We start from the raw sequence: 57,105 nt of genomic DNA, 5'->3' as shown, positions 1-57,105 counted from the left end.
AGCTGTTTTCGGGGGAGGTGTCCTGCCCGCTTGTTCCGGGTGGCGCGAAGTGCTCCACGGGACGGGCGGACCCGCTGGCGACGATCGCGATCGCCTTGATGAGCGTTCCCTTGCTCTCGGTGCGCAGGGCCACGTCATCGGCGAGCATTTCGATCAGGGAGTTGACCGCCACCTGGGCGAGCCGGGTAGTCGGGAACCAGGGGAGTGCCTGGCGCCACGCGGCGAAGGCCCACAGTAGAAGGTCGTGGCGTTGCGAGAGATGGGCGTTTTCATGGATGAGGACGGCCCGGAGCTCGGCCGGCTCGAGGGCAGCCATGAGTCCGTCGGACAGGACGGTCACCGACCGTGCGCCGCCCGGCAGGCAGTAGGCTACGGGGGAGTCGTGGTTGATGACCACGGTGCCGGGGCCGTCGTCGGACGGTGAGGCCAGGAGGGCGAGGAGCTCGCGGTGCCTCCGCCGCTGCCGTTCGATCTTGACGTAGGTGAGCAGCAGGGTGAATACGAGGTGGGCGCTCAGCAGCGCCGCGGCGGACAAGGCGAACAAGTGCCAGAAACCCAGCGCCGTGGTGGGCTCGTTGTGGAGCACCATGCCAGCCAGGGAGCGCAGGCCTGCGATGAGGTTGTCGCCGATGGGCTCAAGCCCGTAGACGAGCATGGCACCGATCATGGACAGGCCACCGGCGAGTGCGATGGCCTGCCAGAGGACCATGGCCATGAAGGGTGCGCGCGATGGCCATTCGGCGCGCGACAAGAGGACGGGAACCGGCCAGGCCAACACCAAAGCAAGGACCGCCAGAAAATATGAGGTCCAGAACATGGGTGGTTAGTTTTTGCCGAGCAGCTTGCGCAGCGTGGCGGCTTCACTCTCGCTCACGGAACCGATGAACCGGGCCAGCACGGCTTCGCGGTCCGGCGCGGAGCCGAGTGCCTCGTGCATGAGGTCCGCCGTGTGGTCCGCGCGGCTCGAAACAGCCTGGTAGCGGTGCGGGCGGGTGCCGCGTTCGCGCTCGACGAGGCCTTTCTTCTCAAGGCGGGACAAGACCGTCAGCACTGTGGTGACTGCGAGGTCCTTGCCCTGGTGTCCTGCAATGCCGTCCGTGGCGGCAGAATCCTGCGCCAGCAGATCACGAAGTTTGTTGGCTGTCGCAGCCTCCTGGCCCGCCCAAAGGAGGTCCATGACCGCCCGTTCCAGTTCGCCAAGACTTGCCATCAATGCATCCCTACTTTCCGCACTTCCCTCCCCGTCTCATGGGCCGGGGGAAGTGCGATGTTCCAACATTCCACCTTCAATCTACCGCTTTTCAAGCGGCGATTCTACGTGAGGTAGAACATGCGGCGCGCCGTGTCCTTGCGGCACTGTGACGCCGCTGGAAGAGTGGTGAGCAGATCGCAGCGGGTTTGTTCTACACTGTGTAGAAGAAACAAGTTCTACGCTACGTAGAAATGGACGCCGCTTCGCGGGCAGCCGGATAAAAAGGACAGCAATGGACGCCTTGGAAATCGCACGCTGGCAATTTGGAATCACCACGGTCTACCACTTCATGATGGTGCCGTTGACCATCGGACTGGGCCTTGTCGTGGCTGTCATCCAGACCCTTTGGTATCGCACCGGCAAGGTTGAATACCTCCGGATGACCAAGTTCTGGGGCAAGCTCTTCCTCATCAACTTCATCATGGGCGTGGCCACGGGCATCGTGCAGGAATTCCAATTCGGCATGGCCTGGAGCGAATACAGCCGGTTCGTCGGCGACGTGTTCGGTGCGCCCCTCGCCCTGGAAGCCCTTCTGGCGTTCTTCGTGGAATCGACCTTCCTGGGACTCTGGATCTTCGGCTGGAAGCAACTCAAGCGCGGCGTCCACCTCGCGTGCCTCTGGATCGCGGTGATCGGCTCGGTCTTCTCGGCCTACTTCATCATTGTGGCCAACTCCTGGATGCAGCACCCCGTCGGCGTCACGATGGTCAACGGGCGTCCCGTCATGACCGACGCGTGGGCGGTATTCACCAACAACACCGCGATGGTGGCCGTACCCCACACCCTCTTCGGCGCGCTGGCCGTCGCCGGTGCGTTCCTCCTGGGCATCGCCTGGTACCACCTCTGGCGCCGCCGCCACGACGGCATCGACACTGTCGGAACGGATGGCCGCGCCGTCGCCGGCGAAGCCGACATCCCCGGACGGGACAAGGCCGACTACAAGGTGTGGATCACGTCCCTGCGGATCGGCGCCGTCGTCGCCATGATCTCCTTTGCCGGTACCGCCATCACCGGCGATATGCAAGGCAAACTGATGTTCGAACAACAGCCGATGAAGATGGCCGCGGCAGAGGCCGCGTGCCACGACGGCACCGGGTTCTCCGTGCTGAGCATCGGCAACCTCGGGTCCAAGAACTGCAACGACATCGTGGCCGTGATCGAGGTCCCCGGTATCCTCTCCTTCCTGGCCAAGGGGGACTTCAACACCGAAGTGAAGGGGGTCAACAGCCTCCTCGACGAGTACAAGGCCAAGTACGGCACCCACCTGCCGAACAATCCCCTGTACGGCGACCGGGCAGGCCAGGAAATCCAGTACGTGCCCGTCATGGAAGTGACCTATTGGGGCTTCCGCATGATGATCGGCTTCGGCGGGATCGCCGCCCTTGCCGCTTTGCTGGCCCTGTGGGTCACGCGCAAGGGCCTGGTCCCGCAGTCCCGCTGGATCATGCGCCTCGCGGTCTTCGGCATCCTTGCTCCCTTCGGCGCCAACGCCGCCGGCTGGATCTTCACGGAAATGGGCCGCCAGCCGTTCGTCGTCGCGCCCAATCCGGACGCCAGCGGCGTCGACCAAGTGTTCATGTTCACGGCCGCCGCCGTCTCGCCAGGCGTCTCCGCCGGAGAACTCATCACCTCGCTGGTGGTGTTGGCCTCCATCTACGCGGTCCTGCTCGTGGTGGAAGTCCGGCTGCTGGTCAAATACGCCCGCGGAGGCGTGGTGTCCGCGATGCCGGAGCTCGCTGAGGCTCGCGGGAGCGAAAAGAAGGAAAAGAAGGACGACGACGGCGGGACGCCGGGCGCCCCGGGCCAACCCGGCGACAGCGACGACGTCTTGGCATTCGCCTACTAGGAAGCAGAGGGAATTTTCGAATGGAACTGTTGCCTATCGTCTGGTTCGTGGCCATCGCCGTGCTGTGGACGGGTTACCTCTTCCTTGAGGGCTTCGACCTCGGCGTCGGAATGCTCATGAAGCTCTTCGCCCGGAACAACACCGACCGCCGGGTGCTGCTGAACACGGTCGGTCCGGTGTGGGACGGGAACGAAGTGTGGCTGCTGACCGCGGCCGGTGCCACCTTCGCGGCCTTCCCGATGTGGTACGCCTCGCTGTTTTCGGCGCTCTACCTGCCGCTTCTGATTGTCCTGGTGGCCCTGATCTTCCGGGCCGTGGCTTTCGAGTACCGGGGCAAGGTGGACACTGCGCGTTGGCGGACGGTCTGGGACTGGGCGATTGCCCTGGGTTCGTTCACGGCGGCGTTCGGCATCGGCGCCGCGCTGGCGTTGACCACCACCGGGCTGCCGATCGACTCGAACGGCGACCGTCAGGGCGGCCCCTTTGCCTGGTTCAGCGGATACGCCCTGCTGGGCGGTTTCGCCGTCGTCGCGTTCGCCTTGGTGCACGCGCTGGCGTTCCTGGCACTGAAGACCGACGGCGACGTGCGCCACCGTGCGCGCCGCTGGTTTGTGCGGCTCGCCCCGCTCGCATTGCTGCCGCTGCTTGCGTGGATGGTGGCCCTCCAGCTGCTCAGCGGCAAGCCGTTGACGTGGATCCTGGTCCTCCTCGGCGTCCTGGCGGGTGCAGCGTCCTGGGTCCTCGCCCGCAAGGGGGCTGAGGGCAAGGCCTTCGGAGCGCTGGGTGCGTTCCTGGTGTGCGCCACCGCTTCCATCTTCGGCGCGGCGTTCCCCGTGGTCATCCCTTCCACCGTGAACCCCGCCTTCAACCTCACGATTTCCAACGCCTCATCGTCGGCCTACACGCTGGGGCTGATGAGCATCGTGGCCGCCGTCGGCTTGCCGCTGGTCATCGCGTACCAGGCCTGGACCTACTGGGTGTTCCGGCGCCGTGTGAGCGCAGCCCACATTCCCGCCGCGCATGGCTTCCTGCCGGCCATTGCGGCCAAGGTGCTGGTGGGCCATGCGGCTCCGGGCGGACCGGCTGCCAAACACGCACCGCAGGACGCCGGCGAGTAGCGGATGAAGCCGCAGCTGCCGGCCGGAGCGGCCACCCGATCCGCCTTGTACGTCCTTGGTCTGCTGTCCTCGCTCAAGGCTTTGTCGCTGGTCCTGATAGCGCAGGCCATCGCGGGGATGTTGTCCGGCCTTGCTGCCGGCGGCATGGGGTGGCGCGAAGGACTCGCCTGGGGAGCCGCCGGCGCTGTCCTGCGCTCGCTGACGGTCTGGGGCCAAGGAGTCGCGGCGCGCCGGGCGGCCCTCGGGGTCAAGGAAGAGCTGAGGCTCCGGCTGCTGGGGCGCGCCCTCGGCCCCGGGGCCGCGGGACGGGTAGGAGACGTGAACGACGGCGGGCTCGCGGTGCTCGCGACCCGCGGACTTGATGCGCTGGACAACTACTACACCCAGTTCCTGCCCGCCTTGGTCAATTGCGCTGCACTGCCCTTGCTCCTTGGCGCGCGGATACTCTTCGCGGATTGGGTCAGTGCCGTGGTTGTGGTGCTGACCGTGCCGCTGGTCCCGCTGTTCATGGTGCTGATCGGCCGCCACACCGAGGACCGGGTCCACGAAGCCCAATCCACGCTGCGGAGGCTCTCCGGGCACATCCTGGAGTTGGCCAAGGGCCTTCCCGTGCTGGTGGGACTGGGCCGCGCGGGCGAACAGCGTGCGGCCCTCGAGGACCTCTCCGAGGAATACCGCTCGCGGACCATGGGAACCCTGCGGACCGCGTTCCTCTCCGCGCTCGCCCTGGAACTGATAGCCACCATCTCCGTCGCTGTCGTGGCCGTCTTCATCGGGGTGCGGCTCGTTGCGGGCGACATGGGTCTGGAAGCCGGCCTGCTGGCCCTCATCCTCGCCCCCGATTGCTATCTTCCCTTGCGCGAGCTGGGCACGGCCCACCACGCCAGCGACGACGGGCGCGAGGCCTTGGCCGCAACCAACGCCGTGCTGGAGTCGCCGGCGGGCCGTTCGCTGAATGATGATTCCGGTGCTGGAGCGCACGACGCCGGAGCTTCCGCCGGCGTCGTGGTCACCGGGCTGACGGTGACGTACAGGGGAAGGGCAGGTGCCGCCGTCGGGCCTATCGACTTCGAGGCTCCGGCCGGGCGGATTACCGCCCTGGATGGCCGCAGCGGTTCAGGCAAAAGCACCATCCTTGGCGTTCTCGCCGGCACGATCGGCGACGGTCCGGAGGCAACCATCGAAGGTTCCGTCACCGGACTGGATGCGCGCTCGGTGGCGTGGGTACCGCAGCATCCCGTCATGGTCGCCGGTACTGTCCTGGACGAGGTTGTCCTTTACCTGAACGGCGGCGACGCGGACTTCGCGCCGTCCGTCACTGGATCCACGCCGGACGCTGACATCGCGAGGGCCATGCGTTGCCTGGAGCAAGCCGCCGCGGAGCACCTCGCGTTCAAACATCCTGCCGAGTTGAGCCCTGGCGAAGTGCGGCGGGTGGCCGTGGCCCGCGGCTTGGCGCGCCTCGACGCCGGTGCCACGGTCCTGCTGCTCGACGAACCCACCGCCCACCTCGACGTCGCGTCCGCTGACGCCATTCGTGCGGCGATCGCGGGGCTGCGGGGGGCCGCGGCTGTCATCCTCGTGGCCCACGACGCCGCGACCCGGAAACTGGCGGATTACGTCGTGAGCGTCGACGGCGTGACGGCGCAGGATCATACCGGCCACGTGGCCCTGGAATCCGCTGTGTCCGTGCCGGCTCCGCTCCAGGGGGACGCGACTCCCGGAACCGCACCGGACGGGGGAATGGAACCCCCCACCGCCATCTCCACGCTCAAGGCCCTCGCGAGCATCCTGGCGCCCGTCCGTTACAAGTTTGCCGGTGCCGTGCTGCTCGCGGCGCTCGCCGCCCTGTTTGCCGTGGCGTTGTCCGGGCTGTCCGGCTGGCTCATTATCCGCGCGAGCGAGCAACCGCCCATCCTGTACTTGCTGGGAGCAATCGTCGGCGTGCGGTTCTTCGGCATAGGCCGGGCCGTGCTGCGCTACTCCGAGCGGCTCGTCGTCCATGACACGGTTTTCGCGGCGATGACTAGGCTCCGCGGCGCGCTCTGGGCGAGCCTCAGCGCGCGGGCCCTGTCCTTGCGGCGGCTCCTGCTGGGCGGCAATGTCCTCGGAGCGGTGGTGGACGACGTCGACACGCTGCGGGACGTGCTGCCGCGCGTCGTCCTGCCGCCCCTCTCCGCGGTTGCGGTCGGGGTGGCGGCGGTGGTCGCCTCGGCCCTGCTGGTTCCCGCCGCTGTGCCGGCGGTGGTCGCCACCGCCGTGCTCGGCCTTGTCGTAGCTCCTCTTCTTGCCCTGGCGGCCGACCGCAACGCGGCCCGCTCAGAGCAGCAACTGCGCTCATTGGTGCTTCGCGATGTTGCCGCAGCCCTCGACGCCCGTGCCGAGCTCAGCGCCAACGGCGTGGCGGGAATGGTTTTGTCGTCCTTGGCCCGGAGGGACAGCGCGGCCACTGCGGCGGCGCAGCGTTCCGCGTGGGCGGATGGCATCGGCCAGGGACTGACCGTGCTGGCGTGCACCCTGGGAGCGCTGGCGGCCGGAATCCTCGGCGCCCCCTCGGTGCAAACCGGAACTGTCGCGCCGGCTGTGCTGGCCGTCGTCGTCCTGGTTCAGCTGGCCCTCGCTGAGCCCTACGGAGCAGTTGTGTCCGCCGTGCGGCAGGGGCCGGCTTTGGCCGCGGTGCTGCGGCGGATCGCGCAGTCCGGAGCCTTCGACGCCTCGGATGCCGGCGGCGGCGTGCTGAAGCTGCCTGAGCGGCCAGACGGTGCCGCGGGGCTGTTGCTGGATGGCCTCGAAGCGTCATGGCCGGGTGGAACCCCCGTGTTCAGCGGGCTCAGCGCCGAAGCGGCCCCCGGGCAGTGGCTCGCAGTCACGGGACCCTCCGGTTCCGGGAAATCCACGTTGCTCTCCGTGCTGCTTGGCTTCCTGCCCGTGTCTTCCGGCAGGGCATGCGTCACCGGGAATGCCGCCTGGTGTCCCCAGGAGGCCCACCTCTTCGACTCCACCATCCGCGGCAACCTGCTGCTCGCCCGCCCGGCCGGCCACAAGCCTTCCGAAGCGGACATGCACAAGGCGCTCGGCGCCGTCGGGCTCTCACGATTGGCATCCGGACTTCCGAAGGGCCTGGATACCCGCATCGGCCCCTCCGGTTCGTCCCTGAGCGGCGGCGAACGCCAGCGGCTCGCCATGGCCCGCACGCTCCTCACCGGCGCAAGAGTCCTGCTCCTGGACGAGCCAACCGCCCATCTCGACGCCGAGGCCGGGCGGCTCATGATGGCGGAGCTGCGTGCCGGACTGAAGGATGTCACCGTGGTGCTGGTGACGCACAACCCGGCCGACATCGCCGGGGGAGACGCCCGCCTGGATCTCGGCTCGCCGTCGGCGCTCCCGTCGGCGCTCCCGGAGCTGGTGCGCGGAAACTAGTGGTCATTTTCGTTGATTCTCGTTCTTTCTGGTTATTCGTCGGGGGTTTAGGGGCCAAGTCCTCTTCGCGTCGGGAGGACATGCGCGTTCCTCGTGCCCGCGACCCGACATAACGGGAATATGTCCATCCGCTAGCGCTGGCGAGGGGCATGTCCAGGAGCCCGGGCGGTCCGCCGCCTGGACCTGGTCCCTGGGGGACATGCCCGTTCCTCGTGCCCGCGACCGGACATAACGGGAATATGTCCATCCGCTGGCCCGGGCGCAGAGCATGTCCGTGAGCCCGGGCGGTCCGCCGCCTGGACCTGGTCCCTGGGAGGACATGCGCGTTCCTCGCGGCCGCGACCGGACATAACGGGAATATGTCCATCCGCTAGCGCTGGCGAGGGGCATGTCCAGGAGCCCGGCATAAGCGGCGAATCGAGTTCAAGTATGACCGCGGCTTCTCGCCGCTCGCGACGTCAACGGGAAGTTAGCAGACGGAAACTAGCCGAGGAGGCGTCCGAAGGTGGCGTCCACGGACTCGACGATGTTCGCCACCAACTTCCGTGCGTCGTCCTCCCTGATGAGCGGCGTCGATTGTCCCGCCCACAGCGACATCAGGTCAGGGACTCCCTGAGCCGCGGCAGCGGGCCGGAATTTGCCGGTCAGCCAGTTTTGGATCGGGAACGGGGCATGGGCGGAAGGATCGGCGAGCTCCGCGGTGATCCGGTTGGGGATGCCGCGTGCCAAGCGGCCGCTGAGGGCGCGGGTCAGGACAGTATGGGCGGCGTGGGGTCCGCGCATCGCGGCCAGGTGCGCGGGACTGATGGCTGATTGCCGCGTGGCCAGGAAGGCCGAACCGATCTGGACCGCGTCCGCGCCAAGGGCCAAGGCGGCAGCGACTCCGCGGCCGTCGGAGATACCACCTGCGGCGATGACCGGAACCGAGACGGCGTCCACCACCTGGGGCACGAGGGCCATGGCCCCGACGAGGGAGTCCTCCGGGGCGCGGAGGAAGGAAACCCGGTGCCCGCCGGCCTCCATGCCCGTGGCGACGATCGCGTCAACGCCGCCGGTATCCAACGCCACCGCTTCGTCGACGGTGGTGGCAGTACCGGCCACCACGATGCCGTTCCGGTGGGCCTCCTCGATGACAGCCGAGGACGGAACGCCGAAGACGAAGCTCAGCACGGCGGGCCGGGCATCGATGGCCGCCTGGATCTGTTCCTGCAGATCGGGCTGGTAGGCATCCGGTTGCGCGGGTGGTTCCACGCCAACCAGCTCGAAATACGGCCGGAGGATGTCCACGTAGGCGGCGAACTGCCGGGCGTCCGCGGTTGGTGGCTCTTCACCCTCGATGGGGAGCCAAAGGTTCAGCGCGAACGGTTTCCCGGTGGCCTCCTGGAGTTCGCGGGCCGTGGCGGCAATCCGTTCCGCGTCGTAGCCGTAGAGGCCGTACGAACCCAGCCCGCCAGCCTCGCTGACCGTGGCCGCGAGCTCCACCGAGGACAGGCCACCGAACGGACCGAGGACGATGGGCAACCCAATGTTGAAGAGGCGGGTTGCCCGCGTGTCTTTCCACGACATCGCAGCGCCTAGCCGTCCACGTCGTGGAGGTGATGGACGACGTCGTGCAGGAAGTACTGGGCGAATGTCAGCACGGTGAAGGTGGAGCCGTTGCTGCGGACCCCGGTGCGGGGCCACTCATCCTCGTGGACAGCGGCGAAGGAGTTGGCAATTTGGGTGCCCTCGGTGGCCAGCTGCGCAGCCACTTCCGCCGGGTCCGCGTTGGCGTAGTCGCCGTCGATCGCGGCCTTGTCCTGGTCCCAATTGGCGAAGTGGGCGTCGTCCTCCCGCAGCATCAGGTTCAGGCGCTGGTCGAACAGGCTGAAGACGTCCCGCACGTGGCAGGCATACTCCAATGGCGACCATGTGTGCTCGTCCGGGCGGGTGGACGCGTCTTCCCGGCGCAGAACGGCCCGCCACCGCGGCAGCATGTTGAGGACTGTCCCCGGGACGGTGGACGGGGTGACGGTGGCGGCGTCGAAGCCGCATTCGGGACACGGCGTGGACAGGACCCAGGTCCAGTCCTTGTCATCAGGAATGATCGGCATGGCAGTAGTCTAGGGCCCGGATTCCTGATCCGGTCGCACTGCCCGGAGGGAAGTACGTCCCCGGTCTGATCAGCCCGATCAGGAGTAAAGTTAGGTGCTGGGGAAGCCTGGAAAGTGAAATTGCCATGCTTAAGGATCTAAACGTCGCCGGTGTGCTCCCTGCCAGCGATATCGCCCGCGCCCGCGACTTCTACCGTGACAAGCTCGGTCTTGAACCGGATAATCCGGAGGCCAAAGACAACCTGATGTACAAGTGCGCCAACGGCACAGCCTTCCTGCTCTACGAGACGCCCAACGCCGGGACCGCCAAGAACACCCAACTGGGATTCCAGAGCACGGACCTGGACCAGGACATGGCCGATCTCAGGACGCGCGGAGTCGTTTTCGAAGAATACGATTTCCCTGGCCTGAAGACCGAAAACGGCGTAGCCACTTTGCCGGACGGCGAAAGGGGAGCCTGGTTCCTCGACTCGGAAGGAAACATCATCAGTATCGCGACGATGTAGGCCAGCGGAGCGAGGACGTGGCCAGCCGGGACGTACCAGTCAACGGCGGCTTCCGGTCAATTCTCCCCGGCGTTTCCTTCTTCCCACGCCATGCTCGCACCGATGGCATCCACGGGCTGGGAGAGGGGAACACCGGAGCCGTCGCGGCGGCCGTGCTCTTGCGGGAGGGACCGGGCAACGCCGGCGCTTGATGACGCCTTCGCCGGACCGTGACCCGCCCATCCGAGCAGCAGAGTGTCTTCACCCTTGAGGAAGCGGTGGGCCCGCACGCCTCCCGTGGCCCGGCCCTTGGCCGGGTACTCCTCGAACGGGGTGATCTTCGCCGTACCCGGAGCGGTTCCCGGCAGCGCACCGTTGCTGCCGGCAATCGTTACGACGACGGCGGCAGGGTCGGTGGCGCGCACCGTCCCGAAGTGGATGACGTCGTCGCCGTCACCAAGCTTGATTCCCGCCATGCCGCCCGCGGTGCGGCCCTGCGGCCGGACCGTGGAGGCGCTGAACCGCAGGAGCTGCGCAAGCCGGGTCACGAAGACGAGGTCGACGTCGTCGTCCTGGGCAGGCTCCACGCCCACCACAGCGTCCTTGTCCTTGAGGGCAATGATTTCCCAGTCTTCGCGGTTCAACGGGTAGTCGGGCTGGACGCGCTTCACCACGCCCTGGACCGTTCCGATGGCCAATACGGCATCCAGCGGCACGAACGCCACAAGCGATTCGCCCTTGAGCAGGGTGATGAAGTCCTTAGCTGCGACGCCCCCGGCAAGATTGGGCAGGCCGGACATGGGCGGGAGCGCCGGCATGTCCATGACCTGTACCCGGAGCATCCGGCCCTGCGAGGTGACCGCGCCGATCTCGCCGCGCGCGGTTGTCTTGACCACCGAGCGGTAGACATCGTGCTTGCTCCGCGGGCCGGATTCGGCCAGCGGCTCCTGGTTGGAGGTGCGCGCGATCTGGCCGGAGGCGCTGAGGATTGCCCAGCAAGGGTCGTCGGGGATTTCGAGCGGGAGCGCGGCGGCCTTGCCCTTGCCGGCCGGGACGGCTGCTGCGAGCGCCGCTGCGACGGTGGGAGATACGGCCTCTGATTCGAGGAGGACAGTGCGCCGCGGGGTGCCGTATTTCTCGGCCACTTCGGCCAATTCTCCGGACACCAGCTCGCGAAGGAGCACGTCGGACGCCAGGATCGCCTCGAGCTCGGCGATCTCCCGGCGCAGTTCTTCCTGTTCTTTCTCGAGTTCGATCCGCGAGTACTTGGTCAGTTGGCGCAGGCGGAGTTCCAGGATGTAGTTGGCCTGGATCTCTGACAGGTCGTAGATCGACATCAGCCGTTCGCGGGCCGCCGATGCCTCGTCGGAGGAACGGATGATCTGGATGACCTCGTCGATGTCGACGATCGCGATCAACAAGCCCTCCACCAAGTGGAGGCGGTCCTTTTTCTTGCCCAGGCGGAAAGCAGTGCGGCGACGCACCACGGACAGGCGGTGGCCGACATAGACCTGCAGGAGCTGGAGCAGGCCCAAAGTCTGAGGCTGCCCGTCCACCAAAGTCACGTTGTTGATGCCGAAGGAGTCTTCCATCGGGGTGAACCGGTAGAGCTGCTGCAGCACGGCGTTGGGGTTGAAGCCGTTCTTGATCTCGATCACGAGCCGCAGCCCGTGCTTGCGGTCGGTGAGGTCCATCACATCGCTGATGCCGGTCAGCTTTTTGGCGTTGACGGCATCCTTGATCTTCTCGATGACCTTCTCGGGACCCACCATGTAGGGGAGCTCGGTCACCACCAGGCCGGTGCGGCGCGCGGTCAGCTGCTCGATCTCCACCTTGGCGCGGGTCTTGAACGAACCACGTCCGGTGGCATAGGCATCGCGGATTCCGTCGAGTCCCACGATCCGGCCGCCGGTGGGCAGGTCCGGGCCGGGCACGAACCGCATGACGTCTTCCAGCGTCGCGTCCGGAGTGGCAATGAGGTGCCGGGCGGCCGCGATGACTTCCACGAGGTTGTGGGGAGCCATGTTGGTGGCCATGCCGACGGCGATGCCAGTAGTGCCGTTGACCAGCAAATTGGGGAAGGCCGCGGGCAGGACATCCGGCTGGGTGAGCTGGTTGTCGTAGTTGGGGACGAAGTCCACCACGTCTTCGTCGAGGTGCTCGGTCATCGTCATCGCTGCCGCGGCGAGCCGTGCTTCCGTGTAACGCGGTGCTGCCGGGCCGTCGTCGAGCGAACCGAAGTTGCCGTGGCCGTCGATCAGGGGCAAGCGCAGCGAGAAGTCCTGTGCCATGCGCACCATGGCGTCATAGATGGCTGCATCACCGTGGGGGTGCAGCTTTCCCATGACTTCGCCCACCACGCGGGCGCTCTTCACATGCCCGCGGTCCGGGCGCAGGCCCATGTCGCTCATCATGTACAGGATGCGTCGCTGAACGGGCTTGAGGCCGTCGCGCGCATCGGGGAGCGCGCGGGAATAGATCACCGAATACGCGTACTCCAGGAAGGAGCCTTCCATTTCGGAAGTGACGTCGATATCGATGATGTTCTCGGTGAAGTCCCCGTCGAGGGCGGCCGAGGCCGCGTTCGCGCGGGAGGGACTTTGGCTGCGTGCCATGGAGTCGGTGGATCCTTAAACGTGTACTGCGGAAGACTTAGCTAGGCTAAGCCTATGGTGGATCAGCCCGGCGCCGGCGTATATCCGGAATATTGGGAGGCCGATGTCGTGCTTCGCGACGGCGGAACGGCCCACTTGAGACCAATTTCACCCGGGGATGCCGACGCGCTCCAGGCTTTCCACGCGGCGCAGTCCGAGACCTCCATCTATATGCGGTTCTTCTCGTTCAAACCGAGACTCTCCACCAAGGAACTGCACCGCTTCACCGAAGTGGACCATAAAGACCGGGTGGCGTTCGTCATCACCATCGGTGGAGAGATCGTCGGCGTCGGCCGCTACGACCGGCTGGATGACCCGACCGAGGCCGAAGTCGCCTTCAACATTTCCGATGTCCAGCAGGGCCGGGGCATCGGCTCCATCCTGCTCGAACACTTGGCTGCGGCCGCCCGGGAGAACGGCATCCGCCGCTTCATGGCCGAGGTCCTGCCGGAGAACCGCAAAATGCTCCGCGTGTTCGCGGACGCCGGGTACGAGCTGGTGCGCAAATTCGACGACGGCGTGGTGAGCGTTGATTTCAACATTGACCCCACCGAAAAATCCCTGGCCGTCATGGAATCCCGGGAACACCGCGCCGAGGCCCGCAGCGTGCGCGACTTGCTGGCGCCGTCGTCGATCGCCGTGGTGGGTGCCAGCCGCAAGTGGGGGACGATCGGCCACCAGTTGCTTGAGCACATCGTGGAAGGCGGCTTCAAAGGCGCGGTCTACGCCGTCAACCCGGAGGCGTTCGAACTTGCCGGGATGAAGTCCTTCGCCCGGATCGCCGAGGTCCCCGGGCCGGTGCAGCTCGCAGTCATCGCAGTACCGTACGAAGAAGTTCCGAAAGTAGTGGACGAGTGCGGTGCAGCCGGGGTCAAAGGCCTTGTGGTCGCCACAGCCGGGTACGCGGACGACGGCGAACGGGGGCTGCGGAAGCAGCGGGAACTCGTGCGCCGGGCCAGGTCCTCTGGGATGCGCGTGATCGGCCCTGAATCGTTGGGGATCGTGAACACCAACCCGGAGGTTTCGCTGAACGCGTCCATGGCTCCGAAGCTGCCCGGGCGCGGGGGACTGGGGCTGTTCACGCAGTCAGCGGCCATCGGCGTTTCCGTCTACGCCGCCGCAAGTCGCCGCGGCCTGGGTCTTTCCTCGTTCCTCTCCACCGGCAACCGCGCCGATGTCTCCGGCAACGATGTCATGCAGTTCTGGGAAGACGATCCCGACACCTCCGCCGTCGGACTCTACCTGGAGTCGATCGGCAATCCCCGCAAGTTCTCCCGGCTGGCCCGGCGCTTGTCGCGCAGCAAGCCTGTCATCGTGGCCAAATCGGACGTCACCGGTCTTCGCCTTCCCCCGGGGCACGTGGTCAGGACCACGCTCGCGCCCGTGGCAGCCCTGGACGCGATGATGCGGCAAGCCGGGGTCATTGCCGTCGAAACCATCGAACAGCTCATGGACGTGGCGCAGATCGTTTCCAGCCAGCCCTTGCCCAAGGGCCCGGCGCTCGCCGTCTACAGCAATTCAGCGGCCTTCGGGAAGGTCGTGGCGGACAATGCGGCGCCGCAGGGACTCGTCGTCGACCGGATCGTCACCGACGTGGACCTGGACGCGGGGATGTCCGCAGCGCGGGAAGGGCTGCGGCGCAGCCTCCGGAAGACACTTGCGGACGATGCCGTGCATGCCGTGGTGGCGGCGATGGTCCCGTCCCGCAGCCTCACGATGGACGCGATCGCGGGAGTGCTCTCCGAATGTGCGGCAGAGGCCGGCAAACCCGTCGTGGCAGCATTCACCGGGATCCTCGACACGTCCGTGCAATTGGACCGAGTTATCGCTCCCGGCGGAGAGTCCGGCCCGGCACTGCCTTGCTATTCCAGTGCGGGCAGCGCAGTGGCGGCCCTGGCGGCCGTGGTCCGGTACGCAAAATGGCTGGACCGGGACCAAGGCATCTTCGTGGAGCCCGCGGGTTGCGACCGCGAGGGCACCCGCGAACACATCGCACGGCTCTTGTCCTCCGTCCCGGGGGAGCAATTGATCCGGCTCGACGACGGCGAAGCGGCCGCGCTGCTGTCCCGCTACGGCATCAACGTGGTGCCGTCGGCCGTGTTCGAGAGCGATGACGAAGCGGTAGCCGCCGCCGAACGGCTTGGCTGGCCCGTGGTGCTCAAGACCACGGATCCCGCCCTTCGACACCGCCTGGACCTGGGAGGGGTGCGTCTGGACATCGAGGATGCGGACTCGCTTCGGCGCAATATCGCGCAGATGCGCCGTGCACTCGAACCCTACGGTTCATCCGCCATAGAGGTGCAGGCCATGGTTCCAGTGGGACAGGCCTGCACGTTCCGGGCCATCGAGGATCCGCTCCTCGGGCCCGTGGTCTCTTTCGGTCTGGCGGGTGACGCCGTGAACCTCCTGGACGATTGGGCGCACCGGGTGCCGCCCTTGTCTACTACTGATTTGCACGACTTCATCAGGGCGCCCCGGGCTTCCCTGAAACTGTTCGGATACCAAGGGCTGCCGGCAGTGGACGTGGCCGCCCTCGAAGACCTGGGAGCACGGCTGGTCCGGCTCAAGGATGAACACCCCGAAATCGCGCTCGTGGAGTTCAATCCCGTCCTGGCCGGGACGCAGGGCGCGAAAATCCTTGCCGCCGAGGTGTGGATCGGGAACGCCGCACAGCGCACAGACAGTGCCCGCCGCGCGATGCTCAGCTGACCTGGCAGTTGACCGCCGGAGGACGGACAGTTATGAAGTCCCCAGCCGATCTGTGAAAATGGGGGAATGAGCTCGAAGTCCCCGACGCCTCCGTCCGGTCCGGCTACCACCGGGCACCATGCAGCACACAACCACAGCTCGCAGGGGCAGAGCCTGGACCAGGCACTTCAACGGGCAGGTTTCTACCCTGTCCTTGTTGCCGATGTTGTAGCCGATGCCTTGGACGGGCGTGACTGCCTCGCGCATCTGGTGCATTTGGAAACGCATTTCGACCGGGCCGAGGTCCGGCGGCACATCACGGTCCTGGTCCTCACCGAAGACATGCTGGTGATCACCCACGTCGACGACCAGCAGCTCGACGAAGCCGGAGAGCAGATCGTCGCCCAGATTTCCACGGAGTCCGTGCCCGTGGCACAAATCCGCTCTGTGGTCCTCAGCTACATGTATGCGCAGCCACAGAACTACACTCCGAGCGACCCCGTCAGGGAGCTCACCCTGTCCATTGCCTGGTCAGGTGGCCAACGCCTGGACGTGGGCCCCGCCAGCTGCGGCGATCCCCAGTGCGAAGCCGACCATGGGTACACGGGCACCATCTCCCAGGAGGACATCGTGCTGCGGATCAGCTCCGAGGCCGACGGACCCAGGGCTGTCCAGGACGCGAAGGTCTTTGCCCGGGCCCTGCGGGCTGTGAACACAGGCGCTCCCGGGCCCTCGGTCCACCCCGGCATGATGTCCGCTCCGCGGCTCCGCTCGGGCGTCTTCGGCAACAGGCTCAGCCGCGGGCACCAGCGCTGATGGCGACGTCGGAACCCATCGCCCAGGACACCGTCTCCGTTTCCAGCGCCGTCACCGAGCTTCCCGCTGCGCCGCTGTACGGCAACAAATCGATCGCCGAGGTCTTCACCAGCGCCGCAGCGAGCATGGGCCTGCCCGGCTTCGAAAACAAGCTGCAATTGCCTTCGTCGCAACGCGTGTGCGTGGTCCTCGCAGACGGACTGGGGCGCAACCTCCTGAAGCAGAAGGCCGCCCACACTCCGTTCCTGAGGTCGATAGCGAACGCGGGACAGGGAGCCGTCCCTGCGTGGCTTGACGCGGCTTTTCCTTCCACCACGGCATCGTCCTTGGCGAGCCTTGGAACCGGCCGTACGCCGGGCGAACACGGCATGGTGGGCTATGACGTCCTGGATCCCGACCAGGACAAGGTAGTCAACCTGCTCGGCAACTGGGACGCCGGTGTCGACCCCCTGCGCTGGCAGCCGTTTCCCACAATTTTCGAACGCGTGGCGGCCGACGCCGACGTCGTCACCGTGAGCCTGCCGCAATTCGGCGCGTCACCGATGACCCGCGCGGCGCTCCGGGGAAGCAGGTTCGTGGGCGGCAGCTCGCCCCATGCCCGGACGGCAGCGGCGGGGGAGGAAATGGCGGCTGGAACCCGTTCGCTCATGTACTTTTACGTCAACGAACTGGACAAAGCCGGGCACCGCTACGGCTGCCACTCCGCTCGCTGGGAGCACCAGCTCGAGGAATTGGATGCAACGGTCAAGAGGCTCTCTGCCGCATTGCCCGCGGGGACTACCATCCTGCTCACCGGCGATCACGGGATGGTGGACGTCCCGGAGTCGCAGCGCATCGACTACTCGGCCGATCCCGCCCTGATTGCCGGGGTCCGGCACACCGCAGGCGAGCCACGCATGGTTCACCTGTACTTCGAACCCGACGCCGGGGAGCTCCAGCGGGAAGCCGTGTTGGATGCCTGGCGCGCCCGCTTCGGCGATCGGATCTGGGCCTTCACCCGCGGGCAGGCCCTTGAAGCAGGACTCTTCGGGGTCCTTCGGCCGGAAGTTTCCCGCCGGATCGGGGATGTCATGATCGCCGCCAAGGATGCCTTGGCGCTCTACGACGTCCGCCGCGTCCGTCCAACTGCCTTGGAAGTGGTGGGGCAGCACGGTTCGCTGACCAAGGCGGAACGCGAAGTTCCGCTGCTATGCTTCCAAGCCGGAGGTCCCAAGGGCCGCCGTGGCTGAGCTCATTTTCTTCTCCGGAACCATGGACTGCGGCAAGTCCACCCTTGCCTTGCAGATGGACTACAACCACCGTGCCCGCGGCCGGGGCGGGGTCCGCTTCAGCTGCAACGACCGTGCCGGCGGTTCCGTCATCTCCAGCAGGCTCGGACTCCGGACCGACGCGGTGGAAGTCATCGACACGACGGATTTCTGGGACGAGGTTGTCCGACGCCGGACCACAGGCCTCACGGTGGACTACCTCATCTGCGACGAAGCCCAGTTCTACTCACCGGAGCAAGTGGAACAACTCGCGCGCGTCGTCGATGAGATGGGCGTAGACGTGTTCGCTTTCGGAATCACGTCCGACTTCCGCACCCGTCTTTTCCCCGGATCCCAGCGTTTCGTGGAGCTCGCCGACAGGGTCCAGGTACTGCAGGTCGAGGCGCTTTGCTGGTGCGGCCGCCGGGCAACCCACAACGCGCGGACCGTGGACGGGATCATGGTGGTCGAAGGCGAGCAGGTCGTGGTGGGCGACGTTGCCATGGAGGCCGGCCGGGCCGAGGCTGCCCCGGCGCAAGCCGAAGCGTCACACCCGGTGGTCGGATACGAGACCCTATGCCGCAGGCACTACATGCGCCGGGTCACGGCACACGGGGCCAACCTCATGGCGAGCCGCGATCAGTTGCTGCCGTTCGACGTCGACGCTTGCCTTTGGCGCGGCGCCAGCTGAAGCTGCCGCGAAGTGAAAGCTTCCTAGTCTCCGCGGGTTCCGAAGAGGATGTCATCCCAGCTCGGAATGCTGGAGCGCTTGGGCCGTGACGGTTGGCGCTCGGCCACTGCGGCATCTGAAGGCTCTTCATCCTTCTGGCCGGAGGGGGTGGGCTTCGGCTCTTCGCGTTCCCGTCGGGGAGCTCCGCCGAGCAGTTCGTCCAGACCCGCCCGCGGTGCGGGCGCTTCCTGGGTTTGGGATTCGTCGCGGCCGGTCCGGGCATCATTGCCGGCCCGGTCGTCGTCGTCGTTCCTGCCGCGCAGCAGGGTCACAGGGCGCAGCGGACCCGGAACCACCGTGATTTCCCTGGTATTCGTGCTGACCCCATCGTGAAGATGGAGGGAGTCGTTTTCGTCGTCATCATGCTTCGGGGCCAGGCTCAGCCGGGACAGCATGGATGCGCGAGCGTCACGGCGGCTGGGAGCGGGTTCGGCTTTTGCCTGCTCCTCCGTGTCGTCTGACTCCGTGTCAGTTGATTCGCTGTCAGCGGATCCGTCTTCGACGTCGCCGGCCCGCGGATGCGCAGCGGGAACGCCACTGCTGAGCAGCAGCGCCAACGCGTCGTCGCTGTCTTCGTCCAGTCCCAGCCGCTGTCCGCGACGGGAGCGCAGCATGTCCAGGAGCCCGTCGGCTTCCTTGGTGGCAGCCGCGGCGGCCACACGGGCGGCGGTTCCGGCGTCGGCCTCAAAGTCGAAAGGCCGGTCCGAAACGGCCGTGAGCCGTCGCGCCGGTACTGGTCCATCGAGGGGTTCCAGTTCGCTGAGCTGCTGGGCCCAGCGGTTGGCGTTCTGGATGGATTTGCGGGCGGGATGGAACGTCCACATCGCGGGCGGCTCTTCGCCGATGCTCTCCAGGCTGCCCGGCTTGGTCTCGAAGCGCGCGACGACGGTCCACGTGCCGTCGGTCCGGCGCCAGGAGTCCCATTCCACCGCCGAAGAGTCGATCCCGTGGGCAGTGAGCCGGTGGGCAACCATTTCGCCGAGGCTTGCAGGTTCGTCGCCGAACGCCGCGCGGTAGGTTTCCTGGCCGGGGGCAGGGGCGGCGACTTCGACTTTGCGGGCTTGTTGGGCGATGTATTCGCGCTCGGCAAGGACAGGACCTTCGTACCGCTGCACATTGGCGAGCGGGAGCCCTGACAGCTCCGCCACCTCCGCGGCCGTAGCACCGCTGCGGATGCGTGACTGAATATCACGCGGGGACATGGCGACGGGCGTGATGGAGGCACGTGCGGCCACCTGGGCAGGTGTCCGGCTCGCTGCAACCCGCAACGCCTCATCAATCGGAAGCTGGAACATCTCGCCGCCGGTACCGCTCAACAGAAGATGTCCGCCGTCGTCGTGGACGCCAACCAGCCGTAGATCCCGCATAAAATCCTCCACCATGGCCTATCTGACATTCGAAACTCTGCCACCCGGTAAGGCCTTTTCCTACTAGGACAAAGGGCGCGCCGCGATATTCCGCGATTTTCCGGCATTCTCCCGTTCAGGCGGCCGCCAGGAGGGTATGGACATCCTGGTCTGCCTGGAGGACAATCTGCCCGGTATCGGGCACAAAAATGCAGCCTGCCGCGTTACATCCTTAGACCGGAGCAGGTTCCGGCCGACAGGACCGCAAGCCCTGCGTGAAGCACAAGGGAGAACGAAGAAGGGACCATGGCAACGGACTACGACGCCCCTCGGAAGACGGAAGAAGACACCGAGGACTCGATCGAGGAACTCAAGTCGCACCGCACGGAGAAGCAGTCGTCATCGGCTGTTGACATCGATGAGACTGATCTGGCTGATGCCTACGAGCTCCCCGGGGCTGACTTGTCCGGCGAAGAGCTGCTGGTCCGTGTGCTCCCGCCGCAGGCGGACGAATTTACGTGCTTCAACTGCTTCCTGGTCAAGCACCGCTCCCAGATTGCGCGGGAGAAGGACGGGCACCTGTACTGCAAGGAATGCGAAAGCTAGCTTCGGGAGCCCTGCTTCGACAATGCTGCCACCAGTTCGTCGGGGTGGCGGGTGGAGGTCAGCCAATACGGAGTGCGGTCCGCGGGGTCGGTGATTTCAATGCGCACCACGGGATCAATCCAGCCGCGGAGGCACAGGAACGCCAGTCCATGGAGCCGGACGCCCCGCTCCGCGGTGGCTTCGTCCTTGCGGAAGGCGGTGACGGCCCCGACAAACTCGCGCTGGATGCTGGCCCGTCCCACTTGGACGGTGTCCCGGTCCACCACGATCGAGGGAGTGGACGTCACCAGCAAGACGGTGGTGATGGCGAAGAGAACCAGCGCGGCGATAATGCCCGCGGTGATGCTGATCGGCGCGAACATGAGGATGCCGGCGGCGGAGAAGCCCACCACGACAATCCAAATCCAGGGGGAGGGCCGGAGCTTTTCCGTATACAGGACGCCCGATTCGCTTGAGGAATGGTGCGGCACGGGTACGGAAGCAGTCGATTCAGGCATGCCACCAGCTTATCGGGACTGGGCCCCCGGGAAATAACGCGCCTTTGCCGCGCGCTGCCCTCCGACCGCAATCGTGGCAGTATCCCGCGGACGATAGAATGTGTGACTGTGAGCAACGAGACAGCAGTAGCCAACCCAGCAGACACCTCCGCCGAATACGGTGCGCCGACCCTTCAGGTCGAACTGAAAATGCTCGACGCCGATTTGGAAGCGCCGTCCTACGCGCACCCCGGTGACGCAGGCGCGGACTTGCGCGCCCGCGCGGACGTGTTGCTCGCTCCGGGAGAGCGGAAGCTCGTAGCAACAGGCGTCTCCATCGCACTTCCAAACGGCTATGTCGCCCTCATCCACCCCAGGTCAGGGCTGGCAACCAAGCACGGGCTCACCGTAGTGAATGCTCCCGGGACGGTTGATGCCGGCTACCGAGGTGAAATTTCCGTGACGCTTTTGAATACGGACAAAAACCAGGCAATCGAACTCAAGCGCGGCGATAGAATTGCTCAAATGGTGATCCAGCGCGTCGAGTATGCGCAGTTCGTTTCCGTGGAGGAGTTGTCCGACACCTCGCGCGGCACCGGCGGCTTTGGATCCACCGGAGGCTTCGCGCCGGCCGTGAGCTAGCAACAACCTCGACAATCAGCGCCGTTCGGAGCTGATTGCCATGCTGCCCGCGAGTTGACGGGCAGTCTGCGGTTTACTGGGGGTAGACCACTACTAAGGAGACAACCCGATGCTTTTTGGGCGCGGAAAGAAGTCCAAGGCTGAGCAGCCGAAAGACAACGGTACTGAGCAGGCCGATGCCGCGACGTCGCGGCAGGAGGCCGGCACGGAAGCCAGTGGGGCCGCCAAGGGCGACTTCCGTCTGTCCAAGGGGCCATTGGATGCCAGTGAAATTGATAGCCAGGATGGCTACGTGGATCTTGGCGCCCTGCTGATCGAACCTTCCGAGGGTCTTCAATTGCGCCTCGAGGTGGAGGAGGCAACCCAGCGGGTCGTCGCGGTCACCATGGACCTCGATGGATCGAGCCTCCAGCTCCAGGCGTTCGCCGCTCCCCGCTCCGAAGGGCTGTGGGACGAGATCCGCGAACAAATCGGCCAGTCGGTGGCCAGCCAGGGAGGCGAAGTCGAGGAAATTGCCGGCACGTTCGGCACTGAACTCGTCGCCAAACTTCCCACCGAATCCGCCGACGGCGGACGCGGCTTCCGGGCGGCCCGTTTCATGGGCGTGGACGGGCCCCGCTGGTTCCTTCGTGGCGTCATCGGCGGGCACGCGGCCCTGGACAGGGACGCGGCCGAAGGACTCGAGAACCTCTTCCGCAAGGTTGTGGTCATTCGCGGAGACAACCCCATGCCGCCCCGCGAGCTGCTTCAGCTGAAGCTGCCCAAGGATGCCGTGGCCTCCGGGTCCGGGCAGCATGGTGTGACTGACGAAACGCCGGAGCTTCAGCGGCCAGAACGCGGCCCGGAGATCACCCAGATTGGCTGACAAAGCGGCCCGCGCCGCTGCCGCGCATGGCACCCCGACGTCAGTGCCCCTCACTGAAATCCCCGCACGGGGCCGGGTCGACTGCACGGGTTTCATCGAGTCGGTGACCTACCAGCCCGCCAACGAGCAAAGTCACTTCTCGGCGATCCTGGTCGACCGGATTGCGCACAGGGGCGACACGGGCCCGTTGACCCGCTTGCGCGTCATCTGGCTCGGGCGCCGGAAGGTGCCCGGCATCGAAACCGGGACTGTCCTGCGGCTCGAAGGCATGGTCACTCCGCGGGACGGGATGCCCACGATGTTCAATCCGCGCTATGAAATCCTCTCCCGGCAGGAGCACCAATGACCGTCGCCAACGGACGCGATCCCCAGGAAAAGCCAGCACAGGAAAAGCCAGCGCACGAAAAGACCGGCCCGGCAGGGGAGTCCCGGCAGGGTGCCCAGGGGCCGAGCATTGCGGACATCGCCGCCGGCTACGCCGAAAAAGCCGGGCTGCAACGCAACAGCCACGGGCACGTGGACATCCTCAAATCGGCCGGGGGCGTGCAGGGAATCGCCGAGAGCATCGTGCCCGGCCTCGTCTTCCTGATCGCCTTCATGGTCACCCGAGACCTTCCTGCCTCCCTGATTGCCTCCCTCGCGGCGGCAGCAGTCTTCACCGTGGTCCGGCTGGTCCAACGGCGCCCGTTGACCCAGGCGCTTGCCGGGATCGCCGGCGTCGCGATCTCCGCCTGGCTCGCGAACACCACCGGCAAGGCAGAGGATTTCTACGTCCTGGGTTTCTACACGAATATCGCCTACATCGTGGGAATGGTGCTGTCGATCCTGGTCAAGTGGCCGATCGCCGGCCTGCTGTTCGGTTTCGTCCGCAACGAAGGCTTCGAATGGCGGAAGAACCCGGAACGCCTGCGGGCCTATTCCATCGGTACGTGGGTGGTCATTGCCGTGCTGGCGCTACGGCTTGTGGTCCAGGTGCCCCTGTATTTCATGGGTGATCCCGGCCTTGCCGCACTCGCCACGATGCGGCTGATCATGGGTGCCCCGCTGTACATCCTGGGCCTGTGGATTGCCTGGCTCCTGACCCGGCCGGTGCCGGGCCAGAAGCCGAACCGCGATGCTCAGCCGTCGAAACCGTCGTCGTCGGACTGATCCGAGAACTCTTCCTCGACGTCGGCTGAACCGTGGTCCGCGGCGGACGGGGAGAGCAAAGCCCTCAGGCCGTCCTCGGCCGCAATGGTCGTGACGAAGAACAGTTCGTCGCCGCCGTCGATCACGTCGTCGCGGCTGGGTGTGATGGGGGCATGATCCCGGAGGATCGCCACCAAGGTGGCGTCTTCGGGCCATTCGATGCCGCCCACGGTGCTGCCGATGATGTGCGAGTCGTGGGGAACCGTGAATTCCACGAGCGAGGACACTCCGGTCTGCAAGGTCAGCAAGCGGACGAGGTCGCCGATTTCCACGGCCTCTTCAACGAGCGCCGTCATGAGCTGCGGGGTGTTGACGGCGACGTCGACGCCCCAGGAATCGTTGAACATCCAGTCGTTCTTGGGGTTGTTGACCCGGCCCACCGTGCGGCCCACACCGAATTCGGTCTTGGCCAGCAAGGACACCACAAGGTTGACTTTGTCGTCGCCGGTCGCGGACACGACGACGTCGGCCCCTTCCAGCTTCGCTTCCTGCAGCGTGCTCAGTTCGCACGCGTCGCCCACCAACCAGCGGGCACCGCGGAGTCCGCTGCGTCCGATGACCTCCGGCTTGAGGTCGATCAGCATGATCTCGTGCTTGTGGGCGAGCAATTCGCGCGCGATCGACGAACCGACGCTGCCCGCGCCGACAATAACGACTTTCACTCAGACTCCTTGGCGGGTGCGCTGGAAAGGATGCGCGCTACCTCGGCGCTGCGGTCCAGATTCAACATGGCGTGCACGGTGTCACCCTCCTGGTACGCCGTTCCGGACTGGGGCAGGACACCCTCGCCAAAGCGGGTAAGGAAGGCGATGCGGATTCCGGACGCTGCTTCGATGGCAGTCAATGGGTGCCCGATCCAGCCTTCGTTGAGGTCCACTTCGGACAAAACCAGCCGGCCCGATGGCTCGCGGTAGTCCCCGGCCAAATGTTGTTCGGGCAGGATCCGGCGCAGGACCTGGTCCGCGCTCCAGCGCACGGCGGCAACCGTGGGGATGCCGAGGCGCTGATAGATCTCGGCGCGGCCTGGATCGTAGATGCGCGCAACAACATGCGAAACATGGAATGTTTCGCGGGCTACGCGGGTGGCCAGGATGTTGGAATTGTCACCGCTGGAGACAGCGGCGAAAGCGTACGCCTCCTCGCAGCCCGCCTGCTTGAGGGTGTCCCGGTCGAAGCCGACCCCCGTGACTTTCCTGCCGGTGAATCCGCTGCGCAAACGGCGGAAGGCACGATCGTCCTGGTCGATGATTGCCACCGAATGGCCGGCGTCTTCCAAAGTGTGCGCCAACGTTGCGCCAACTCGTCCGCAACCCATGATCACAAAGTGAGCCACGGTTTCTCCTTCACTCTTATGCATGCCGCTCGGTAAGACTCTACCGGGGCAAGTCGCGGAAGCCAGTCCGCCGTCATGACATCGCGTTCGATTCAGAGTAGCTTTGCGGAGTGCTGACAATTCTCAACGCCGCGAAGCGGGTGTTGGTGGGGCGGCCTTTCCGGAACGACCGCCTGGCCCACACACTGCTTCCCAAGCGCATCGCGCTGCCGATTTTCGCTTCGGACGCCCTGTCCTCCGTGGCGTACGCCCCCGACGAAATCCTGCTGACGCTGGCCCTCGCGGGCGTGAGCGCCGTGGCCATTTCGCCGCTGGTGGGCCTCGCAGTCATGGTGGTCTTGCTCACGGTCGTTGCCTCCTACCGGCAGAACGTCCATGCCTACCCCTCCGGTGGCGGAGACTACGAAATCGCCAACGTCAACCTGGGGAAGTTCGCCGGACTGACCGTCGCCGCCGCGTTGTTGGTGGACTACGTCCTCACGGTCGCTGTGTCGATGTCCTCCGCAGCGGCGTACCTGACCACAGCGATCCCCTCGATGCACGGGCAGCAGGCGCTCATCGCCACTGTCGGCGTTGTGGTGCTGGCACTCGTGAACCTGCGCGGCATCAAGGAAGCCGGCAGTGTCTTCGCGGTTCCCACCTACATCTTCATGTTCTCCATCCTGGGCATGACGGCGGTCGGTATCTTCCAGGCGGCCACAGGCCAACTCGGCCAGGCCCCGTCGGCGGCCTTCACGATCGTCCCGCAAGAGGGATTCGACCAGGGGCTCGTTGGCCTGGCGGGGGCGTTCCTGCTCCTGAGGGCCTTCTCCTCCGGCGCCGCAGCGCTGACCGGCGTGGAGGCCATCAGCAACGGTGTGCCGAACTTCAAGAAGCCCAAGAGCAAGAACGCGGCCGCCACGCTGTTGCTGCTCGGAGTCATCGCCTCGGCGATGCTCGCAGGCATCATCTACCTCGCCAACGCCACCAAGGTCCACATCGTGCTGGATCCGGCCAAGGAATTCCTGCTGAATGGGCAACCGCTGCCGGGCGACTACATCCAGAACCCTGCCATCAGCCAGATAGCGCAGACCATTTTCGGTGCCGGGTCCCTCCCGTTCTACATTGTGGTCGCCGCCACCGGCGTCATCCTCGTCTTCGCCTCCAACACCGCATTCAACGGGTTCCCGGTGCTGGGGTCCATCCTCGCCCAGGACGGCTACCTTCCGCGCCAGCTTCGGACCCGCGGAGACCGCCTGGCTTTCAGCAACGGCGTCCTGGCGCTTGCAGCCGGAGCCTTGGTCCTCATCATTTCCTTCAACGCCGATGTCACCAAGCTGATCCAGCTGTACATCGTCGGCGTCTTCATTTCGTTCACGATGAGCCAGCTGGGCATGGTGCGGCACTGGGGCAGGGAACTCAAGCTTGCGCAGGACAAAGCCGTCCGCCGCAGGATCGTGAAGTCCCGCACCATCAACGGGCTCGGCTTCGCCATGACGGCTCTGGTTCTGACCATCGTGCTCATCACCAAGTTCGAGCAGGGAGCCTGGATCGCGCTCCTGGCGATGTTCGTGCTGTTCCTCATCATGTGGAGCATCCGCGCCCACTACGACAATGTGGCCAAGGAGCTGGCCGTTGACGAGGACTCGTCGCCCCGCGCGTTGCCCACCAGGGTCCATGCCGTGCTCCTGGTGTCCCATGTGCGCAAACCGGTGCTGCGTGCCCTCGCCTACGCGAGGGCATCGAGGCCGTCCCGGCTGGACGCCATCATCGTCGACATCGACCACGAGGAAACCGCGCACACGGTCGAGGCGTGGGACAAGCTGGACATCCCGGTCCCGTTGACCGTTTTGGCGAGCCCGTACCGCGAGACCGTCACCCCCATCCTGGACTACGTCAAGAACATGCGCCGCGATTCTCCGCGGGACCTGATCGTGGTTTACATCCCGGAGTATGTCGTCGGCAAGTGGTGGGAACAGCTCGTCCACAACCAGACCGCCTTGCGCATCAAGGCCCGGCTCCACTTTGAACCCGGCGTCATGGTGGCCAGCGTCCCATGGCAATTGAAGTCCTCCGAAGAAGCAAAGGCATTGCAGGATACCTGATGACGCACCCCAGCAACACCGAATCCAGCTCGCCCACGGCCCAGGACGGAGCTGCCACGGAGCTGGTGGTGGACGTCGGCCCGGTCGCCCACGGCGGCCACTTCGTCGCGCGGCACGAAGGCCGCGTCATCTTTGTCCGGCACGGCATCCCGGGCGAAAAGGTCCGGGTCCGGCTGACCGACGCGGGGGAGTCGTCCCGTTTCTGGCGTGCCGACGTCGTCGACGTCCTGGAAGCGTCGGACGACCGGATCCGCCATTTCTGGCCGCTCGCCGACTCACTTGCCGCATGGGGCAAAGGCGGTCCGCCCGTGGGCGGCGCGGAACTCGGGCACGTAACACTGGAACGGCAGCGCCTCCTCAAGTCCGAAGTCCTCGCCGAGCAGCTGAAACGGCTCGCCGGCGTCGAACTCACTGTCGACGTGGAGCCCGCAGCCGCCGGTGACCCGGGCTCCGGCGGCGTTACCGGGACCGACGGCGGAACCGGACTCGGCTGGCGGACCCGGGCCAGCTTCGCTGTGACCCCGGCCGGCCGGCTGGGGATGCATGCCCACCGCTCCGACGTCGTGATTCCGGTCCACGAGATGCCCCTGGCACTGCCGGGCATCAACGAGTTGCGGCTTTGGGACATCGACCTGCGGGGGATCTCGCGGGTGGAAGTGGCGGCGCCTGCGAACGGATCGCGTCCGCTCGTGCTGCTCGCCCCGGAAGAAGGCACCGATGCCCGGCGCCTGAACCGGATCCTGGGCCAGATCCCGCATGACGTGTCCGTGGCCAGCTTCGACCCCGTGGGCGGCGACGTCCTGCAGTTGCGCGGCAGGACGTGGGTCCAGGAATCGGCTGCCGGTCATGAATACCGCGTCACGGGAGAAGGGTTCTGGCAGATCCACAAGGATGCGCCCGCCACCCTGGTGGGAGCGGTGACGGGATTCCTGCACGACGGCGGGTACCTCCTTCCGGGATCGGCCGTCGCCGATCTTTACGCCGGAGCCGGTTTGTTTACTGCACCATTGGCCGATGCCGTGGGGATCACCGGTTCGGTGCTCTCCGTCGAGGGATCGCCCGGGACCAGCCGGGACGCCCGCAAGAATCTGCATGGAGAGACCCAGGTGGAAATCGTCCAGGGCCGGGTGGAACGTGTCCTCCGGCAGCGCCCCCGGAGCTTCGACGCCTTGGTGATCGACCCGCCCCGCGCCGGTGCCGGCAAGGCTGTGGTCAGCCAGCTCATCGAGTCCGGGCCGCGCGCCATCGCCTATGTGTCGTGTGATCCGGCCTCCTTCGCGCGTGATCTGGGGTACTTCCGGAACGGCGGATGGCGCCTCGAATCCCTCCGTGCCTTTGACCTGTATCCGCACACACATCATCTGGAGACCGTTGCATTGCTGGTGCCCGCGGCATAGCCACCACTACGATGGTGGAGAAGTCCTACGTCGCGCTTCACTTCTCCACCGGCCGGCAGTTGCTTAGCTTAGGTTTGCCTAACTAGCTAGCGGTCAACCACGCGACAAAGATGAAAGCTGTTGCGAGAGGAGTCCTGCCATGAGCACTGTGGACAGCTTCGGTTCCAAAGGCGTACTGAATGTAGCCGGCACCGATTATGAAATTTTCCGGTTGAACTCCGTTGAGGGCGCAGACAGCCTTCCGTTCAGCCTTAAAGTATTGCTTGAAAACCTGCTGCGGACGGAAGATGGCGCCAATATCACGGCCGACCACGTCCGCGCCTTGGCCGGCTGGGATCCGAATGCCCAGCCAGACACCGAGATCCAGTTCACCCCGGCCCGAGTCATCATGCAGGACTTCACCGGGGTTCCCTGTGTCGTTGACCTTGCCACGATGCGTGAAGCCATCAAGGACCTCGGCGGCGACCCCAAGCGCGTCAACCCGCTGGCTCCGGCCGAGATGGTCATCGACCACTCCGTGCAGATCGACGCCTTCGGCAACTCCGGCGCCCTCGAGCGCAACATGGAGATCGAATACCAGCGCAACGGCGAGCGTTACCAGTTCCTGCGCTGGGGCCAGACGGCTTTCGACGACTTCAAGGTTGTTCCCCCGGGAACCGGCATCGTCCACCAGGTCAACATCGAATACCTGGCACGCACCGTCATGACCCGCGAAGTCGACGGCGTCCTCCGCGCCTACCCCGACACCTGCGTCGGCACCGACTCGCACACCACCATGGTCAACGGCCTGGGCGTGCTGGGCTGGGGCGTAGGCGGCATCGAAGCCGAAGCCGCCATGCTCGGCCAGCCAGTTTCCATGCTGATCCCGCGCGTTGTCGGCTTCAAGCTCACGGGCTCCATCCCCGCCGGCGCCACCGCCACCGACGTCGTCCTGACCATCACCGAGCAGCTGCGCAACCACGGTGTGGTCGGCAAGTTCGTGGAGTTCTACGGCGAAGGCGTCGCGGCCGTGCCGCTGGCCAACCGCGCCACCATCGGCAACATGAGCCCGGAATTCGGTTCCACGGCAGCGATGTTCCCGATCGACGACGTCACGCTCGACTACTTGCGCCTCACCGGCCGCTCCGAGCAGAACGTTGCCCTGGTCGAGGCCTACGCGAAGGAACAGGGCCTCTGGCACGATCCGTCACACGAGATCAAGTTCTCCGAGTACCTCGAGCTCGACCTGTCCACGGTTGTTCCCTCGATCTCGGGTCCGAAGCGTCCCCAGGACCGCATCATCCTCACCGAGTCCAAGGCCCAGTTCCGCGAGGACCTGCGCAACTACGTGAAGGAAGACCTGGCCGACGGAAGCCTGGACGAAGCGATCGACGAGAGCTTCCCGGCCTCCGATTCGCCGTCGTTCACCGCCACTGCGACGCACCTGGCCGACGTAGCTCCGCACTCGCACGGTCCGAAGTCCAACGGTCGTCCGTCGAACAAGGTGAGCGTCACAACAGCTGACGGCCGCGAATTCGAACTGGACCACGGTGCAGTTTCGATCGCTTCGATCACGTCCTGCACCAACACGTCCAACCCCTCGGTGATGCTGGCAGCCGCGCTGCTTGCCCGCAACGCCGTTGACAAGGGCCTCGCGTCCAAGCCGTGGGTCAAGACGTCCGTCGCTCCCGGCTCCAAGGTCGTCACCGACTACTACGAGAAGTCCGGCCTGACTCCCTACCTGGAGAAGCTCGGCTTCTACATCGTGGGCTACGGCTGCGCGACCTGCATCGGCAACTCCGGTCCGCTCGACGCAGAGATCTCCGAGGCCATCCAGGCCAACGACCTTTCCGTCACCGCTGTCCTCTCCGGCAACCGCAACTTCGAAGGCCGCATCAACCCGGACGTCAAGATGAACTACCTGGCGTCGCCGCCGTTGGTCATCGCCTACGCCCTGGCCGGAACCATGGACTTCGACTTCGACGCCGATCCACTGGGCCAGGACCAGGACGGCAACGATGTCTTCTTGAAGGACATCTGGCCGAACCCCGTCGAGGTCCAGAAGGTGATCGATTCCTCGATCGACAAGGAAATGTTCGCCCGCGGCTACGAAGGCGTCTTTGACGGCGACGACCGCTGGAAGGCACTCGACACCCCGGCAGGCGACACCTTCGCCTGGGACGCCAAGTCCACGTACGTGCGGAAGCCCCCGTACTTCGAAGGCATGAAGGCGCAGCCGGAACCGGTAACGGACATCGCCGGAGCCCGTGTGCTGCTGAAGCTCGGCGACTCCGTCACCACGGACCACATCTCCCCGGCAGGTTCCTTCAAGTCGGACACCCCGGCAGGCCAGTACCTTCTGGCCAACGGCGTGGAGCGCAAGGACTTCAACTCCTACGGTTCACGCCGTGGCAACCACGAGGTCATGATCCGCGGTACCTTCGCGAACATCCGCATCAAGAACCAGCTGCTCGACGGCGTCGAAGGCGGCTTCACCCGCGACTTCACCCAGGCCGGCGGCCCGCAGGCCTACGTCTACGACGCTGCCCAGAACTACCAGGCAGCCGGCACCCCGCTGGTGGTCCTGGCCGGCAAGGAATACGGCTCCGGCTCTTCCCGCGACTGGGCTGCCAAGGGAACCGCGCTGCTGGGCGTGAAGGCCGTCATCGCCGAAAGCTACGAGCGTATCCACCGCTCCAACCTCATCGGCATGGGCGTCCTCCCGTTGCAGTACCCGGCCGGCGAGACCGCTGCGTCGCTCGGCCTGGTCGGCACGGAAACGTTCGCCGTCGAGGGCGTCACCGAGCTGAACAACGGCACGACGCCGAGGACGCTCAAGGTCACCGCAACGGCCGAGGACGGCAGCACCACGTCCTTCGACGCAGTGCTGCGCATCGACACCCCGGGCGAAGCGGACTACTACCGCAACGGCGGCATCCTGCAGTACGTCCTGCGCCAAATCTCGGCACACTAGCCGAATCCAGCGCGGGCCCCGCCAGCGCTGACAGGCAACAGCTACAGCCCCGGCTGGTCATCGACCGGCCGGGGCTGTAGCCTTTCCTGCGGCCTTGGCTCCGGCCAAGGCGTTAGAGTTGTATAGCACGTCAATCACCCTAAGGAGGGGCCGTTGGGACTTTTGGAGACAATCCGGAATCCGCAGGACCTGAGTAAGCTCACCAGCCAGCAGTTGGAGCAGCTTGCAGGCGAGATCAGGACTTTCCTCATCACCAACGTCGCCCAAACAGGTGGTCACCTCGGACCGAACCTCGGCGTGGTGGAACTCACCATGGCCATCCACAAAGTCTTCGATTCCCCGCGCGACAGTATCGTTTTCGACACCGGCCACCAGTCCTACGTCCACAAATTGCTGACCGGCAGGCAGGATTTCAGCACCCTCCGGCAGCAGGGCGGCATGTCCGGATACCCCGATCGTGCCGAGTCCGAGCACGACATCGTGGAAAGCTCCCACGCGTCCTCGTCCTTGTCCTGGGCGGACGGCATCTCCCGGGCCCGCCAGCTGACCGGCGAGGGCGATCGCTGCGTTGTCGCCGTCGTCGGTGACGGCGCCCTGACGGGCGGCATGGCGTGGGAGGCGATCAACAACATTGCTGCGGACAAGCGACGCCGCGTGGTGATCGTCGTCAACGACAACGGACGCTCCTATGCGCCGACCGTCGGCGGCGTGGCAGACTACCTCGCTTCACTACGCCCCACGATCGACTCCCTCCGGGCAGCCCCCACCTACGAAGTGGTGCTGGACTGGTGGAAGAAGAAACTTCAGAGCGGCGGACCGATCGGCCAGTTCACTTATAAGAGCCTGCATGCCATGAAGAAGGGCATCAAGGACTGGTGGGCTCCGCAAGGCATGTTCGAAGACCTCGGCATGAAGTACATCGGCCCGGTTGACGGCCACAACATGCGGGCCCTTGAACACGCGCTCACGACTGCCCGGAATTACGGTGGCCCGGTGATCGTCCATGCGATGACCGAAAAGGGGCACGGTTACGCACCTGCCCTCGCCAATGAGGCGGACCAGTTCCACGCCGTCGGGATCATCGATCCCGAAACCGGCGAACCCACCGAAGCCGGCGGGGCACGCTCGTGGACATCCGTGTTCGCCGAGGAAATCGCGGACATCGCCGACGAGCGCGCAGACATCGTCGGCATCACCGGGGCCATGCTGATTCCCGTCGGACTGCACAAGTTCGCGGAACGCCACCCGGAAAGGGTGATCGACGTCGGCATCGCAGAACAGCACGCCCTCACGTCGGCCGCAGGCATGGCCTTTGGCGGACTGCACCCCGTCGTCGCCGTTTATGCGACCTTCCTGAACCGTGCCTTCGACCAGCTCCTCATGGACGTCGCCCTGCACAAAGCGGGGGTGACGGTCGTGTTGGACCGCGCCGGCGTGACAGGCCCGGACGGGGCCAGCCACCACGGCATGTGGGACATGGCGATGGTCCAGATCGTTCCAGGGCTGCATCTCGCGGCTCCCAGGGATGCCAGCCGCCTGCGCGAAGAACTCCGCGAAGCGGTAGCGATCGACGACGCACCCAGCGTGGTGCGTTTCTCCAAGGGCAGTGTGGGAAGCGAGATCGAGGCGATCGAACGGCTTTCCGACGGCGTCGACGTGCTGGCGCGCCGCCCCGAAGGTTCCACGGAGAACGACGTCCTGATTGTCAGCGTCGGCGCGATGTCCGAACTTGCCCTCGACGTCGCGTCCCGGCTCGGATCCCAAGGCATCAGTTCCACCGTGGTGGATCCGCGGTGGGTCCTGCCCGTGCGCAAGTCCATCATTGCCCTCGCGGCGCGGCACCGTTTGGTGATCTGCATCGAAGACGGCGTCCGCGCGGGCGGCGTCGGATCCAGGATCCGGCAGGAGATGCGCGCCGCTGGCGTGGACACGGCCCTCAACGAAGTGGGGCTTCCGGTCGAGTTCCTCGACCATGGAACCAGGAGCCAGGTTCTCGAGCGGGTGGGGCTCACCGCCCAACAGATAACGCACGACGTCGTCGCGCAGGTTCTGGGGACAAAGGTGCCTTTCGCGCGGCCCCTGCCGGGACAAGAACATCCCACGACGGGCAGCCTCCCCACGCTGTAAGTGGCTGTTCCGGGCGGTATTCAACAATCAAGCACCTCTTCGGCGGTGCAGGTCCACACGGCACCTGCCCGGAGTGGTCTAGTAAGGACAAGCATGAGCGGCATCATCCGCACGTATAAGCGCGACGACGAAGCGGTCCTGCATTTCCGGGAGGCTTGGTATGACGACGAATTCAAGCAGTTCGTCATCAACCACGGGGTCGTAGGACACCAGAGCAGCACTGACGAAACGGACGTCGAGGACGAATCCGCCGTCGAAGGACTCATGACGGCTTTTGCCGCGCAATGCGAAGAAGACGGCTATGCGGAGATTCCCGAGACCGAGCAGTTCTGGGTGGTCGCGCAGATTGCGCTGAAGACGAAGGACGGCACCGACCGCGACCGCTACCTCGAACGCAAGGCCAAGGCCGCGTTGACGAGCGAACTGGCCTGGCGAGGCCTGGGTACCGTGGACCGTTCCGATATCAGCGACTCGAAGCTGAACATTTTCTGCCTGTGCCCGGACGTCAACAAAGCCGTCAACGCCATCAAGGTGTGCATCCGGGGAGAAGACCTGGACTTCACGAAGCTGAGCATCGCGGCAGCACCCCATGCCGAACCCACCGCATTCAAAGTAAAGCACTCGCCGAAAACCGGTGCGGGCTTTACCCTCTAAGGACTACTTCACCGCTTCGAAGGGACAAACATGGCGCCCAAGAGCAACTGGCCCGGACACACTCCGCTGCCCAAGGGCTTGTCCGCTCCGGCGCGGAGGGCACTCGCCCACGAGGGTCTGGAAACCCTTGAACAACTCGCCGAGTTCGGTGAGGGGCGGGTGGCGGCCCTGCACGGCATGGGCCCCAAGGTCATGGCCCAGTTGCACGACGCGATGGAAGAGGCAGGAATCGCCTTCGGATCCTGAGCGGCGGACCGGCCCCTCGCGGGCGTTGTAGGGTGAAACCATGACTGAATATCGCCGTCTTGGAAATTCCGGATTAACCGTCTCAGTAGTCGGTTTGGGGTGCAACAATCTCGGCCGGGCCAATACCGCCACGGAATCGCAGGAGGGTACCAACGCGGTTGTGCATGCCGCCTTGGACGCCGGTGTGACCCTTTTCGATGTTGCAGACGTCTATGGCCGGGAGCCCGGCCTCAGCGAGACCATGCTGGGCGGCGCCCTGAAGGGTCGCCGGGACGACGCGATCGTGGCCACGAAATTCGGCATGGACATGCATGGCGCCAACGGCAACGATTTCGGCGCGCGGGGATCGCGCCGCTACATCGTCCAGGCCGCGGAGGCGTCGCTGCGCCGCCTCGGCACCGACTGGATTGATCTCTACCAGTACCACACCCCGGACCTCCTCACCCCGGTTGACGAGACCCTCGCAGCCCTCGACGACCTCGTGACAAGCGGCAAGGTCCGGTACATCGGCCACTCCAACCGTGCGGGCTGGCAGATCGCGGAAGCCGAGTACGTCGCCCGGATGCAGGGCGGTGCGCGGTTCATTTCGACGCAGAACCACTACAACCTGCTGGACCGCCGCGCGGAACTCGAAGTGCTGCCGGCCGCCCAGGCCTTCGGACTCGGCGTCCTGCCCTATTTCCCCTTGGCAAACGGCCTCCTGACGGGCAAGTACGCCCCTGGCAACGCCCCGGAAGGATCCCGCCTCAGCCACACGCGGACCAACATGGTCGACGACGCCGACTGGGTCCAGCTGGGCAGGTTCAGCCAGTTCGCCAAGGAGCGGGACCTGAACGAACTGCAGCTGGCCTTCTCCTGGCTGGCCGCCCAACCCGCGGTCAGCAGCGTTATTGCAGGAGCCACCCGCCCGGCGCAAATCGCCGAAAACGCGAAGGCGGTGCGCTGGGTACCCACGGCTGAGGAACGCGCCGAACTGGATGACATCTTCCCGCGTACCCCCAAGGTTGCCCTCTTCTAAGGAGCGTTCCATGAGCGGGGAGCAGGCGACAGCTGGAGGCCGACGCGAGCCCGTGAGCTTGCTGGTGGACTGCGACACGGGAATCGACGACGCCCTCGCCCTGGCCTATCTGTGCAGCCAGCCGCAGGTGGAGCTCGTTGCCGTGAGCAGCACCCCGGGCAACGTCGCGGCGGAGCAAGTGGCACTCAACAACCTGTCCCTGCTCGAGCTGTGCGGCCGCCCCGACGTGCCCGTTGCCATTGGCGCCCGGGCGCCGCTGCGGATCCCGCTGACCACCACGCCGGAAACCCACGGGCCCCAAGGCGTCGGCTACGCCGAGTTGCCGGCACCGCGCGGAAAAGTAAACGACGTCGACGCCGTCGAACTCTGGGTCGAAGCGGCCCGGTCACGGCCGGGGGAGCTGACCGCCCTGCTGACGGCGCCCCTCACCAACTTCGCCCTCGCCCTGCGGGCCGAGCCGCGGCTGCCCGACCTGCTGCGCGGCGTCGTGATCATGGGTGGCAGCTACTACTACCAGGGCAACACGACGCCCACCGCCGAGTGGAACACCCACGTTGATCCGCACGCAGCCGCGGAGGTGTTCGAGGCCTACTCCGGGATTCCCGAGGAGCGGCTGCCGGTGGTGTGCGCCCTGGAGACTACGGAACGGATCGAACTGACGCCCGAACACGTAGCCGCCTTGGCTTCCGAGGCAGGCTGCACGGAGCCGGAACTTGTCCTTCCGGAGCAGCCGGAAGGGCGGCGCAGCACCGCGTCCAACGAACTCGTGCGGCACGTCAGCGATATGCTGCGCTTCTACTTCGAATTCCACCGCCACTACGGCCAAGGCTACGTGGCGCACATCCACGACTACTTCGCCGCATCAGCCGCCGCCGGAACCGCCAGGTACAGCACCCGCGCGGCGACAGTGCACGTCGAGACAGCAGCCCCCAGGCTCTTCGGAACCACTGTGGCGGACTTCCGCGGACTGTGGGGCGAGCCGCCCAACGCGCGCATCGTCTCGGAAAACCACCCGAGCGAAGCCTTCACCGAACTCGTGAGCTCATTGGGCGCGCTCGCCCGGAGGCTGTGAGAGACGGCCGGATGGGAGCGTCCCTGAAACGAGGTGGAGCATGACGGATCCGTTGGCGGCACCACCGCGCTGGCGTCACCACCTCAAACGCGCTTCCAGCGCAGGACGCGACGTGATTGTCGACGCCACGCGCTGGAAACGGGTAGAGCTCAACGTGGTCCACGTCGTGACCGCGGGACTCTCACTCGGGGTCCCGATCGTCCTGGGGCTCGTCCTTGGCGACATCGGGGCGGGAATGGTTGCTGCGCTCGGCGCGTTGCTCGTCTCCGGAAGCGGCCACGTGGGCGGCCTGAAATACAGATCCCTGGAGCTGCTCAATACCTCGCTGGCCGGTGCCTGCGGGGCGGCGGCCGGCATGCTCAGCACCGTGTTTCAGCCGTGGGGCGGCATCCTCATTGTCACGCTCGCTGCCATCGCTACCATCTTTGGCGGTCTTCGGCCGAGCGCAGCCAAGGCGAGCACCCAGGCCATCGTCTTCATGATCATCGGTGCCTCCCTCGGCTCAAGTGCGGTCCCGATCGAAACCCTGCTGTGGTTCTTCGCTGCCGGAGCGCTCGGGGGAAGCCTGTTGACGCTGCTGGTGTTCGGCGTCGAATACCACCTCCTGGGTAAAACCGCCGCGGAGGTGGCCCCAGCGCGGCGTTCCTGGCACAAGGACCTCGGGGCATGGCGACGCCGGATGGGAACCCTGTCCGGTTGGCAATACACGCTGCGTTTGGCGAGTTGCATGATCGCCGCCCAGGTGGTGGCCATTCTCGTGAGAGGCCCGCACTCCCAGTGGATCCTGCTGACGGTCGTGCTCGTGGTGCAACGCGACCACCGGGCCGGTCTTGCGCGCACTGTCCAGCGAGGCCTGGGTACGGCGCTGGGTGTCCTCGTGGGCGGACTGCTCCTCGGTGCCCTTCCGATCTGGGCAACCGTCGGCATCATCTGCGTCGTCGGGGCGGCCCGGCAATACCTCAAGGCCGCCAACTACACGGCCTATGCGTTGGTCATGACCCCGCTTGTCGCGGTGCTCAGCGGCCTGGGGCACCAGCTGTCCCCTTCACTCCTCGGCGAGCGTCTGGTCGACACGACCATTGGCTGCCTCATTTCGCTGGTCATCGGCTATGCCGCCTGGCGCGGTACGCGGCAGGCGGCATAGCCGACGTCACGAGGAGCCGGGAGCTACCCGGCTACGGGCTTCGAAGCGATCCCGGGTGCCAGGAAGCGTTTGCCGTTGACCCGCTCGGAGGCGCCCACCCGGTCCAAATACGGCGTGATCCCGCCCAGGAACATCGGCCAGCCGGCTCCGAGGATCACACAGAGGTCGATGTCTTCGGGACCGGCCACCACGCCTTCGGAGAGCATGAGTCCGATTTCCTCGGCCAGGGCGTCCTGGGTGCGACGCAAGACTTCCTCGGCCGTGGACGCGGTGCTGCCGAAGGACATGAGGGCCAACGTCTCCGCCGGGATCGCCGGCTTTCCGTCAGGACCCTGGACCCAGAGCGACTTCACGCCATTGTCAACCAGCTTCTGCAGGTTCTGGGACACCGCAAAACGTTCGCCGAAGGCAGCGTGCAGCGATTCCTGGACGTGCTGGGCGACCGGAAGGCCCACCATCGCGCTGAGGGTGAACGGACTCATTGGCAGGCCCATGGGTCGCAGCGCCGAATCGGCCACTTCCGCCGGCGTGCCTTCGTCGAATGCGGCAATGACTTCGCCCATGAGCCGCAGCAGGATCCGGTTGACGACGAAAGCGGCGGCGTCCTTGACCAGCACCGCTGTCTTCTTCAGGCCCTTGGCGAGCTCGAACGCGGTGGCCAGCACGGCGTCGTCGGTCTTCGGAGCACGCACGATCTCCAGGAGCGGCATGACCGCAACGGGGTTGAAGAAGTGGAAACCGACCAGGCGCTCCGGGTACTGCAGATCTTCGGCCATCGCGGTCACTGAGAGCGAGGAGGTGTTGGTCGCGAGGATGCATTCGGCGGAGACAATGGCCTCCACTTCCGCGAAGACCTGCTTCTTGACATTGAGTTCTTCGAAGACGGCTTCAATGACAAAGTCCGCATCGGCGAAAGACTCTTTGGAGACGGAGCCGCTGACCAGGGCCTTGGTCCTGTTGGCGGCGTCGGAGCTGATCCGCTTCTTGCCGAGCAGCTTGTCCACCTCCGCATGGACGTAGGCAACTCCCTTGTCCACGCGTTCCTGGTCGATGTCCGTCAGGACCACGGGTACTTTGAGCTGGCGTGCGAACAGCAACGCGAGCTGGCTCGCCATCAGGCCGGCACCGACGACGCCGATCTTCGTCACTGGACGCGCGAGCTTGCGGTCGGGTGCGCCGGCGGGACGCTTGGACCGTTTCTGCACGAGGTCGAGGAAGGCGTAGACGGTGGAACGGAACTCGTCCGTCTGCATCAAGTCGGCGAGCGTCTCGCATTCCAGGGCCGCGGATTCCGCCTTGCCCATGGTCCTGTTGGCTTCGAGGATGTCCAGCACCTTGGCTGGAGCCGGTGATGCGTTTGAGGTCTTGGCCTCCACGAAGGCCCGGCCCGCAGCCACGGCGCCGGCCCAGCGTTCGGCAACGGCGGGATCCTCCGGGTCCACGGAGTTGCTCCGCCCCGGGACGGCTTCACCCGCGATCACTTTCGCGGCCCAGGCGATGGACTGCTCCACGAAATCCGCGGGTTCGAAGATGGCGTCGGCAATGCCCAGCTGGAAAGCCTGGGGGCCGGTGAGGGTGCGGTTGTTGCTCAGCGGGTTCTCGATCATGACCTTGACGGCGTTTTCCGGGCCGATGAGCCGCGGCAGGATGTAAACGCCGCCCCAACCGGGGACAAGCCCGATGAACGCTTCGGGCAAAGCGAGGGCGCCCGCGCCCGTCGAGACCGTGCGGTAGGTGGACTGGAGGGCGATTTCGAGGCCGCCACCGAGCGCGAGGCCGTTGATGAAGGCGAAGCTGGGAACACCCAGATCGGCGAGCGTCGCGTAGACGTCGTGGCCCAGCTGGGCCATCCACAGGCCGTGTTCGCGCTCTTCGAGCTGCTTGACCGCCGAAAGGTCCGCTCCGGCCACCAGGAAGTACGGCTTGCCCGTGACGCCGACGCCGACGATCTCGCCGCGTGCAGCCCGGTCCTTGAGTCCTTCAAGGACCGTCCCGAGCTCGACGAGGGTGTTGGGTCCGAGGGTGGTGGGCTTGGTGTGGTCCAGGCCGTTGTCCAGGGTGATCAGGGCGAACGTTCCTGCGTTGCCGGGGAGTTCGATGTCCTGGACGTAGGAGTGGGTCACTGTCTCATCCGGGAACAGTCCGGCCAGTTTCTGGAATTCTGCGGCGCTCATGCTGCGGCTCCCTTGCTCTCGGTGTCGACGGCGCTCCGGGTCTCGCTGTGGTCGATGGTGTGGCTGTTGTAGCTCGGGTGGTGAGGGTTCTCCCAGATTACTGTGGCGCCCATTCCCAGGCCGATGCACATGGTGGTGATGCCGTACCGGACGGACGGGTCTTCCTCGAACTGGCGGGCAAGTTGGTTCATGAGCCGCACTCCGGAGGACGCGAGGGGATGCCCGACGGCGATCGCCCCGCCATAGCGGTTGACGCGCGGGTCGTCGTCGGCGATTCCGAAGTGGTCCAGGAAGCTCAGGACCTGAACGGCGAAGGCCTCGTTGATCTCGAAGAGGCCGATGTCTTCGATCCCGAGTCCGGCATTCTTGAGGGCCTTCTCGGTGGCCGGGACCGGTCCGATGCCCATGACTTCGGGTTCGACGCCGGCGAAGGCATAGGAGACCAGGCGCATCTTCACGGACAGGCCAAGCTCCTCAGCGGCCTCTGCGGAGGCCAGGACTGCCGCCGTCGCGCCGTCGTTCAAGCCGGCGGCGTTGCCTGCGGTGACCCGGCCGTGGGCCCTGAACGGGGTGCGCAGCTCCGAGAGGTCGTCCACCGTGGTGCCGGGGCGCGGCGGCTCGTCGACAGTGTTCACTGTCCACCCCTGTCCGGGCTTCATCGTGGCGACCGGGACCAAATCGGGCTGGATCCGGCCCTTGCCGTAAGCCGTGGCAAGCTTTGCCTGCGACGCCGCTGCGTACGTGTCCGTCCGCTCTTTGGTGATCGACGGGAAACGGTCGTGCAGGTTCTCGGCGGTGTTGCCCATGTTCAGGGCGGCCGGGTCCACGATCCGCTCGGACATGAACCTGGGGTTGGGATCCGCGCCGGCGCCCATCGGGTGGTTGCCCATGTGCTCCACACCGCCCGCAATCACGACGTCGTACGCGCCGAAACCGATGCCGCTCGCCGTCGTCGTGACCGCGGTCATTGCACCTGCGCACATGCGGTCGATGGCAAAGCCGGGCACGCTGCGAGGAAGGCCCGCCAGGAGGGCGGCGGTGCGGCCGATGGTCAAGCCCTGGTCGCCGGTCTGCGTCGTGGCGGCGATGGCCACTTCGTCGACGCGCTCGGCGGGCAGGCTCGGGTTGCGGCGCATCAGTTCGCGGATGCACTTGACCACGAGGTCGTCGGCACGGGTGCCCGCATAGATTCCCTTGTCGCCGGCCTTGCCGAACGGCGTCCGGACACCGTCCACGAAGACGACGTCGCGGACTGTACGCGGCGTGGCGCTGTTTCCGGTTTGGCTCATTGTGGCTCCTCGTTGAGACATGGATGCCGGACACCCCGCAGAGGGGAAGCCGGTCTCATTCACGGCCATGTTACTCGTCAGTAACTTAGCGCGCAAGGAGATCCTCGCTCACATATGGGGGCTTTCCGCCGGACGCCCGCTCACGTATGAAGGGTTTCCGACGGACCCTCGCTCACATCACTCATGAATGGACGTGGAAACAGGCTTGTATGTGAGCGGGGGTCGCGCCGGAAGGGTTTGTTTGTGAGCGGGCGACGCCGGGGGGTGCCGGAACCTTCCGCTAAGGGGCCGGGGTTCGTTCCTTGGAAGCCGGGTTCCGCGGCTCTTTGGGTTCCTTGGGCGGCAACGGTTGCGGATTCAGTGACGCCTCGGTGAGGATCGGCGCCGTGATGGCGATTTGCCACTCGCGGGCGCCGAGGGCGCGCAGCTCTTCCGACACGGACTCCACGGTGATGTCCGACGGAGGCCGCCACAGCACGCGCCTCATGTAATCCGGGGTGAGCAGGTTCTCCACGGGGAGCTTGAGCCCATCGGCCGCTTCCTGAAGCCGGGGCCGTGCAGTGCCCAGGCGCGCCGCGGCGTCGGGATCGCGGTCTGTCCAGACACGCGGCGGTGGGGGAGCGTTGGTTGGAAGGTGCAGCGGCGGAAGGTCCTCGGTGTTCCGTGCGCCGGCGATGCAGCGCAGCCAGCGTGGTGCTTCGCGCTGTGCGGCCCGCCCGTGGAAGCCTTTGGTGGCCAGGAGTTGCGGAACGGTTGCCGGCATGGCCTTGGCCGCGGCGACCAGGGCGGAATCGGGAATGAGGCGGCTGGGTGCAACATCCCGTTTGCGCGCGAGCTGATCCCGTTCGTACCAAAGCTCACGCACGGCAGCCAATTGACGGCGGTCGCGGATCTGGTGCAACCCGGAAGTCTTGCGCCACGGGTCCACCCGCGGCACCGGAAGGCCTGCTCCAAGGATGCCCGCGAATTCCTGTTCGGCGAATTCGAGCTTGCCGTCTGTTTCCAGGAGTTCGATGAGTTCTTCACGCAGTTCGGCGAGCACCTCGACGTCGAGGGCCGCGTACCGCAGCCACGGTTCGGGGAGGGGCCGGGTGGACCAGTCGGCGGCCGAGTGCTCCTTCGCGAGGCCGAAGCCGAGGAGCTGCTCGATGACGGCTGCGAGGCCTACGCGGGGCAGCCCGGCGAGGCGTGCGGCGAGTTCCGTGTCGAAGAGCTTGTCGGGCCACATGCCAAGCTCGGCCAGGCACGGAAGATCCTGCGTGGCGGCGTGCAGGATCCACTCGACGCCGCGCAGCGCCTCGTTGATGATTTTCAAGTCATCGAAGGGTTCGGGGTCGATCAGCCAGGTTCCTGCGCCGTCGCGCCTGATCTGCACCAGGAAGGCGCGCTGCCCGTATCGGAAGCCGGAGGCCCGCTCGGCGTCGACCCCGGCGGGGCCCGATCCTGCGGCGATGGCGGCCGCGCACCGCTCCAGGCCGGCGAGCGTGTCGATGACAAGGGGCACGCCCTCGCGCGGGGCATCCAGATCGATGATCTCGGGTATCCGACCTTCAAAGCCGTCTACCGTGATGTGTGGTGTGGGATCAGCAGCCGGAGCGCCGGCCGTGGTGGGTTCCAGGTTTTCAGGGGTCATGGTGCCTTCAGTTTACCGACTCTGTGCCTGGCCGGTACGGCCGGAGCTTCCAGCGGACCGTCACAGGCTTCATGTGAGCCTCCGGTTCGGCAGGGGCGTGACGCCGGGAGGCAGGGGAGGAAGCCCTGCGAACGTGCAGACCATGTCACACCAGGCCTCCAGATGGGCCTGGACATCGGAAGACGCAGGTGTCCATGAGGCACGGAGTTCGATGTCGATGGTTTCCGGTCTTTCGGCCAAAGTGCCGAAACTCTCGGACAAGATGCGCGTGGCCGTTCCGCCCGCGGCCCGGTACCGGGCTGAGTGGTTCTCCAGGGCGTCCACGAGCCACGTCCAGGCCACGGAACCGAGCATGGCATCGTTGCCCATGTCGGCTTCGAGCTGGGCCCGGATATAGGTGACGATCCTGAATTCCCCGTCCCACACAGCCGAGCCGTCGGGATCGTGGAGCAGGATGAACCTGCCTGTTGCGAGCTCATCGTCGTCGTCATCGGCCGCGCCGGGGGATCCCGCGTTGTTCTCACGGGAAAATGCCATGGCCGCGGGGCCATGGACAGGAGTCTGGCCGGGACGCGCCGACCGGCTGAAGACCTCGGCGCCCAAGGCCACGGCAAAGGGCGCCAGGCGGGACGGCGCCGGGATTTCCGCGAGGCGCAGCTCGCTCCGGCACTTTGCTTTTCGTAGCGTTCCCAACGCATGCAAGAAATCCGCGGGAACCTGTGCGAGTGCGTTCACCTTCGCAGATTATGTGTCAGGGGCGGCGAAACCTTGAAGCCACGCCGCCCCGTCCCATGCCCTATGCGGACGCCAGTTCGCGCTTGATTGCGGCAACGAAGGAATCGATGTCCTCTTCCGTGGTGTCGAAGGAGCACATCCAGCGCACCTCGCGGTTCGCTTCGTTCCAGTCGTAGAACTTGAAGGAGGATCGGAGGCGATCAGCGACGCCGGCGGGCAGGACCGCGAAGACGCCGTTGGACTCTGTGGCCTGGGTCGGCTCCACACCCTCGATGGAGTCGACGGCTGTACGCAACCGCGAGGCCATGGCATTGGCGTGTTCCGCAGAGCGAAGCCACAGCCCGGACTCAAGAAGCGCGATGAACTGGACCGAAATGAAGCGCATCTTGGAGGCAAGCTGCATGTTCATCTTGCGCAGGAACTTCAGTCCGTGGGCGGCCTCCGGATTCAGGGCAACGACAACCTCGCCGAACAGCAGCCCGTTCTTGGTACCGCCGAAGGACAAAATGTCCACTCCGGCGTCGCGGGTGAAGGCCCGCAACGGCAACCCAAGGTGTGCGGCGGCATTGGCGAGCCGGGCGCCGTCCATGTGCAGTTTCATGCCCTTGGCATGGATGTGGTCGGCGATCGCCCGGATCTCTTCCGGCGTGTAGCACGTGCCGAGCTCCGTGGTCTGCGTGATGGAGACCGCCAGGGGCTGCGCACGGTGCTCGTCGCCCCAGCCCCAGGCTTCGCGGTCGATCAACCCGGGGGTCAGCTTGCCATCCACAGTGGGGACCTGGAGCAGCTTGATGCCGCCGATCCGCTCCGGCGCGCCGTTCTCGTCCATATTGATGTGGGCGGTCGAAGCGCAGATGACGGCACCCCAGCGCGGCAACAGTGATTGCAGGGACAACACGTTCGCGCCGGTCCCGTTGAAGACGGGGAAGCATTCGATGCCCTCGCCGAAGTGTTGCTCCATGACTTCCTGGAGCCGTTCCGTGTATTGGTCCTCCCCGTAAGAGACCTGGTGGCCGCCATTGGCTGCGGCGAGGGCCGCCAGGATTTCGGGGTGGACTCCTGAGTAGTTGTCCGAGGCGAATCCGCGGATGGAGGGATCGTGGAGGCGCCCGCCGGCTTCCGTATCGAAGGCAGCCGGGAATTCTTCTGTAGTGCTCGTCACTTGTTCGTTCACGCTTTCAGTCTATTTGGCCAGGAGGAGGCGCTGTCCGTTCAGTTCCGCTGCCGGCTTGTCGAAGAGCCCGACGGCGGCCGCCGCCAAGTCGTCGACGTCCGTGTATCCGGGGAATTTCCGTTCCGGGTGTTCCCGCCGCATCGCCGCGTCCAGGAGCGACTTGACCACGAAGACGACGGCCGCACTGTGCTGGTCCGTAGGTTCGTCCTTATTGCCTGATTGATCGCGGCGGAACCCGTCGGCCAGGGCCAGGGTCCAGGTCTCCGCCGCAGCCTTGGCGGCGGCGTAGGTGGCGGCTCCCGCGGCGGGTGCGGCGACCGCCGTCGAACTCACCATGGCGAAACGACCCGTGGGGGAGGACGCGAGAGCCTTGTAGAAAACCCTGGAGACGTTCCTCAGGGTGGTGATGGCGCTTTGCTCAAGCGCGGCCCAGTCTTCGTCCGGCTGGTCTTCGATTCCCTTGGCGCCGCGCCACCCACCGACCAGGTGGACGACGCCGTCGACCCTTTCCGTGCTCTGGTGGATCTCCGCGGCGAGTTCGCGCACAGACTCCAGCCGGGAAAGATCGCACACGAGGGGAGTGACGTCGTTGCCCGCCTCGGTCGCGGCGGCCTTGATGCGGGCCTCGTTGGAGCCGATCGTGAAGACCCGGTGCCCGGCCTGGGCGAAGGCGCGGGCCACGGCGATGCCGGAGGAGTTACTGCCGCCCGTGACGACGACAGTCAGCGGTTCGCCCGTCATGAGGCTGCGGTCTGCCCGGTGATACCGGTGGTTGATTCGATGATCGGACGCATTTTCTTCTCCAGTGCTTCGTAGAACATGGACAGGGGGAATTCGTCGTCGAGGACCTGGTCGGTGAGGCCGCGGGGCGGCCCGTCGAGCGGCAGTGCCTCTGGGCCCTTCGCCCAGACCGAAGCCGGGTGGGGAGTGACCGTACCGGAAATGAGCTTATACGCTGCGAGCCAGTGGGCGGCCTTGGGGCGGTCGATGGAGCGCCAGTACAGTTCTTCGATCCGGGCGCCGAGTTCGACGACGACGTCGGCCGCCTCGTCCCAGTCGATGCTGAGCTTGCTGTCGGTCCAGTGCAGGACGTGGTGCTGGTGCATCCAGGCGAAGAGGAGCTGGCCGCCCAGGCCGTCGTAATTGCGGACCCGGTTGCCGGTGATGGCGAACCGGAAGATGCGGTCGAAGATGACCGCGTACTGCACGAGCTTCGCGTGGCGCCGGGCGTCGGGGGAAGCGTCCTCGTCCTTTTCGATCCGGACGGATTCTCGGAAGGCTGTCAGGTCGCAGCGGAGCTCTTCGAGCGAGTAGAGAAAGAACGGCATCCGCTGCTTGATCATGAACGGATCGAAGGGAAGGTCGCCGCGCATGTGGGTGCGGTCGTGGATCAGGTCCCACATGACGAACGTCCGCTGCGTGAGTTCCTGGTCATCCAGGAGCTCGGCGGCATCCGCCGGCAGCTCAAGGGAGGTGGTTGCGGCGGCCGCTTTGAGGACACGGCGGAAGCGTGCGGCCTCGCGGTCGGCGAAGATGGCGCCCCACGTGAAGGCGGGCGTTTCGCGCACTGCGACGGTCTCGGGAAAGAGCACGGCCGAATTGGTGTCGTAGCCGGGAGTGAAGTCCAGGAAGCGGATGGGGACGAACAGCTTGTTGGAGTAGTCTCCGGCCTCCAATGCGCCGATGAACTCGGGCCAGATCACTTCGATCAGGACGGCTTCCACGAGTCGGCTCGTGCTGCCGTTCTGGGTGTACATGGGGAATACCACGAGGTGCTGGAGCCCGTCTTCACGGTGTTCCTGCGGCTGGAACGCCAGGAGCGAGTCGAGGAAGTCCGGGACTCCGAAGCCGGCGTGGGCCCAGCGGCCGAAATCTTCCACCAGGAGGTCAAGATAGGCAGCGTCGTGCGGGAACGCAGGAGCCAGGGCCGTGATGGCCTCCATGATGGTGGCTGTGTAGGCCCGGGCAGCCTCATGGTGGAGGGAATCCTGGATTGAACCGTCCTGGCTTTGGAATGTCTGCAGCGCGGTGGCTGCGGCCTTCAGGGAGATCCAGTCCCGGTTGTCCGACGTGATGCGCGGACGGGTGGTGGTAACGGTGGTGGTCATCGTCGACGGTGCCTTTCCTCAAGAATCATTGTTCTGAGGTGAGCGTAGCAAGCAGTCAGAGTAGCTAATTCAAAAGCGGCACGAGCATAAGAAACTCTTGTGCAAGTGGTTCCGGCAGCCCCCGGAAGATCCAGCCCGGGGAGGGCTGGCCGCGGGGGACCGCCGGTAGCTTGTCGTTTGCTTCCGGAGCCGGGGTCCGGATTTACTGCCCTGCCGGGGATTCGACGAGCTTGAGCGAAACGGAGTTGATGCAATACCGCTGGTCAGTCGGCGTGCCGTAGCCCTCGCCCTCGAAAACGTGTCCCAGGTGCGAATCGCACGTGGCGCACCGGACCTCCACCCGTTCCATTCCCAAAGTGCGGTCATGGATGTACCGGACAGTGCCTTCCGCGAGCGGGGCCCAGAAGGACGGCCAGCCGCAATGGGAATCGAATTTCTCATTGCTGGTGAATAGCTCTGCGCCGCACGCCCTGCATTGGTACACGCCCGCTGTATGGGTGTCCCAGTACTCACCCGTGTAAGGGCGTTCCGTTCCGGCCCGGCGGAGGACCCTGAACTCCTCAGGGGTAAGTTCCTCGCGCCACTCCGCGTCCGTTTTCTCCACGCATTGCCCGTCCTTCGGGACGTCCTGGTGGGGAACCCCGGCCAAGGGGTCCGCTGCTTGGAAATATTTCCTGTTGTCTGCAGTGCTCATGCTCTCTCCAACGTTCACGAGTCGCCGATAAATCCCGAGCCGGCATAGAGATGAAGCACGGGCAGCCCCAACTGGTCCTGGGCCTTGTTCGCCCAGTCCGTGTGGAAGGTATCGGCGATCGCGTGCGGGCGGGTGACCACGACGGCCTGTGCCGCGTTGAGTGCCTTGACCTTGGACACCAAGCCCGCCACGGCACCGCCGTCGACGATTTCACCCGTGACGCCGCCACCCAGCCCATCCAAGGCGACGAGGGAAGCCGACAAGGTCTCCGCAGCCTGTGCCCGCTCCGACTGGGGATCCGGTGCCTCCGCGACCAGGTCCCGGAATGCCTTGGCTACGTCAAGCAGCGAGAGGTTCTCGAGGAAGTCGACCAACAAGTGCCGTTCCGTGTTCGACGGCACCAACACCACCAGGGGCGAGTCTCCGCCGTCGATCAGCTTGGCAATATTGACGCGGTCGTCCGGGCCGAGAGGCTCTTCGGTAAGGATCACGATTGGTTCACTCATGGCTACAGCGTAGACCTGAGCTGCGCCGGGAGGCATGGTTTGGCGCGGCAATTCTGTTGTTGCTATGGCGTCGCGTCCCGGGACGAAACGCCCCAGGGGGCGCTGTTCGGAACACTGCCCCGCAACCGGGAGAATGGTCATATGGCATCCATGACCCGAGCTGCTCCGACCGTTGAGAACGGCGCGAAAATGTCCGTGCGCGCCAAATGGGCCGTTGCCGGGATCGTTGCCGGAAGCGGCATCGCCGGCTTGCTCGGCGCAGGGTCTTCCGCGCTCGCAGCCTATTTCGCCCGGCGGGTCATCACCCCTTCAACGCGGGAAGCCGACCAGGAAGTGTTGGCGGTGGTGCGCGGCGACAAAGGGCTTCAGGTCATCCTCGCAGCGACCCCGGACACCACTGTCGACGGCGTCTTCAGCCTCTACTTCGCGGGCGGGACGGGGTTCGCGCGGATCGGACGGATCGTGTCCTATTCACCCGCTGAGCGGACGGTGCAGCGCGAAGTCGAGGAAGTCTACAGCGGGGATCTGGCGACAGCCCGGCGCGCATGGTGGAGCGGTGCAGTCTATGACTCCCCGGCGGCGCTTGGCCTGGATTCGGAAGACATACAGATCGACGTCGAGGGTGGCCACGCCCCTGCGTGGCTGATTCCGTCGGGCGCGGGGGAGCCGGCGAAGGTGTGGGCGATCATGGTCCATGGCCGTGGTGCTACCCGGCTCGAAGGCTTGCGCGCCGTGCGCACCGCTCGCGAACTCGGGCTCGACAGCCTCCTGGTTTCGTACCGGAACGACGGACTGGCACCGTCGGCCCCCGACGGGCGTTACGGCCTGGGGTCCACGGAATGGCACGACATCGACGCCGCCATTGACTACGCACTCGCCCAAGGCGCCCACGAGGTGGTCCTGTTCGGTTGGTCGATGGGCGGGGCAATCTGCCTGCAGACGGCCGATCTTTCGCGCAACCGCCACGTGATCAGGGCCATGGTCCTGGACGCGCCGGTCATCAACTGGGTCAACGTCCTGGCACACCACGCACAGATCAACAGGATCCCCTACGCCGTCGGCCGCTACGGACAGCTGATGTTGGGGCACCCTTTGGGCCGGCGCCTCACCGGCCTCGCCGCGCCCGTCGACTTGAAGGCGATGGACTGGGACACCCGTGCCGTCGAACTGCGGACTCCGACGCTCGTGATCCATAGCGTGGATGACGAATACGTTCCCTACGAGCCCTCGGCCAGCCTCGCCGAAAAGAATCCGGACATGGTCACCTTTGAGCCCTTCGACGGCGCCCGCCACACGAAAGAGTGGAACGTGGATCCGCAGAAGTGGGAACGGCTGGTGAGCTCGTGGTTGGCTCCACGGCTCACGCCCCGTGGCGGGCCGGCGTCGGATTGAGAGCCTTGGCGCCCGTGCTCCCTGCGCTTGCTAGGGGCTGCCGATCGGCGCAGTCCGGGCGCCGGTCAGCCGAATAAGGTCTGCGGGATCCAGCTCAATGTCCAGGCCACGGTGTCCACCCGAGACGAGGATCGTGCCGAAGGCCAGCGCCGATCCGTCGAGCACCGTGGGCGACGCCTGGCGTTGGCCCAGCGGGGAAATTCCACCCAGGACATAGCCGGTGCGTCGCTCGGCCATCTTGGGATCGGCCATGGTGGCCTTCTTGGATCCGAGAGCCGCGGCAATTGCCTTGAGATCCAGCGTGCCACTGACCGGAACGATGCCGACCGCCAGCTTGCCTTCAATGTCCACCATCAAGGTCTTGAAGACCCGCCCGGGATTTATGCCGAGGACCTCGGCTGCCTCGAGGCCATAGCTGGGCGCCGAAGGATCATGCGCATAGGGGTGCAGCGTGAACGGAACGCCGGCCGCAGCCAGTACGGCTGTGGCCGGCGTTCCCTGTGCAGCCTGTTTCCTGGCCATTCCCGGAGTATCCCGGATCAGGACAACAAGCGGTCTGCCGCGGCGACTTTGCGCTTGATCCGCCCCAGCATGGCCGTCATCCCGCGCATGCGCAGCGGTGTGATGGCCCGGGTGAGGCCCAGCAATTCGGGCATGTCGTCGGGAACAGCCAGGATCTCTGCGGCAGTCAGCCCGTCCAGCCCCTCGTGCAAAACCCCCGCGAAGCCGCGCGTGGTGGGCGCCTCGGGCGGTGCCTTGAAGTACAAACGGTACGCGACGCCGTCGGGGGTCTTTTCCTGCTCAATGGTCAGGAACAGGGGCGACTGGCACTCCACCACTTGCTCCAGGAGCTCGGGGTGGTCCAGCAGCCGTTCCGGCAAGGCCGGGAGCCCGCGCGAGAAATCAAGCAACAGCTGAAGGCGATCGGGCTCGGTCAGTGCCTGGAAGTCATCGACAATTTCCGCCAGTGCGGCGGGCAAGGTATTGGTACTCATCACTTCCAGCTTACGCAGGTCCGGGCCGGTCTGGCTCCCTGTTGCGTCAATATGGCCGCGCCGGGACGGCAAGGCACGGAGGTCCGGACTACTTTCCGGCGAGTGCGGGGACGGAGCCCCGCTCGGCGCCCTTGACGATCGGGACGCGCACTGCATTGCCCCACTCTGTCCAGGAACCGTCGTAGTTGCGGACCGTTTCGAAGCCAAGCAGGTACTTCAGCGCGAACCAGGTGTGGCTGGAACGCTCGCCGATGCGGCAGTAGGCCACGACGTCGTCGCCTTCCGTGAGGCCTGCTTCTCCGAGATAGAGGTCCTCAAGTTCGGTCCGGTTGCGGTAGGTGCCATCTTCGGCAGCGGCGCGTGCCCACGGGATCGAGGCTGCGGTGGGAATGTGGCCTCCACGCAGGGCGCCTTCTTCGGGGTAGGCCGGCATGTGGGTGCGCTGGCCGGTGTATTCCTCGGGGGAGCGGACGTCGATCAGGGGCTTGCCGAAGTGAGCCAGGACATCGTCCTTGAAGGCGCGGATCGGGGCGTCGTTGCGTTCGATCACAGGGTATTCGCCCGCGGCGGGCTGGGGGACGTCGGTGGTGACTTCGCGGCCTTCGGCGATCCACTTGTCGCGGCCGCCGTCCAGGAGCCGGACGTCTTCGTGGCCGAAGAGGGTGAATACCCAGAGGGCGTAAGCGGCCCACCAGTTGGACTTGTCGCCGTAGATCACCACGGTGGTGTCACGCGAGATTCCCTTGGCGGCCGCCAAGGCTGCGAACGCTTCACCGTCGACGTAGTCCCGCGTGACTTCATCGTTCAGGTCGGTGTGCCAGTCGATCTTGACTGCCCCCGGGATGTGGCCGGTCTCGTACAGGAGGACGTCTTCGTCGGATTCGACAACAACCAGCTTGCCGTCGCCGAGCGCACCGCCTTCAAGGGCTGCGGCGAGCCACTCGGTGGACACCAGCCGTTCCGGGTGGGCGTACGCGGCGAACTTCTCGTTCTGTTCAACGGGGTAGGACATTGGTATGGCCTTTCACTGACACTTTCACTGACACCGGGCGGCGCCGGGCGATAGGACGTGCCCGGGCATTAATCCCACAGTATCGAGGGCCAAGGACTAAAGCTCCTCCCCGTTCATATGGTGAAATATGGCCTTCATCACGTGTCCGCCCGGGGCGTGTCATTGCCGGTATTCTTGCTGGGGACTTACGACACGAAGAACGGACCGCATTGGTACAGATCGAACAGCTCGTCGCGCGCACGCCGGCGGCCTCAGCGGATGAGATTCTCAAGGGTTTCTACCCTTCGCCACGGTTCGGAGCGGTGTCCTTCAAGAGCTACCGGCCGGATCCGAACCAGCCCAGCCAAGCCGCGGCGGTCAAGGCCCTGGAAGCTTTCGGGGCGACGGTGGGAGCCGGCGACGGAGACGGTCTTTTCAAGCGCCTTTTCAGCAAGAAAGTCAACACCAGGGCCGGGATCTACCTCGACGGCGGATTCGGCGTCGGAAAGACCCACCTGCTGGCTTCCCTGTGGCACTCCGCTCCCGGGCCGAAAGCCTTCGGGACCTTCGTGGAGTACACCAACCTGGTAGGCGCCCTGTCCTTCCGGAAGACCGTGGAGGCTTTGAGCAGCTACAAGCTTGTCTGCATTGACGAATTCGAGCTCGACGATCCGGGCGACACGGTGCTGATGTCGCGCCTCATGCGTGAATTGTCCGACGCCGGTGTGAAGCTCGCTGCCACGTCCAACACTTTGCCTGGTTCACTAGGGGACGGCCGCTTTGCCGCCGTCGACTTCCAGCGGGAGATCCAGGTCCTTGCGGACCAGTTCGATGTTGTCAGGATCGACGGGGAAGACTTCAGGCACCGCGGCTTGCCCGCAGCCCCGGCACCCTTGAAGACCGAAGACCTTAAGCGGCAGATGCACGCCGAGTTCGATGGCCAGACAGTGGCCGTGGACGATTTCCGCGGCCTGATCGACCACCTCGCGGGTGTCCACCCCAGCCGTTACCGGAAGCTGATCGCAGGAATCGACGCGGTCGTCTGGCGCGATGTCGCAACCATTACGGAGCAGGCCGTTGCCCTGCGCTTCGTGGTGCTGGCCGACCGCCTGTACGACAAGGACGTCCCGATCCTTGCCAGCGGCGTCCCCTTCGACAAGCTCTTCACCGAGGAAATGATGACCGGCGGGTACATGAAGAAGTACTTCCGCGCCGTGTCCCGCCTGACCGCCCTGGCGCGTGAGGGCCAAAACCACGAGCCTTCGTAGGGACCCTGCTGCCCCACTCTAGTTTTGGGGTTCCCTGTCTTTCAGGACCCAACGAACCAGGATTCCGGCGGCGAGTGCCCAGAACGCGGCGCCGATTCCCGCGAAACTGAGGCCCGAGGCTGCGATCAGGAACGTCACGGAGGCTCCGATGCGTTCTTCGGCGACAGCCAGCGCAGAAGCGATGGCGGAGGCCAAGGTGCCCAGCAGGGCCAATCCTGCGACGGCCTCCAGGAGCCCTGGTGGTGCCGCCGCCACGACGGTCACCAGTGCGGCGGAGAACGCTGCCAGCACGAGGTAGGCAAGGCCGGACGTGAAGGCCGCGATCCAGCGCCGGCCCCGGTCCTCACCCGCTTCTTCCCCGGCTGCCAGCGCGGCGCTCAGTGCGGCAAGGTTGATCGCATGTCCACCGAAGGGAGCCCCGAGCGCAGTCCCTGCCCCGGTCACCCACATTGTCTGGCGCCACGGGACGGTGTAGCCGAAGGACCTCAGCACAGCCACCCCGGGAATGTTCTGGGATGCCATGGTGACAATGAACAAGGGCAGCGCGACGCCGGCCACCGAGCTCAGCGTGAAAGCGGGGGTGGTCCACTGCAACCCGGGCAACAACCGGTTCGTGGGAATGCCCGCACCGTTGGCCACGATATAGATTCCAATGACGGCCAACGCCACCAACAATGCGGCAGGGACCGACCAGCGGGGCGCCAGCTTCATCATGACGAGCCAGCAGAGGATCACGGGAGCCACCAGCAGGGGAGCGGTGCCCAAGGCCTTGAACGGGGCAAGGCAGAGGGACAGGAGCACTCCGGCCAGCATCGCCTGGGCGAGGGCCGTGGGAATCTTCGCCATCAGCTTGCCGAGAGCCGGAATGAGCCCCGTCAGGGCGATCAGCACCCCGGCCACAAGGAAGGCGCCGACGGCGGCCGGCCACCCGCCGTCGGGCACTCCGGCTCCTGCCAGTAAAGCGGCGCCGGGCGTCGACCACGCGAGCGTAACCGGCAGGCGCGAGCGCCAGGACAGCCAGAGCACTCCGACCCCGAAGGTGAGAGTGAGGGCAAGCAGCCCGCTGGCGGCCTGTTCCTGAGTGGCCCCCATCGCCCTGAGGCCTGCGAGCACCACTGCGAAGGATGAAGTGAAGCCGACCAGCGCGGTCACGATTCCGGCCACAAGCGGACGGGAGAGCTGCCGCGAAGCGGGCGCTGGACGTGTCTGTCCGGTGTGGAGAGGTGACGCTGGCATAGTCCCTCACGTTACCGGAGCCGCGGCCCGTCTGCCGAGGACGCGGCGGTTAAACGCCAAGGGCACCGGCGGCGCCTCGCGGCGGGACCGGTGCCCCGTTGACGTAACTGTATTCGGGAGCTCTGGCCGGTTGAACCGGCTACGGAGCCTCATTGGCGGAGGGAGCTGTCCGGGCCGAAGCCCTTACAGCAAACCGTCGAGGTTGCCCACGAACCTGGAAGCGGCTCTCTGAACCGCATCTAGTCGTCGATAAAATCGGCGGCCTATTCGATGCCATCCTTGATGGCTTCTTCATTGCCACCAACGAGGTCCTGAACTTTGCCCTTCAGATCGTCAAATAATCCCACGGGCACCTCCTTTCCATCCCGGAGCCAGTTCGCTCCTCCGTTTTCGATCCTAACCCGAGACCTTGGAGGTGCCAAGGGAAAATTTGACTGGGATGTCAAATGCCTCTTGGAGGGGGTCACAGCTGGGCCTCGTGGGCAGAAAGCTCCTGATGGCGGGGACTGTCCGGGTTCATCAGGGAATGCTTGCGGCCGTAGCTGAAATAGATCACGAGTCCGATGGCCAGCCACACGACAAAGCGCAGCCAGGTTTCCCAACGCAACTGCGTCATGAGGAAGGCTGACGCAAGCATGCCGAATGCCGGAACCACGGGCATGAACGGCAGCCGGAAGGTACGCGGCGCGTCGGGCTTCTTGTACCGAAAGATGATGACCGAGAGGCAAACGACGACGAACGCGGCCAGGATACCGATGTTGGTCAGGTCCGCAACGGCCTTGATGGGGAACACGCCCGCCAAGAATGCCGACGCAAGTCCTGCAATCCACGTGACACGCTGCGGGGTGCCATGTCGGTCCGTCTTCGCAAACCAGCCCGGGAGCAGGCCGTCACGGCTCATGGAGAACCAAACACGGGTAACGCCGAGGAGGAAGGTCAACATGACGGTGAGGATGGACAGGACGGCGAACACCGAGATGATGGTGGCGATGACAGGCAGGCCAACACCGCTGAAGGCGGAGGCGAAACCGGCCGTCGGGTTGATGTCCTTGTAATTCTGCATGCCGGTGAGCACCAGCGTCGCCGCAACGTAAAGGAGCATCGCGATGACAAGCGAGAGCACGATCGCCTTGGGCATGTGCTTCTTGCCGTCCTTGGCTTCCTCGGCCGCGGTGCTCATGGCGTCGTAGCCAAACACGGCGAAGAACACGGTGGCCGAACCGGCCACCACCGGGCCGAAACCGCTGGGCATGAACGGGTTGTAGTTGTTGGTGTTGATGTAGAAGATGCCGAGGCCGATGATGAACAGGATCAGGACCACCTTGATGGCCACCGCCACCAGCTCGAAGCGGCCGAAGGCCTTGGTTCCACGGGACAGGATCCAGGTGACCAGCAAACAGACCAGGATGGCAGGCAGGTTGATGATGCCGCCATGCCCCTCGTCCGCCGTCGAGGTCATCCACGCCGGCATGTGGACGCCGATCCCGGAAAGGAACGCGTCGAAGTATCCGGAAATGCCGATCGCGACGACGGCGACGATTGCGATGTACTCCAGCAGGAGGTCCCAGCCGATGAACCATCCGATGACCTCGCCGAGGGCAACGTAGCCGTAGGTGTAGGCGGATCCCGCGCGGGGAATCATCCCGGCGAATTCGGCGTAGGAAAGTGCTGCGGCCGCTGAGGCAAGCCCCGCGACGAGGAACGAAATCAGCACAGCGGGGCCGACGCCCGGCGTGTCCGCGCTTCCGTGCGCCACGAGACCAGCCAGGGAGAAGATCCCGACGCCGATGATGCCGCCGACGCCGATTGCAGTCAGTTGCCAGAGGCCCAGGCTTTTGAAGAGTCCGCTGTGCTTACTTTCCTCCTCGATGTCGTCAATGGGTTTCTTCCTCATGATCGAACGGACGAGTGTTTGTTGATTCACTGTGTGCTCCTGCCTTGTGGCGTTGGCGAATGACTGCCCGAAGAAAAGTATGCGATCCGAATCACATTGGATAAAGTGATTTTTGCTGAGTAGTATCGATCAGTTTTACCGATCCTTCCAACATGCGGACCGCGTAAGCGGGCGTCCAGGGCACAAAAAAAGCAGCTCCGGCGGAGCTGCTTGGATAAATGTCCCTGCTTTAGGTCAGCGGAACCGGGCCGGGACAGGAGGGTGGAGCGGACGACGAGATTCGAACTCGCGACATCCACCTTGGCAAGGTGGTGCTCTACCAGCTGAGCTACGTCCGCACATGATGCTTTCCGGAGGGCCGGACCTTCATCAACAAGCAAGTTGCCTTGCCTTGGTGGGCGATACTGGGATCGAACCAGTGACCTCTTCCGTGTCAGGGAAGCGCGCTACCGCTGCGCCAATCGCCCGGATCGGCATAAGCCGGCCGGCCCGTTGCCGGGACCTTAAAATACGAGAGCGGACGACGAGATTCGAACTCGCGACATCCACCTTGGCAAGGTGGTGCTCTACCAGCTGAGCTACGTCCGCACATGATGCGTTCCGGCGGGCCGGACCTTCATCAACAAGCAAGTTGCCTTGCCTTGGTGGGCGATACTGGGATCGAACCAGTGACCTCTTCCGTGTCAGGGAAGCGCGCTACCGCTGCGCCAATCGCCCAAATGCAATCCGGCCTGGACCGGAAACCAAGGTTTTCACCGAGGTGGGTACGGGATTCGAACCCGTGTATACGGCTTTGCAGGCCGCTGCCTCGCCTCTCGGCCAACCCACCGTGTAAGCACGATTCCTGAGGTTCCAAGAACTCAATGCCGTGACAGTGTCCTGCGAGCGGACGACGAGATTCGAACTCGCGACATCCACCTTGGCAAGGTGGTGCTCTACCAGCTGAGCTACGTCCGCATGTCTTCTTGGACGGCCTGTCCGCAGGGGGCATTCCGTCGCTTTCCGACGAGTAAAAACTCTATAGGAGGTTCCGGGAAACTCCAAATCGATCTGCCCGAATCGTACGCAATGAGCGTTAGTTCCTTGAATTGGCGCGGATTTTGCGAGTTACACCAATGTGATTCACACGCATTTTCGCGGTGGTTGCCCCGATTTTTGAATTCCGGCCGGGGTCGGTTAGTCTTCTTGTGCACGGGCGATTGGCGCAGTGGTAGCGCGCTTCGTTCACACCGAAGAGGTCACTGGTTCGAACCCAGTATCGCCCACCAGGAAAGGGAGCTCCTCCGGCCGCGGAAACGCAGGCCGGAGGAGCTCCCTTTTGTTGTCCGGATGCCACAGGCTAGCGCTGCCCTCCAGCTCCGCCCGGCATCCCGGCCTTGATCAGGTCCATGACCGATGAGTCCGCCAAGGTCGTGACATCCCCGATCGGCCGGTCCTGTGCGACGTCCTTGAGCAGCCGCCTCATGATCTTCCCGGACCGGGTCTTGGGCAGTTCAGCCACCACCATGATCTGCCG

At 65.4% G+C, this 57,105-nt stretch carries 48 protein-coding genes and 7 tRNA genes (2 of these 55 running past the window's edge); 25 read left to right on the top strand and 30 right to left on the bottom strand.

The features are described 5' to 3' along the window. Both QRN45_RS06470 and QRN45_RS06465 read right to left on the bottom strand, forming a co-directional pair. Window positions 1–817 carry the 5' portion of a M56 family metallopeptidase gene (locus tag QRN45_RS06470; RefSeq protein ID WP_284762724.1) on the bottom strand. Its footprint begins 176 nt before the window's first position, so the window shows 817 of its 993 coding nt (coding positions 1–817); its start codon is at window positions 815–817; its stop codon lies off the left edge, out of view. Window positions 818–823: 6 nt separating this feature from the next. Next, on the bottom strand, window positions 824–1,210 hold the full coding sequence (locus tag QRN45_RS06465) for a BlaI/MecI/CopY family transcriptional regulator (RefSeq protein ID WP_078105520.1): 387 nt from the start codon (window positions 1,208–1,210) through the stop codon (window positions 824–826). 274 nt (window positions 1,211–1,484) lie between these two features. Between QRN45_RS06465 and QRN45_RS06460 the strand changes: the two genes are divergently transcribed. The 3 genes from QRN45_RS06460 to cydD are packed head-to-tail and all read left to right on the top strand — an operon-like array spanning window position 1,485 to window position 7,636. Continuing rightward, window positions 1,485–3,098 carry a cytochrome ubiquinol oxidase subunit I gene (locus QRN45_RS06460; protein ID WP_241708319.1) on the top strand — a complete coding sequence of 538 codons (1,614 nt, stop codon included), beginning with the start codon at window positions 1,485–1,487 and terminating at the stop codon, window positions 3,096–3,098. A 20-nt stretch (window positions 3,099–3,118) separates the two neighbouring features. Beyond that, complete coding sequence (cydB, locus tag QRN45_RS06455) at window positions 3,119–4,216, top strand: cytochrome d ubiquinol oxidase subunit II (RefSeq protein WP_284762722.1); 1,098 nt, start codon at window positions 3,119–3,121, stop codon at window positions 4,214–4,216. A 3-nt stretch (window positions 4,217–4,219) separates the two neighbouring features. After that, window positions 4,220–7,636, top strand: coding sequence for a thiol reductant ABC exporter subunit CydD (gene cydD, locus QRN45_RS06450; RefSeq protein ID WP_284762721.1), 3,417 nt, complete (start codon window positions 4,220–4,222; stop codon window positions 7,634–7,636). A gap of 483 nt (window positions 7,637–8,119) precedes the next feature. On the opposite strand, the gene QRN45_RS06445 is transcribed toward cydD, so the two are convergent. Together QRN45_RS06445 and QRN45_RS06440 are read right to left on the bottom strand one after the other, a co-directional pair. Continuing rightward, window positions 8,120–9,202: an NAD(P)H-dependent flavin oxidoreductase gene (locus tag QRN45_RS06445; RefSeq protein WP_284762720.1), complete on the bottom strand. Its 1,083-nt coding sequence runs from the start codon at window positions 9,200–9,202 to the stop codon at window positions 8,120–8,122. 8 nt (window positions 9,203–9,210) lie between these two features. Next, window positions 9,211–9,729 carry a DinB family protein gene (locus tag QRN45_RS06440; protein ID WP_241708315.1) on the bottom strand — a complete coding sequence of 173 codons (519 nt, stop codon included), beginning with the start codon at window positions 9,727–9,729 and terminating at the stop codon, window positions 9,211–9,213. A 125-nt stretch (window positions 9,730–9,854) separates the two neighbouring features. Between QRN45_RS06440 and QRN45_RS06435 the strand changes: the two genes are divergently transcribed. Further along, window positions 9,855–10,235 (top strand): VOC family protein, encoded by a 381-nt coding sequence (locus tag QRN45_RS06435; RefSeq protein WP_241708314.1) that lies wholly within the window; start codon window positions 9,855–9,857, stop codon window positions 10,233–10,235. Window positions 10,236–10,291: 56 nt separating this feature from the next. Here QRN45_RS06435 and QRN45_RS06430 read toward each other — a convergent pair whose 3' ends face one another. Continuing rightward, window positions 10,292–12,829, bottom strand: a complete 2,538-nt coding sequence (locus QRN45_RS06430) for a DNA gyrase/topoisomerase IV subunit A (RefSeq protein ID WP_284762719.1) — start codon at window positions 12,827–12,829, stop codon at window positions 10,292–10,294. A gap of 54 nt (window positions 12,830–12,883) precedes the next feature. Between QRN45_RS06430 and QRN45_RS06425 the strand changes: the two genes are divergently transcribed. The 4 genes from QRN45_RS06425 (at window position 12,884) to QRN45_RS06410 (ending at window position 18,310) form a co-directional block, all read left to right on the top strand. Next, window positions 12,884–15,577 carry a bifunctional acetate--CoA ligase family protein/GNAT family N-acetyltransferase gene (locus tag QRN45_RS06425; protein WP_284762718.1) on the top strand — a complete coding sequence of 898 codons (2,694 nt, stop codon included), beginning with the start codon at window positions 12,884–12,886 and terminating at the stop codon, window positions 15,575–15,577. A 66-nt stretch (window positions 15,578–15,643) separates the two neighbouring features. Then, window positions 15,644–16,372, top strand: a complete 729-nt coding sequence (locus QRN45_RS06420) for a DUF5998 family protein (protein WP_078105511.1) — start codon at window positions 15,644–15,646, stop codon at window positions 16,370–16,372. Next, window positions 16,372–17,601, top strand: a complete 1,230-nt coding sequence (locus tag QRN45_RS06415; protein WP_284762717.1) for an alkaline phosphatase family protein — start codon at window positions 16,372–16,374, stop codon at window positions 17,599–17,601. Before QRN45_RS06420 ends, QRN45_RS06415 begins: the two co-directional genes overlap by 1 nt. Further along, window positions 17,594–18,310 carry a thymidine kinase gene (locus QRN45_RS06410; protein ID WP_241708310.1) on the top strand — a complete coding sequence of 239 codons (717 nt, stop codon included), beginning with the start codon at window positions 17,594–17,596 and terminating at the stop codon, window positions 18,308–18,310. The genes QRN45_RS06415 and QRN45_RS06410 overlap by 8 nt, the downstream gene beginning before the upstream one ends. A 23-nt stretch (window positions 18,311–18,333) precedes the next feature. Here the strand turns inward: QRN45_RS06410 and sepH are convergent, their stop codons facing one another. Next, on the bottom strand, window positions 18,334–19,716 hold the full coding sequence (gene sepH, locus QRN45_RS06405) for a septation protein SepH (RefSeq protein ID WP_284762716.1): 1,383 nt from the start codon (window positions 19,714–19,716) through the stop codon (window positions 18,334–18,336). Window positions 19,717–20,001: 285 nt separating this feature from the next. Between sepH and QRN45_RS06400 the strand changes: the two genes are divergently transcribed. After that, window positions 20,002–20,301 (top strand): DUF4193 domain-containing protein, encoded by a 300-nt coding sequence (locus tag QRN45_RS06400; protein WP_078105507.1) that lies wholly within the window; start codon window positions 20,002–20,004, stop codon window positions 20,299–20,301. Here QRN45_RS06400 and QRN45_RS06395 read toward each other — a convergent pair. After that, entirely contained in the window at window positions 20,298–20,798 is a 501-nt protein-coding gene (locus QRN45_RS06395) for a DUF3093 domain-containing protein (RefSeq protein WP_241708308.1), read from the bottom strand. The two genes, QRN45_RS06400 and QRN45_RS06395, sit on opposite strands and share 4 nt — an antisense overlap. A 108-nt stretch (window positions 20,799–20,906) precedes the next feature. Between QRN45_RS06395 and dut the strand changes: the two genes are divergently transcribed. The 4 genes from dut to QRN45_RS06375 all read left to right on the top strand — a co-directional run bounded on the left by dut (window position 20,907) and on the right by QRN45_RS06375 (window position 23,433). After that, window positions 20,907–21,419, top strand: a complete 513-nt coding sequence (gene dut, locus QRN45_RS06390) for a dUTP diphosphatase (RefSeq protein ID WP_284762715.1) — start codon at window positions 20,907–20,909, stop codon at window positions 21,417–21,419. A 109-nt stretch (window positions 21,420–21,528) separates the two neighbouring features. Beyond that, window positions 21,529–22,284 carry a DUF3710 domain-containing protein gene (locus QRN45_RS06385; protein WP_241708306.1) on the top strand — a complete coding sequence of 252 codons (756 nt, stop codon included), beginning with the start codon at window positions 21,529–21,531 and terminating at the stop codon, window positions 22,282–22,284. After that, on the top strand, window positions 22,277–22,630 hold the full coding sequence (locus tag QRN45_RS06380) for a hypothetical protein (RefSeq protein WP_284762714.1): 354 nt from the start codon (window positions 22,277–22,279) through the stop codon (window positions 22,628–22,630). The genes QRN45_RS06385 and QRN45_RS06380 overlap by 8 nt, the downstream gene beginning before the upstream one ends. After that, the gene (locus QRN45_RS06375) at window positions 22,627–23,433 is read left to right on the top strand and encodes a DUF3159 domain-containing protein (RefSeq protein WP_241708304.1); all 807 of its coding nucleotides are present in this window, start codon (window positions 22,627–22,629) and stop codon (window positions 23,431–23,433) included. Before QRN45_RS06380 ends, QRN45_RS06375 begins: the two co-directional genes overlap by 4 nt. On the opposite strand, the gene QRN45_RS06370 is transcribed toward QRN45_RS06375, so the two are convergent. Continuing rightward, a complete protein-coding gene (locus tag QRN45_RS06370) occupies window positions 23,403–24,134 on the bottom strand; it encodes a potassium channel family protein (protein WP_078105502.1) in 732 nt (243 codons plus the stop codon). The genes QRN45_RS06375 and QRN45_RS06370 overlap by 31 nt on opposite strands. After that, window positions 24,131–24,805, bottom strand: coding sequence for a potassium channel family protein (locus QRN45_RS06365; protein ID WP_241708303.1), 675 nt, complete (start codon window positions 24,803–24,805; stop codon window positions 24,131–24,133). Before QRN45_RS06365 ends, QRN45_RS06370 begins: the two co-directional genes overlap by 4 nt. A 110-nt stretch (window positions 24,806–24,915) precedes the next feature. Between QRN45_RS06365 and QRN45_RS06360 the strand changes: the two genes are divergently transcribed. From QRN45_RS06360 to QRN45_RS06320, 9 genes are all read left to right on the top strand, one after another. After that, window positions 24,916–26,889 carry an APC family permease gene (locus QRN45_RS06360; RefSeq protein WP_078105500.1) on the top strand — a complete coding sequence of 658 codons (1,974 nt, stop codon included), beginning with the start codon at window positions 24,916–24,918 and terminating at the stop codon, window positions 26,887–26,889. Continuing rightward, window positions 26,889–28,286, top strand: a complete 1,398-nt coding sequence (locus tag QRN45_RS06355; RefSeq protein WP_284762713.1) for a class I SAM-dependent RNA methyltransferase — start codon at window positions 26,889–26,891, stop codon at window positions 28,284–28,286. Before QRN45_RS06360 ends, QRN45_RS06355 begins: the two co-directional genes overlap by 1 nt. A 139-nt stretch (window positions 28,287–28,425) precedes the next feature. After that, the gene (locus QRN45_RS06350) at window positions 28,426–31,239 is read left to right on the top strand and encodes an aconitate hydratase (protein WP_284762712.1); all 2,814 of its coding nucleotides are present in this window, start codon (window positions 28,426–28,428) and stop codon (window positions 31,237–31,239) included. Window positions 31,240–31,392: 153 nt separating this feature from the next. Then, window positions 31,393–33,366: a 1-deoxy-D-xylulose-5-phosphate synthase gene (dxs, locus tag QRN45_RS06345; RefSeq protein WP_264637746.1), complete on the top strand. Its 1,974-nt coding sequence runs from the start codon at window positions 31,393–31,395 to the stop codon at window positions 33,364–33,366. A gap of 93 nt (window positions 33,367–33,459) precedes the next feature. Next, window positions 33,460–34,020 (top strand): hypothetical protein, encoded by a 561-nt coding sequence (locus QRN45_RS06340; RefSeq protein WP_078105496.1) that lies wholly within the window; start codon window positions 33,460–33,462, stop codon window positions 34,018–34,020. A gap of 30 nt (window positions 34,021–34,050) precedes the next feature. Next, window positions 34,051–34,266: a helix-hairpin-helix domain-containing protein gene (locus tag QRN45_RS06335; protein WP_028266791.1), complete on the top strand. Its 216-nt coding sequence runs from the start codon at window positions 34,051–34,053 to the stop codon at window positions 34,264–34,266. A gap of 40 nt (window positions 34,267–34,306) precedes the next feature. After that, a complete protein-coding gene (locus QRN45_RS06330; protein ID WP_264637747.1) occupies window positions 34,307–35,284 on the top strand; it encodes an aldo/keto reductase in 978 nt (325 codons plus the stop codon). A 10-nt stretch (window positions 35,285–35,294) separates the two neighbouring features. After that, window positions 35,295–36,356 carry a nucleoside hydrolase gene (locus QRN45_RS06325; protein ID WP_284762711.1) on the top strand — a complete coding sequence of 354 codons (1,062 nt, stop codon included), beginning with the start codon at window positions 35,295–35,297 and terminating at the stop codon, window positions 36,354–36,356. 40 nt (window positions 36,357–36,396) lie between these two features. Further along, window positions 36,397–37,500, top strand: coding sequence for an FUSC family protein (locus QRN45_RS06320; RefSeq protein ID WP_284762710.1), 1,104 nt, complete (start codon window positions 36,397–36,399; stop codon window positions 37,498–37,500). A gap of 23 nt (window positions 37,501–37,523) precedes the next feature. On the opposite strand, the gene QRN45_RS06315 is transcribed toward QRN45_RS06320, so the two are convergent. The 9 genes from QRN45_RS06315 to QRN45_RS06275 form a co-directional block, all read right to left on the bottom strand. Further along, entirely contained in the window at window positions 37,524–39,674 is a 2,151-nt protein-coding gene (locus tag QRN45_RS06315) for a 3-hydroxyacyl-CoA dehydrogenase NAD-binding domain-containing protein (RefSeq protein WP_284762709.1), read from the bottom strand. Further along, window positions 39,671–40,963: a thiolase family protein gene (locus tag QRN45_RS06310; protein WP_241708295.1), complete on the bottom strand. Its 1,293-nt coding sequence runs from the start codon at window positions 40,961–40,963 to the stop codon at window positions 39,671–39,673. Before QRN45_RS06310 ends, QRN45_RS06315 begins: the two co-directional genes overlap by 4 nt. Window positions 40,964–41,243: 280 nt before the next feature. Continuing rightward, window positions 41,244–42,596 carry an HRDC domain-containing protein gene (locus QRN45_RS06305; protein WP_284762708.1) on the bottom strand — a complete coding sequence of 451 codons (1,353 nt, stop codon included), beginning with the start codon at window positions 42,594–42,596 and terminating at the stop codon, window positions 41,244–41,246. Between the two features lie 69 nt (window positions 42,597–42,665). Further along, complete coding sequence (locus QRN45_RS06300) at window positions 42,666–43,331, bottom strand: DUF3000 domain-containing protein (RefSeq protein WP_284762707.1); 666 nt, start codon at window positions 43,329–43,331, stop codon at window positions 42,666–42,668. Between the two features lie 61 nt (window positions 43,332–43,392). Then, complete coding sequence (locus QRN45_RS06295) at window positions 43,393–44,505, bottom strand: threonine aldolase family protein (protein ID WP_502870699.1); 1,113 nt, start codon at window positions 44,503–44,505, stop codon at window positions 43,393–43,395. A gap of 9 nt (window positions 44,506–44,514) precedes the next feature. Then, entirely contained in the window at window positions 44,515–45,246 is a 732-nt protein-coding gene (locus tag QRN45_RS06290) for an SDR family oxidoreductase (RefSeq protein ID WP_284762706.1), read from the bottom strand. After that, window positions 45,243–46,613, bottom strand: coding sequence for a DUF6421 family protein (locus QRN45_RS06285; protein ID WP_284762705.1), 1,371 nt, complete (start codon window positions 46,611–46,613; stop codon window positions 45,243–45,245). The genes QRN45_RS06290 and QRN45_RS06285 overlap by 4 nt, the downstream gene beginning before the upstream one ends. Before the next feature lie 202 nt (window positions 46,614–46,815). After that, window positions 46,816–47,307: a peptide-methionine (R)-S-oxide reductase MsrB gene (gene msrB / locus QRN45_RS06280; RefSeq protein WP_284762704.1), complete on the bottom strand. Its 492-nt coding sequence runs from the start codon at window positions 47,305–47,307 to the stop codon at window positions 46,816–46,818. A gap of 14 nt (window positions 47,308–47,321) precedes the next feature. Next, window positions 47,322–47,813 (bottom strand): hypothetical protein, encoded by a 492-nt coding sequence (locus QRN45_RS06275; RefSeq protein ID WP_078105535.1) that lies wholly within the window; start codon window positions 47,811–47,813, stop codon window positions 47,322–47,324. Between the two features lie 141 nt (window positions 47,814–47,954). Here QRN45_RS06275 and QRN45_RS06270 point away from each other — a divergent pair, with 141 nt between their 5' ends. Then, complete coding sequence (locus QRN45_RS06270; protein ID WP_284762703.1) at window positions 47,955–49,205, top strand: alpha/beta hydrolase family protein; 1,251 nt, start codon at window positions 47,955–47,957, stop codon at window positions 49,203–49,205. A gap of 30 nt (window positions 49,206–49,235) precedes the next feature. On the opposite strand, the gene ybaK is transcribed toward QRN45_RS06270, so the two are convergent. The 3 genes from ybaK to QRN45_RS06255 all read right to left on the bottom strand — a co-directional run bounded on the left by ybaK (window position 49,236) and on the right by QRN45_RS06255 (window position 51,212). Then, window positions 49,236–49,727 (bottom strand): Cys-tRNA(Pro) deacylase, encoded by a 492-nt coding sequence (gene ybaK / locus QRN45_RS06265; protein ID WP_284762702.1) that lies wholly within the window; start codon window positions 49,725–49,727, stop codon window positions 49,236–49,238. A gap of 17 nt (window positions 49,728–49,744) precedes the next feature. Then, the gene (locus tag QRN45_RS06260) at window positions 49,745–50,200 is read right to left on the bottom strand and encodes a SufE family protein (RefSeq protein ID WP_171983380.1); all 456 of its coding nucleotides are present in this window, start codon (window positions 50,198–50,200) and stop codon (window positions 49,745–49,747) included. An 88-nt stretch (window positions 50,201–50,288) separates the two neighbouring features. Next, the gene (locus QRN45_RS06255) at window positions 50,289–51,212 is read right to left on the bottom strand and encodes a sulfurtransferase (protein ID WP_078105484.1); all 924 of its coding nucleotides are present in this window, start codon (window positions 51,210–51,212) and stop codon (window positions 50,289–50,291) included. A gap of 209 nt (window positions 51,213–51,421) precedes the next feature. Between QRN45_RS06255 and zapE the strand changes: the two genes are divergently transcribed. Continuing rightward, window positions 51,422–52,459: a cell division protein ZapE gene (zapE, locus tag QRN45_RS06250; RefSeq protein WP_078105483.1), complete on the top strand. Its 1,038-nt coding sequence runs from the start codon at window positions 51,422–51,424 to the stop codon at window positions 52,457–52,459. Window positions 52,460–52,477: 18 nt separating this feature from the next. Here the strand turns inward: zapE and QRN45_RS06245 are convergent, their stop codons facing one another. The 8 genes from QRN45_RS06245 to QRN45_RS06205 all read right to left on the bottom strand — a co-directional run bounded on the left by QRN45_RS06245 (window position 52,478) and on the right by QRN45_RS06205 (window position 56,546). Continuing rightward, the gene (locus QRN45_RS06245) at window positions 52,478–53,695 is read right to left on the bottom strand and encodes a benzoate/H(+) symporter BenE family transporter (RefSeq protein WP_284762701.1); all 1,218 of its coding nucleotides are present in this window, start codon (window positions 53,693–53,695) and stop codon (window positions 52,478–52,480) included. 463 nt (window positions 53,696–54,158) lie between these two features. After that, complete coding sequence (locus QRN45_RS06235; protein ID WP_413542317.1) at window positions 54,159–55,589, bottom strand: amino acid permease; 1,431 nt, start codon at window positions 55,587–55,589, stop codon at window positions 54,159–54,161. Window positions 55,590–55,851: 262 nt separating this feature from the next. Next, window positions 55,852–55,927: transfer RNA gene (locus QRN45_RS06230), tRNA-Gly, on the bottom strand. A gap of 54 nt (window positions 55,928–55,981) precedes the next feature. Continuing rightward, window positions 55,982–56,056, bottom strand: a tRNA-Val gene (locus tag QRN45_RS06225). Window positions 56,057–56,104: 48 nt separating this feature from the next. Further along, window positions 56,105–56,177 (bottom strand) — tRNA-Gly (locus QRN45_RS06220). Between the two features lie 54 nt (window positions 56,178–56,231). Continuing rightward, window positions 56,232–56,306 (bottom strand) — tRNA-Val (locus tag QRN45_RS06215). A gap of 41 nt (window positions 56,307–56,347) precedes the next feature. Then, a tRNA-Cys gene (locus QRN45_RS06210) sits at window positions 56,348–56,418 on the bottom strand. Window positions 56,419–56,473: 55 nt separating this feature from the next. Further along, window positions 56,474–56,546, bottom strand: a tRNA-Gly gene (locus QRN45_RS06205). 236 nt (window positions 56,547–56,782) lie between these two features. Between QRN45_RS06205 and QRN45_RS06200 the strand changes: the two genes are divergently transcribed. Continuing rightward, window positions 56,783–56,857 (top strand) — tRNA-Val (locus QRN45_RS06200). A gap of 71 nt (window positions 56,858–56,928) precedes the next feature. Here QRN45_RS06200 and acs read toward each other — a convergent pair. Then, window positions 56,929–57,105 carry the 3' end of an acetate--CoA ligase gene (gene acs, locus QRN45_RS06195; protein ID WP_284762700.1) on the bottom strand. Its footprint extends 1,803 nt past the window's final position, so 177 of the gene's 1,980 nt are visible here — the last part of the coding sequence; its start codon lies beyond the right edge, outside the window — the gene reads right to left on this strand; the stop codon is at window positions 56,929–56,931.

This window comes from Arthrobacter sp. efr-133-R2A-63, assembly GCF_030209795.1.
GTDB classification, from domain to species: Bacteria; Actinomycetota; Actinomycetes; order Actinomycetales; family Micrococcaceae; genus Arthrobacter; species Arthrobacter bambusae_A.
The sequence above is the reverse complement of the archived record's forward strand: the minus strand, read 5'-3'. Positions and strand labels throughout refer to the sequence as shown.

Excerpts from the sequence above, each read along its gene's own strand:
- QRN45_RS06340 (WP_078105496.1), top strand. The coding sequence starts at position 33,460 with ATGAGCGGCATCATCCGCACGTATAAGCGCGACGACGAAGCGGTCCTG.
- QRN45_RS06335 (WP_028266791.1), top strand. The coding sequence starts at position 34,051 with ATGGCGCCCAAGAGCAACTGGCCCGGACACACTCCGCTGCCCAAGGGC.
- QRN45_RS06260 (WP_171983380.1), bottom strand. The coding sequence starts at position 50,200 with ATGAGTACCAATACCTTGCCCGCCGCACTGGCGGAAATTGTCGATGAC.
- cydB (WP_284762722.1), top strand. The coding sequence starts at position 3,119 with ATGGAACTGTTGCCTATCGTCTGGTTCGTGGCCATCGCCGTGCTGTGG.
- QRN45_RS06415 (WP_284762717.1), top strand. The coding sequence starts at position 16,372 with ATGGCGACGTCGGAACCCATCGCCCAGGACACCGTCTCCGTTTCCAGC.
- QRN45_RS06355 (WP_284762713.1), top strand. The coding sequence starts at position 26,889 with ATGACGCACCCCAGCAACACCGAATCCAGCTCGCCCACGGCCCAGGAC.
- QRN45_RS06320 (WP_284762710.1), top strand. The coding sequence starts at position 36,397 with ATGACGGATCCGTTGGCGGCACCACCGCGCTGGCGTCACCACCTCAAA.
- QRN45_RS06420 (WP_078105511.1), top strand. The coding sequence starts at position 15,644 with ATGAGCTCGAAGTCCCCGACGCCTCCGTCCGGTCCGGCTACCACCGGG.
- QRN45_RS06445 (WP_284762720.1), bottom strand. The coding sequence starts at position 9,202 with ATGTCGTGGAAAGACACGCGGGCAACCCGCCTCTTCAACATTGGGTTG.
- cydD (WP_284762721.1), top strand. The coding sequence starts at position 4,220 with ATGAAGCCGCAGCTGCCGGCCGGAGCGGCCACCCGATCCGCCTTGTAC.
- QRN45_RS06440 (WP_241708315.1), bottom strand. The coding sequence starts at position 9,729 with ATGCCGATCATTCCTGATGACAAGGACTGGACCTGGGTCCTGTCCACG.
- QRN45_RS06375 (WP_241708304.1), top strand. The coding sequence starts at position 22,627 with ATGACCGTCGCCAACGGACGCGATCCCCAGGAAAAGCCAGCACAGGAA.
- QRN45_RS06275 (WP_078105535.1), bottom strand. The coding sequence starts at position 47,813 with ATGAGTGAACCAATCGTGATCCTTACCGAAGAGCCTCTCGGCCCGGAC.
- QRN45_RS06395 (WP_241708308.1), bottom strand. The coding sequence starts at position 20,798 with ATGCCTGAATCGACTGCTTCCGTACCCGTGCCGCACCATTCCTCAAGC.
- QRN45_RS06235 (WP_413542317.1), bottom strand. The coding sequence starts at position 55,589 with ATGAGGAAGAAACCCATTGACGACATCGAGGAGGAAAGTAAGCACAGC.
- QRN45_RS06310 (WP_241708295.1), bottom strand. The coding sequence starts at position 40,963 with ATGAGCCAAACCGGAAACAGCGCCACGCCGCGTACAGTCCGCGACGTC.
- QRN45_RS06325 (WP_284762711.1), top strand. The coding sequence starts at position 35,295 with ATGAGCGGGGAGCAGGCGACAGCTGGAGGCCGACGCGAGCCCGTGAGC.
- QRN45_RS06465 (WP_078105520.1), bottom strand. The coding sequence starts at position 1,210 with ATGGCAAGTCTTGGCGAACTGGAACGGGCGGTCATGGACCTCCTTTGG.
- QRN45_RS06245 (WP_284762701.1), bottom strand. The coding sequence starts at position 53,695 with ATGCCAGCGTCACCTCTCCACACCGGACAGACACGTCCAGCGCCCGCT.
- QRN45_RS06385 (WP_241708306.1), top strand. The coding sequence starts at position 21,529 with ATGCTTTTTGGGCGCGGAAAGAAGTCCAAGGCTGAGCAGCCGAAAGAC.
- QRN45_RS06255 (WP_078105484.1), bottom strand. The coding sequence starts at position 51,212 with ATGTCCTACCCCGTTGAACAGAACGAGAAGTTCGCCGCGTACGCCCAC.
- QRN45_RS06350 (WP_284762712.1), top strand. The coding sequence starts at position 28,426 with ATGAGCACTGTGGACAGCTTCGGTTCCAAAGGCGTACTGAATGTAGCC.
- QRN45_RS06330 (WP_264637747.1), top strand. The coding sequence starts at position 34,307 with ATGACTGAATATCGCCGTCTTGGAAATTCCGGATTAACCGTCTCAGTA.
- ybaK (WP_284762702.1), bottom strand. The coding sequence starts at position 49,727 with ATGGCCAGGAAACAGGCTGCACAGGGAACGCCGGCCACAGCCGTACTG.
- QRN45_RS06400 (WP_078105507.1), top strand. The coding sequence starts at position 20,002 with ATGGCAACGGACTACGACGCCCCTCGGAAGACGGAAGAAGACACCGAG.
- QRN45_RS06315 (WP_284762709.1), bottom strand. The coding sequence starts at position 39,674 with ATGAGCGCCGCAGAATTCCAGAAACTGGCCGGACTGTTCCCGGATGAG.
- QRN45_RS06285 (WP_284762705.1), bottom strand. The coding sequence starts at position 46,613 with ATGACCACCACCGTTACCACCACCCGTCCGCGCATCACGTCGGACAAC.
- sepH (WP_284762716.1), bottom strand. The coding sequence starts at position 19,716 with ATGCGGGATCTACGGCTGGTTGGCGTCCACGACGACGGCGGACATCTT.
- QRN45_RS06305 (WP_284762708.1), bottom strand. The coding sequence starts at position 42,596 with ATGACCCCTGAAAACCTGGAACCCACCACGGCCGGCGCTCCGGCTGCT.
- QRN45_RS06460 (WP_241708319.1), top strand. The coding sequence starts at position 1,485 with ATGGACGCCTTGGAAATCGCACGCTGGCAATTTGGAATCACCACGGTC.
- QRN45_RS06430 (WP_284762719.1), bottom strand. The coding sequence starts at position 12,829 with ATGGCACGCAGCCAAAGTCCCTCCCGCGCGAACGCGGCCTCGGCCGCC.
- QRN45_RS06425 (WP_284762718.1), top strand. The coding sequence starts at position 12,884 with ATGGTGGATCAGCCCGGCGCCGGCGTATATCCGGAATATTGGGAGGCC.
- QRN45_RS06270 (WP_284762703.1), top strand. The coding sequence starts at position 47,955 with ATGGCATCCATGACCCGAGCTGCTCCGACCGTTGAGAACGGCGCGAAA.
- QRN45_RS06435 (WP_241708314.1), top strand. The coding sequence starts at position 9,855 with ATGCTTAAGGATCTAAACGTCGCCGGTGTGCTCCCTGCCAGCGATATC.
- msrB (WP_284762704.1), bottom strand. The coding sequence starts at position 47,307 with ATGAGCACTGCAGACAACAGGAAATATTTCCAAGCAGCGGACCCCTTG.
- QRN45_RS06290 (WP_284762706.1), bottom strand. The coding sequence starts at position 45,246 with ATGACGGGCGAACCGCTGACTGTCGTCGTCACGGGCGGCAGTAACTCC.